40 protein-coding genes and 1 pseudogene are annotated in these 41,135 nt (G+C 73.7%); 27 read left to right on the top strand and 14 right to left on the bottom strand.

The genetic code is table 11. The features are described from left to right. Positions 1 to 604 precede the first annotated feature (604 nt). The 3 genes from PV343_RS37035 to PV343_RS37025 all read left to right on the top strand — a co-directional run bounded on the left by PV343_RS37035 (position 605) and on the right by PV343_RS37025 (position 3,899). Positions 605 to 2,467, top strand: coding sequence for a M1 family aminopeptidase (locus PV343_RS37035; protein ID WP_319151441.1), 1,863 nt, complete (start codon positions 605 to 607; stop codon positions 2,465 to 2,467). 173 nt (positions 2,468 to 2,640) lie between these two features. Further along, on the top strand, positions 2,641 to 3,468 hold the full coding sequence (locus tag PV343_RS37030) for a lysozyme (RefSeq protein ID WP_387951802.1): 828 nt from the start codon (positions 2,641 to 2,643) through the stop codon (positions 3,466 to 3,468). Positions 3,469 to 3,662: 194 nt separating this feature from the next. Beyond that, positions 3,663 to 3,899: a SpoIIE family protein phosphatase gene (locus PV343_RS37025; protein ID WP_319151439.1), complete on the top strand. Its 237-nt coding sequence runs from the start codon at positions 3,663 to 3,665 to the stop codon at positions 3,897 to 3,899. A gap of 21 nt (positions 3,900 to 3,920) precedes the next feature. On the opposite strand, the gene PV343_RS37020 is transcribed toward PV343_RS37025, so the two are convergent. Continuing rightward, on the bottom strand, positions 3,921 to 4,607 hold the full coding sequence (locus tag PV343_RS37020; RefSeq protein WP_319151438.1) for a hypothetical protein: 687 nt from the start codon (positions 4,605 to 4,607) through the stop codon (positions 3,921 to 3,923). Positions 4,608 to 4,737: 130 nt separating this feature from the next. On the opposite strand from PV343_RS37020, the gene PV343_RS37015 reads away from it, so the two are divergent. From PV343_RS37015 to PV343_RS37005, 3 genes are read left to right on the top strand one after another with little or no spacing between them, the layout of a single operon-like run. After that, the gene (locus PV343_RS37015) at positions 4,738 to 4,971 is read left to right on the top strand and encodes a hypothetical protein (protein ID WP_319151436.1); all 234 of its coding nucleotides are present in this window, start codon (positions 4,738 to 4,740) and stop codon (positions 4,969 to 4,971) included. A 5-nt stretch (positions 4,972 to 4,976) separates the two neighbouring features. Then, a complete protein-coding gene (locus PV343_RS37010) occupies positions 4,977 to 5,393 on the top strand; it encodes a hypothetical protein (protein ID WP_319151435.1) in 417 nt (138 codons plus the stop codon). Positions 5,394 to 5,443: 50 nt separating this feature from the next. Beyond that, the gene (locus tag PV343_RS37005) at positions 5,444 to 5,932 is read left to right on the top strand and encodes a molybdenum cofactor biosysynthesis protein (RefSeq protein ID WP_319151433.1); all 489 of its coding nucleotides are present in this window, start codon (positions 5,444 to 5,446) and stop codon (positions 5,930 to 5,932) included. A gap of 48 nt (positions 5,933 to 5,980) precedes the next feature. Here PV343_RS37005 and PV343_RS37000 read toward each other — a convergent pair whose 3' ends face one another. Then, a complete protein-coding gene (locus tag PV343_RS37000; RefSeq protein ID WP_319151432.1) occupies positions 5,981 to 7,114 on the bottom strand; it encodes an FUSC family protein in 1,134 nt (377 codons plus the stop codon). Positions 7,115 to 7,246: 132 nt separating this feature from the next. Continuing rightward, the gene (locus tag PV343_RS36995) at positions 7,247 to 8,410 is read right to left on the bottom strand and encodes an AI-2E family transporter (protein WP_319151431.1); all 1,164 of its coding nucleotides are present in this window, start codon (positions 8,408 to 8,410) and stop codon (positions 7,247 to 7,249) included. Between the two features lie 183 nt (positions 8,411 to 8,593). Between PV343_RS36995 and PV343_RS36990 the strand changes: the two genes are divergently transcribed. Further along, a complete protein-coding gene (locus PV343_RS36990; RefSeq protein ID WP_319151430.1) occupies positions 8,594 to 8,755 on the top strand; it encodes a hypothetical protein in 162 nt (53 codons plus the stop codon). Between the two features lie 93 nt (positions 8,756 to 8,848). Here the strand turns inward: PV343_RS36990 and PV343_RS36985 are convergent, their stop codons facing one another. Beyond that, positions 8,849 to 9,283: a DUF2267 domain-containing protein gene (locus PV343_RS36985; protein ID WP_319151429.1), complete on the bottom strand. Its 435-nt coding sequence runs from the start codon at positions 9,281 to 9,283 to the stop codon at positions 8,849 to 8,851. Positions 9,284 to 9,388: 105 nt separating this feature from the next. Further along, the gene (locus tag PV343_RS36980; protein ID WP_319151428.1) at positions 9,389 to 9,880 is read right to left on the bottom strand and encodes a DUF1360 domain-containing protein; all 492 of its coding nucleotides are present in this window, start codon (positions 9,878 to 9,880) and stop codon (positions 9,389 to 9,391) included. 201 nt (positions 9,881 to 10,081) lie between these two features. Here PV343_RS36980 and PV343_RS36975 point away from each other — a divergent pair, with 201 nt between their 5' ends. From PV343_RS36975 to hypE, 9 genes are all read left to right on the top strand, one after another. Beyond that, positions 10,082 to 10,609, top strand: coding sequence for a hypothetical protein (locus tag PV343_RS36975; protein WP_319151427.1), 528 nt, complete (start codon positions 10,082 to 10,084; stop codon positions 10,607 to 10,609). Positions 10,610 to 10,794: 185 nt separating this feature from the next. Next, positions 10,795 to 11,163: a hypothetical protein gene (locus PV343_RS36970; protein WP_319151426.1), complete on the top strand. Its 369-nt coding sequence runs from the start codon at positions 10,795 to 10,797 to the stop codon at positions 11,161 to 11,163. A 66-nt stretch (positions 11,164 to 11,229) separates the two neighbouring features. Next, positions 11,230 to 12,942, top strand: a complete 1,713-nt coding sequence (locus tag PV343_RS36965; protein WP_319151425.1) for a hydrogenase maturation protein — start codon at positions 11,230 to 11,232, stop codon at positions 12,940 to 12,942. Continuing rightward, positions 12,939 to 13,529 (top strand): hydrogenase maturation protease, encoded by a 591-nt coding sequence (locus tag PV343_RS36960; RefSeq protein WP_319151424.1) that lies wholly within the window; start codon positions 12,939 to 12,941, stop codon positions 13,527 to 13,529. The genes PV343_RS36965 and PV343_RS36960 overlap by 4 nt, the downstream gene beginning before the upstream one ends. Before the next feature lie 60 nt (positions 13,530 to 13,589). Continuing rightward, positions 13,590 to 14,315 carry a hydrogenase nickel incorporation protein HypB gene (gene hypB / locus PV343_RS36955; protein WP_319151422.1) on the top strand — a complete coding sequence of 242 codons (726 nt, stop codon included), beginning with the start codon at positions 13,590 to 13,592 and terminating at the stop codon, positions 14,313 to 14,315. After that, on the top strand, positions 14,312 to 16,660 hold the full coding sequence (gene hypF / locus PV343_RS36950) for a carbamoyltransferase HypF (protein WP_319151421.1): 2,349 nt from the start codon (positions 14,312 to 14,314) through the stop codon (positions 16,658 to 16,660). The genes hypB and hypF overlap by 4 nt, the downstream gene beginning before the upstream one ends. 3 nt (positions 16,661 to 16,663) lie before the next feature. After that, positions 16,664 to 16,954, top strand: a complete 291-nt coding sequence (locus PV343_RS36945; protein ID WP_319151420.1) for a HypC/HybG/HupF family hydrogenase formation chaperone — start codon at positions 16,664 to 16,666, stop codon at positions 16,952 to 16,954. Further along, positions 16,951 to 18,096 (top strand): hydrogenase formation protein HypD, encoded by a 1,146-nt coding sequence (gene hypD, locus PV343_RS36940; RefSeq protein WP_319151419.1) that lies wholly within the window; start codon positions 16,951 to 16,953, stop codon positions 18,094 to 18,096. The genes PV343_RS36945 and hypD overlap by 4 nt, the downstream gene beginning before the upstream one ends. Positions 18,097 to 18,247: 151 nt before the next feature. Next, entirely contained in the window at positions 18,248 to 19,237 is a 990-nt protein-coding gene (gene hypE, locus PV343_RS36935; protein WP_319151442.1) for a hydrogenase expression/formation protein HypE, read from the top strand. A 26-nt stretch (positions 19,238 to 19,263) separates the two neighbouring features. Here hypE and hypA read toward each other — a convergent pair whose 3' ends face one another. From hypA to PV343_RS36895, 8 genes are all read right to left on the bottom strand, one after another. Then, positions 19,264 to 19,620 (bottom strand): hydrogenase maturation nickel metallochaperone HypA, encoded by a 357-nt coding sequence (gene hypA / locus PV343_RS36930; RefSeq protein WP_319151418.1) that lies wholly within the window; start codon positions 19,618 to 19,620, stop codon positions 19,264 to 19,266. A gap of 8 nt (positions 19,621 to 19,628) precedes the next feature. After that, positions 19,629 to 19,781: a hypothetical protein gene (locus tag PV343_RS36925; RefSeq protein ID WP_167543339.1), complete on the bottom strand. Its 153-nt coding sequence runs from the start codon at positions 19,779 to 19,781 to the stop codon at positions 19,629 to 19,631. Positions 19,782 to 19,854: 73 nt separating this feature from the next. Further along, positions 19,855 to 20,061 (bottom strand): hypothetical protein, encoded by a 207-nt coding sequence (locus PV343_RS36920; protein ID WP_319151417.1) that lies wholly within the window; start codon positions 20,059 to 20,061, stop codon positions 19,855 to 19,857. Between the two features lie 22 nt (positions 20,062 to 20,083). After that, entirely contained in the window at positions 20,084 to 20,680 is a 597-nt protein-coding gene (locus PV343_RS36915) for a DUF5947 family protein (RefSeq protein WP_319151416.1), read from the bottom strand. Continuing rightward, the gene (locus PV343_RS36910; protein WP_319151415.1) at positions 20,677 to 21,255 is read right to left on the bottom strand and encodes a NifU family protein; all 579 of its coding nucleotides are present in this window, start codon (positions 21,253 to 21,255) and stop codon (positions 20,677 to 20,679) included. Before PV343_RS36910 ends, PV343_RS36915 begins: the two co-directional genes overlap by 4 nt. Continuing rightward, the gene (locus PV343_RS36905) at positions 21,248 to 23,041 is read right to left on the bottom strand and encodes a nickel-dependent hydrogenase large subunit (protein WP_319151413.1); all 1,794 of its coding nucleotides are present in this window, start codon (positions 23,039 to 23,041) and stop codon (positions 21,248 to 21,250) included. The genes PV343_RS36910 and PV343_RS36905 overlap by 8 nt, the downstream gene beginning before the upstream one ends. Before the next feature lie 67 nt (positions 23,042 to 23,108). Further along, positions 23,109 to 24,197, bottom strand: coding sequence for a hydrogenase expression protein HypE (locus tag PV343_RS36900; protein ID WP_319151412.1), 1,089 nt, complete (start codon positions 24,195 to 24,197; stop codon positions 23,109 to 23,111). A gap of 57 nt (positions 24,198 to 24,254) precedes the next feature. Further along, entirely contained in the window at positions 24,255 to 26,072 is a 1,818-nt protein-coding gene (locus tag PV343_RS36895; RefSeq protein WP_319151411.1) for a hypothetical protein, read from the bottom strand. A 267-nt stretch (positions 26,073 to 26,339) separates the two neighbouring features. On the opposite strand from PV343_RS36895, the gene PV343_RS36890 reads away from it, so the two are divergent. Beyond that, the gene (locus PV343_RS36890) at positions 26,340 to 27,335 is read left to right on the top strand and encodes a PHB depolymerase family esterase (protein ID WP_319151409.1); all 996 of its coding nucleotides are present in this window, start codon (positions 26,340 to 26,342) and stop codon (positions 27,333 to 27,335) included. Positions 27,336 to 27,533: 198 nt separating this feature from the next. Here the strand turns inward: PV343_RS36890 and PV343_RS36885 are convergent. Further along, positions 27,534 to 28,154: pseudogene (locus tag PV343_RS36885) on the bottom strand (DedA family protein); the annotation flags it as partial. A 203-nt stretch (positions 28,155 to 28,357) separates the two neighbouring features. Between PV343_RS36885 and PV343_RS36880 the strand changes: the two are divergent. The 10 genes from PV343_RS36880 to PV343_RS36835 all read left to right on the top strand — a co-directional run. Continuing rightward, positions 28,358 to 29,539, top strand: a complete 1,182-nt coding sequence (locus tag PV343_RS36880; RefSeq protein WP_319151408.1) for an ROK family transcriptional regulator — start codon at positions 28,358 to 28,360, stop codon at positions 29,537 to 29,539. A gap of 255 nt (positions 29,540 to 29,794) precedes the next feature. Continuing rightward, positions 29,795 to 31,321 (top strand): sugar ABC transporter ATP-binding protein, encoded by a 1,527-nt coding sequence (locus PV343_RS36875; RefSeq protein ID WP_319151407.1) that lies wholly within the window; start codon positions 29,795 to 29,797, stop codon positions 31,319 to 31,321. Continuing rightward, complete coding sequence (locus PV343_RS36870) at positions 31,318 to 32,337, top strand: ABC transporter permease (protein WP_319151406.1); 1,020 nt, start codon at positions 31,318 to 31,320, stop codon at positions 32,335 to 32,337. The genes PV343_RS36875 and PV343_RS36870 overlap by 4 nt, the downstream gene beginning before the upstream one ends. A gap of 17 nt (positions 32,338 to 32,354) precedes the next feature. After that, positions 32,355 to 33,395: a substrate-binding domain-containing protein gene (locus PV343_RS36865; RefSeq protein WP_319151405.1), complete on the top strand. Its 1,041-nt coding sequence runs from the start codon at positions 32,355 to 32,357 to the stop codon at positions 33,393 to 33,395. Between the two features lie 77 nt (positions 33,396 to 33,472). Next, positions 33,473 to 34,693: a Gfo/Idh/MocA family oxidoreductase gene (locus PV343_RS36860; protein WP_319151404.1), complete on the top strand. Its 1,221-nt coding sequence runs from the start codon at positions 33,473 to 33,475 to the stop codon at positions 34,691 to 34,693. An 11-nt stretch (positions 34,694 to 34,704) separates the two neighbouring features. Next, a complete protein-coding gene (locus tag PV343_RS36855; protein WP_319151403.1) occupies positions 34,705 to 35,703 on the top strand; it encodes a sugar phosphate isomerase/epimerase family protein in 999 nt (332 codons plus the stop codon). 94 nt (positions 35,704 to 35,797) lie between these two features. Continuing rightward, complete coding sequence (locus PV343_RS36850; protein WP_319151402.1) at positions 35,798 to 38,284, top strand: PQQ-dependent sugar dehydrogenase; 2,487 nt, start codon at positions 35,798 to 35,800, stop codon at positions 38,282 to 38,284. 14 nt (positions 38,285 to 38,298) lie between these two features. Continuing rightward, positions 38,299 to 39,630, top strand: a complete 1,332-nt coding sequence (locus PV343_RS36845) for a ThuA domain-containing protein (protein WP_319151401.1) — start codon at positions 38,299 to 38,301, stop codon at positions 39,628 to 39,630. Between the two features lie 84 nt (positions 39,631 to 39,714). Continuing rightward, positions 39,715 to 40,845 (top strand): inositol-3-phosphate synthase, encoded by a 1,131-nt coding sequence (locus tag PV343_RS36840; protein ID WP_319151400.1) that lies wholly within the window; start codon positions 39,715 to 39,717, stop codon positions 40,843 to 40,845. Then, positions 40,842 to 41,135: UbiA family prenyltransferase (locus PV343_RS36835; RefSeq protein WP_319151399.1), on the top strand; the 294-nt coding region annotated here is incomplete at its 3' end. The genes PV343_RS36840 and PV343_RS36835, both read left to right, overlap by 4 nt.

Here is a 41,135-nt window from a genome sequence, read left to right as displayed (position 1 = left end):
TGGCTACGGCTGCTGAGCCGCACACCCGCACCCGCGCCCCGCGCCTCGGGCCGCGCCCGCGCCCCGCGCTGAGCCGTACGCCCGGACCCGCGCCCCGGGCCCGCGCCCCGCACCTGAGCCCCGAGCAGGTGTGCGCGCCCCGCACCTGAGGTGCGCCCCGGGCCTCGGGCCGCGCCCGCGCCTCGCGCTGAGCCGCACGCCCGCACCGGCGCCCCGGGCCTCGGGCCGCGCCCGCGCCCCGCGCTGAGTCGCACACCCGCACCCGCGCACAGGGCCTCGGACCCGCGCCCCCCGCTGAGCCGCACTGGCGTCCCACGCTGAGCCGCACACTCGCACCGGCGTCACCCTCACCCCAGAGGCTCACCCCCGGAGCCGCCGGCAGGCCCCCGCATCAGGAGCCCGGCCACCCACTTCCTCACCCCTTCTGGCATGGCCCGGTCAAATCTGTCACGCTTTCGGCAGTCCGTGCCCCGACCCCAGGGGTGCGGCGCACCTCTCCGCACAGCGAGCGCGCAACCCCACCAGCGGCCGCCCCGGCGCACCCCGGCCGGCCCTGCGGCCATCCGAGCAGGCCGGAACCCCGGCCGTCGCAAAGGAGCAGTGTGTGAGACCGACCCCCCACAAGGCCCTCGGCGCAGGCGTGCTCACCGCCGCCGCGCTGATCGCCCTCTCCCTCCCCGTCACCCCCGCCGCCGCCCGGCCGGCCGGAACCCCGGTGGCCGCCGACTGCACCCCGGCGCAGGTGGTCACCAACGGCGGCTTCGAAAGCGGCACTTCGCCGTGGACGCAGTCCTCGTCCGGCCTCATCACCAGCCGCAGCGGCCAGACCGCCCACGGCGGTTCGTCGTACGCCTGGCTGAACGGCGTCGGCAGCACCCGGACCGACGCCCTCACCCAGAGCGTCACGATCCCCGGCGGCTGCGCCACCGCCACCCTCAGCTTCTGGCTCCACATCGACACCGACGAGACCACCTCGTCCACCGCGTACGACAAGCTGACGGCGAAGATCGGCAGCACCACGCTGGCGACCTACTCGAACCTGGACCACGCCACCGGCTACATGCGCAAGTCGTTCGACGTGTCGTCCTTCGCCGGGCAGACCGTCAACATCGCCTTCACCGGCACCGAGGACTCCAGCCTCCAGAGCAGCTTCGTCCTGGACGACATCGCCCTGGACACCTCCGGCGGCACCACCCCGCCCCCGGCGGACACGGTCCGCACCCCGGCCGCGCCCGCCTACACCGTCAGCCTCAGCAGCGACACCGGCGGCACCGTATGGAACGGGCACGAGAGCGCCACGTTCACCAACGCCTCCGCCACCGCCCTCACCGAGGTGTACCTGCGGCTGTGGGACAACTACCACGGCACCTGCTCGGCGATGCCCATCACGGTCACCAACGTCACCGGCGGCACGGCGGGCGCCCTCTCGGTGAACTGCACCGCGCTGAAGATCACCCTGCCCTCGCCGCTGAACCAGGGCCAGAGCGCCACCATCGGCTTCGACCTCGGCATCACCGTCCCCAGCGGTGCCGACCGGTTCGGCCACGACGGAGCGTTCAGCTTCATCGGCAACGCCCTGCCCGTCCTCGCGGTGCGCGACGGCTCGGGCTGGCACCTGGACCCGTACACCAACAACGGCGAATCCTTCTACTCCCTGGCCGCCGACTTCAAGGTGACCCTCGACCACCCCAGCGGCCTGCTGGTCCCCGCCACCGGCACCTCCACCGACACCCCCGGCTCCAGCGGCCGCACCGTCACCACCGCGACCGCCACCAAGGTCCGTGACTTCGCCTGGGCCGCCGGGCCCTTCAGCAAGATCTCCGGGACCTCCTCCGCCGGCGTGCCGGTGAACATCTACTCCGTCTCGGGCATCAGCTCCTCCAGTGCCCAGTCCATGCTCAGCACCGCCAAGTCCGCCGTGGACGCCCACGCGGCCCGCTTCGGCGCTTACCCGTACGGCGAACTGGACGCGGTGATCGACAACAACTACTGGTTCGGCGGCATGGAGTACCCCGGGTTCGTCCTCGACCTGGTCAGCACCACGGCACTCACCCACGAGATCGGCCACCAGTGGTGGTACGGCATCGTCGGTGACGACGAGTACAACAGCCCGTGGCTGGACGAGGCGTTCACCGACTACTCGACCGACCTCGCCCTCGGCAAGACCGGCACCGGCTGCTGGAGCAGCGTCTCCTGGGCCTCCAGCGCCGAGAAGATCACCAACTCCATGGCCTACTGGGACGCGCACTCCTCCCGGTACTCCACCGTCGTCTACGGCTACGGCAAGTGCGCCCTGCACGACCTGCGCAGGGTCCTCGGCGACACCGCCATGGCCAAGCTGCTCAAGGACTACGCGACCGCGCACTGGTACGGCGTCTCGACCACGGCCGAGTTCAAGGCGGCCGCCCAGGCCGCCACGAGCACCGACCTGACCTCCTTCTGGACCCAGCACCGCATCGACGGCTGACCGTCGAACCGGTGGTCGTGGGCGGTGCCCTTCCCGGCACCGCCCACGGCCACGCGCGCCCGGCCCCCGTGCCACTCACATGGCGTAATTGCAGCTCAGGATGGCTTCGTTGGGCGGTATCCGGAGTGCGGCACGCTCAGAGCGCGGGTCAGATGGAACCTGTGCGAAGCCCTATAGCCTTTCACCGCAGCCGCTCCCGCCGGGCTCTCACCGGCGCGCTGACCGGCCTCCTGATCCTCCTGCCGATCCTCTCCGCCCCGCCGTCCGCGGCCGGCTCCCTGCCCGAACGGGGCAGCGCCTACATGGGTATGGGAGTGCCGGCCCACGACGGCTCCGACGCCACCGACGACGAGACCCCGACCGACTCCCGGACCACCCAGACCGAAGGCGTGGACGTCTCCAGCTACCAGGGGGACGTCGCCTGGCAGACGCTGTGGGGGAGCGGCGTCCAGTGGGCGTACACGAAGGCGAGCGAGGGGACGTACTACACGAACCCCTACTTCGGCTCGCAGTACTCCCGTTCCTACGACGTCGGCATGATCCGCGGCGCGTACCACTTCGCGACCCCCGACACCTCGGGCGGCGCCGCCCAGGCCGACTACTTCGTCGACCACGGCGGCGGCTGGTCCAAGGACGGCAAGACCCTGCCCGGCGCGCTCGACATGGAGTGGAACCCCTACGGCGACGACTGCTACGGCAAGTCCGCGAGCGGGATGGTCACCTGGGTCCGCGACTTCCTCGACCGCTACAAGTCCCGCACCGGCCGGAACGCCGTCATCTACACCGCCACCAGCTGGTGGAGCCAGTGCACGGGCGACTACGCGGGCTTCGCCGCGACCAACCCGCTCTGGATCGCCCGGTACGCCTCCACGGCGGGCACGCTACCGGCGGGCTGGTCGGTGTACACCATGTGGCAGTACACCTCCTCCGGACCCACCGTCGGCGACCACGACAGGTTCAACGGCGCAGCGGACCGCGTCAAGAGCCTCGCCATCGGCTGACGGACGCGCGGCGGTGACGAGGTGACGGCTGAGGCGAGCGGTGCGCCGCTGGAGGAGTTCCTCGCCGATCCCGCGAGCTGCACCATGGACCTGTCCACGGCCGTGGCGGCCGACGCGTTGCAGCGGGAGGCCGACCCGCACGTGGGGCTGCGCACCCTGCTCTCCGCCCGCGGCCGCCGGGTGCGGAGAGCAGGGTGCGGCCCGGCGACCGGGTGCTGCTGTACACCGACGGCGTCACCGAGGCCCGTACGGCGTACGGACAGCTCGTCGGCCTCGAACGGTTCGCCGACTACGTCATCCGGGCGAGCGCCGGCGGCGAGCTCGCGCCCGAGACACTCAGACGCCTGATCCACTCACTGCTGGACTCGCAGGACAGCGGGCTCCGGGACGACGCGACGATCCTGCTGTCCGAATGGCAGCCGGTGCGCTGAACCGGCCGGTCCGGTGTGTCCTCAGCGTCCCGGGCCGCGACGGAACCAGCCGCGCCGGGGCGGCGCGGCGGGCGGCGCGGTGGGAGCGGGACCGGGGTGCGGCGGCTGTGCCGGGCCGCCGAACGGGGGCAGTTGGCGGAAGCGTTCGTCGAAGGTGACCGTCGGTGTGATGCGGTGCAGCGCGGCCCGCACCCGGGTGAGCGGGTGGTCGGGGAACTGCGCGTCCCACTGCTCGTCGTCGGCCACGTGACTCGGCAGCCCGCCGAACTGGCCGCCGTCGGCGTACGGATGCGGCCGGAAGTAGTTCTCCGGCCCCACCCGGTCCGCCACCAGGGCCTCGCGCAGCCCCGTCATCGGCCCCTCCGCGGCCTGCACCTTCAGCACCGTGCTGCACCCCGCCTTGGGCACCGTCCACGAACCGATGAACGCCTGGCCGTGCGGCCGGCCGGGCAGCGGCACCTTGAGAAGCTGACGGAGGCCCGGGACGCCGTGCAGCGTGCCGGGCATCGCCTCGATGAGGTTGCCGCCGTGACTGCCCACACCGGCCGCGAGCATGCTCCGCAGACGCTCGAACTCGTGCAGCGGGGCGGGCAGATCGGGGACGAGGGGGAAGAAATGGACCGAGAGCACGAGTCCCGCCTCGTCCGTCCACACGCCGGGCTCGCGCTCGATGAAGCCGGACAGATCCAGGCCGGTGATCGGAGTCATGGCGATCATCATGCCGCGCGGGCACGACGGCCGGGCGGCGGGGTCACCGTCCCCGGCCGCCGGTCCCCGTCTTCGGCCACCGGCCGCGGCGGCCCGTCCGGCGGCGGGCGCGCGCGGTACGGTCGGGCGCATGGCAGAACCGCGGCTGATGCTCCGGGCCGGGGCGGTCGCCGTCTTCCAGCACAGCCCGGGACTCGACCGGTTCACCGCCCTGACGGCGGGCGTGGCCATCGGCTGCGGGATGACGGCCTTCGGCGCCACCCAGGCGGTGAGCCTGCGCCTGCTGTACGCCCGCGAGGTCCGTCGCCGCACCGCCCCCGCGGCCCCACCGGCCGCCGCCCGGGCGACGACCCCGGTCCCGTAGCCGCCGTGCTCGGCTCGTCCTGGCTCGGCATCGGCACCGGCCTGCTGCTGCGCCCCGGCTTCTGGGCGGACTTCGTGCCCTGGCGCACCGGCCGGGTGGACGCCCAGGCCCTCGGCGTCTGGGCCCTCGCCCTCGGGGCCGGGGTGCTGGGCTCGCTCGCCGAGGACGACCTCGGCCGCACCCGCGCCGCCCTGCTGTCCCTGCCCGGCACCGCCCTCGCCATGACGCCCGTCCTGGGCGTCCGCGCCTCCCACGTCGACTGGGCCTCCGGACCGGCCCTCGGCCTGGTCGCCATGGTGGCCGGCCTGCTGGTCGCCGGGACGAGCGGCCACCTGCTGCTCAGGGGCATCACGGGAGCCGGGGCCGGTGCCGGTGCCGGTGCCGGTGCCGGTGCCGGTGGTGCGGCGCGGAGCACCGGCTGAGCGTCGCGGGCCGGTGCGTCGGGCGGCGGGCCGGGAACTAGGCTCGGGGCGTGGCCCATGTGGAGATCGTCCAGCTGCTGGTCTCGCCGGTGCACCGGCTCGCGGGCCGGCCCGGTGACGGCGTACCCGAGCTGCCGCGCGAGGAACTGGTGCCGGCGGCCGAGGTCCGCGCGGGCCTCGGCATCGTCGGGGACCGGTACTTCAACCGTCCCGCGCACCGCAACGCCTCGATCACCCTCATGGCCGCCGAGCGCCTGCCACGGCCCGCGGCCGGCGAGGCCGGCCTGTTGCGCACACGGCGCAACGTGCTGCTGCGCGGCGTGGACATCGACGCCTTCGTCGGCTCCACGGTCTTCCTCGACTGCGGCACGGGACCTGTGACGTTGGAGGTCCGCACCGCGGCCAGGCCCTGCGCGTGGATGGACGCGACGCTGGGGCCCGGTGCCCAGCGGGCGCTGCGCGGCGGCGGGGGAGTCCGCTGCCGCCCCCTGACCGACGGAACCCTCACCGTGGGCCCCGCGGAGTTCGGGGTGGTCTGACCCCGGCCGCGCCGCGCGGGCCGGCCGCCCCTGGGCCGGCGCCTCCCTTCAGGGGGCCGAGGCCACCAGGCGGTCGGCCAGGCGGTGGGCCTGGGCGAGCAGGGTGCCGTAGGTGGCGACCTCGTCGGGGTCGTCCGTCGTGGAGCGGGCGAGGTCCCGGCGCAGCTCCTGGAGCGTGCCGCGCAGCTTCGCCACCGCCTCGCGCAGCTCGTCGTCCCGGGCGTGGTCGAACCGGCTGCGGCTGTACAGGTGCAGTGCCCGGGCGGTCTGGTTCAGGAACCGGGCGTAGCGGCGGGAGAGTTCCGGGTGCGGGCGGTGCTCGGCCCGCTCCTCGGCGGTCGCCTCGAGCACCGTACGGGTCACGCCGGTGGTGTGGACGGAGGCGTAGTCGAGGACCAGGACGGCGTCGTCGTACCCCTTGCCGGCCGACGCGGCACGCCTGCGGTGCCGCAGGTTGACCCTGAGGCTCTCCCGGCTCCGCTCCAGCGAGGCGTACGCCTGCTCGACCAGGCGGCGCAGGCGCAGGGCGCGCTCGTGCCAGCTGCCCGCCTCCTCCGCGTCCCACCGGCTCTCGGCCAGCCCGTCGGCCACGGCCCGCAGGATGTCGTGGGCCTCGTCCGTCGCGTCCCGGAGCACGGCCTGGGTGTCGCGCAGGTACACCGGCGGCCGGATCAGCGCGTTCACGGCGATGCCCACCACGGCACCGAACAGGCCCTCGCCGAGCCGGGCCGCCGACGTGGACAGCGCCACGGGACCGTTGGTCAGGACGAACAGCGCGCCGGTGGCCGCGTAGATGCCCTGGCTGCCCAGGCGCCGCCAGTGGCCCAGCAGCATCACGACGGGCATGACCAGGGCCATCGCGGCCATCGTGTCGCGCAGCAGCAGCCCCACCGCGGTGGCCACGACCGTCCCGACGGCGATCGCCGCCAGCTGCTGCAGACCGCGCGCGATCGACCGGTACACCGTCGACTCCACCAGGACCACCGCCACCCACGGCGCGACGAACGCCACGGGCGCGTGCAGCCACCAGCCCGAGACCGCCCAGGCCACCCACGCGGCCAGCGCCGCCTTGAGGGCCTGCACGGCCAGATCGCGCTCACGGCCCGGTTCCGCCCAGGCCCGTCGCAGGGCCGTCACCACGGCCGTCCCGTCACGCCGCAGCGTCCGCCGGTTCACTGTCATCCCACGCACGAAACTCCGGGTGCCACCCGTGCCCCCGTCCATGCCACCCCGCCGCCTCGCGCGCGGCGCCGGGCACCGCCTCCACCTGCGCGGTCACACCCGGGACCGGCGGCCGGCCTCGCCGCGCCGGGCTCAGGGAGGCAGCGCCCGCAGCGCGCGCAGGACCGCCCAGACGACCGAGATGAACGGCACCGCCACGACCGCCCCGATCACCCCCGCGACGATGCTGCCCGCGATGACGGACACCGCGACGACGAGCGGGTGCAGCCGGACCGCCCAGCTCATCACCAGGGGGTGCAGCACATGCCCCTCGATCTGGCCGATGACGACGATGAGCACCAGCACGGCCAGGGCCGTGAGCGGCCCGCGCCCGGCCAGGGCGACGATCGTGGCCACCCCGAGCGCCACCGGCGAGCCCACCAGGGGCACGAACGCGGCGAAGAACTCCAGCAGCGCCAGCGGCAGCGCGAGCGGCACCCGCAGCACGAGCAGCGCGATGCCGACCAGAACGGCGTTGGTGGCCGCCACGATGATGATGCCGCGGGTGTACCCGGCGAACGTGCTCCACGCCGCCCGCCCGGCGGTGTCCCAGGCCGGCCGGGCCCGGCTCGGGACGAGCTGATCCCGTGTCCAGCCCCACATGCGCTCGCCGGAGTGGATGAAGAAGACGGACGTGAACAGCGCGAGCGCGGCGCCCGTGACCACTTCGACGACCCGGCCGAGCTGCGAGACCACGCTGCTGAGCAGGTCGGCGCGGTGGGCCGCGATGTAGTCCGTGACCTGGCGCTCCAGCGCGTTGAGGCGGTCCGTGCTGAGCCGGAAGGGCGGGCGTTGCAGCCACAGCTCGATCCGGTGGAACCCGCCCCGGAACTCGTGTGCGAGCGTGCCCGACTGGCCCGCCACCGCGTTGCCCACCAGCGCGAGCAGGCCCATCAGGAGCAGCAGGCTGCCCACCAGCGCGACGGCCACGCACAGCGGTCGGGGCAGCACCCGGTTCAGGAGGTCGGCGAGCGGGCGCAGGACCGAGGTGACGACGAGGGCCAGGAACACGGCGACGGCGACGAGCTGGAAGCGGCCGAGGATGGTGAAGACGCCGTAGACGACGATGCCGACGAGGACGAGCCGCCAGGCGTAGGCGGCGGCCAGCCGCAGCCACGGCACCACCCGCCCGCCGGCCGGGCCGTCCGGCTCGGAGCGCACGCCCGCCGGCAGCCGTACGCTGTACGCCGGCCGGCTGCCCAGCACCGTGCCGCCCACCCGTTGCCGCGCACCCGCCCGCCGTCCCGCACCGCCCACCGCGCCTCCCGCTGCGTTCCGCGTCCGGACCCTCACCGACCGTCACGCCTGCCGAGAACGGTACGGGCAACCGGGCGGAGGCTGCCGTCCAACGCGCGGTCGCAGGACCTTCACAACCCGCCGGCGTTGGAGGCTCCGGGGCAGGGGCACTCGGGCGGCGTCGCCGGCCGGGAGGAGGCCCCCGTGGTCACCGTCGCCCTTCTGCTGCTCCCCGTGCTCAGCGTGCTGCTCTACGGCCTGGACCAGGTCGAGGACCGCTGGGTCACCCGGGCGGCCCCGTCCGCCCGCCACGCCCGGCGCAGGTCCCTCTTCAGGCGGCCCTGGACACGCCCGCACCGGCGATAGGAGCGTCCGGCGCCCACGACGGGAGAGCGGCCGGCACAAGGAGCGGCCGGGAGCGCGGCTCCGCCCGGCCTCAGCCCGTGCCGCCGCCCCGCCTCAGCCCGTGCCGGCGCCGTCGTCCTCGGCGCGCCCCACCGGCAGCAGGTCCCGGATGTCGGCGGGCAGCGTCCCGGCCATCCGCTCGGTCAGCTCGGGCGCCAGGGCGGCGTCCAGCACCTCCAGCACCGCGGCGGCCTCCCGCAGGGCGGTGTCCTCGTCGGTCCCGGCCCGGTCGGCGATCCGCCCCGCGAACACCGCGAGCCCGAACGCCTCTCCCGCGGTGCCCGAGTCGGGGGCGGCCGAGGCGTCCGCCGCCTCGCGCATCGGGGCCGCCAGGTCCGGCGGCAGCTGAGCGGCCACGTGACGGGCGAGCCCGGACGGCAGCCGCTCCGACAGCGTGCTCACCACCGCGCGCGCGGCCCGCTCGGCCGCCCCGCGGTCGGGCAGCGCGGCGAGCGCCTGGACCTTTCCGATCATCTCGTCGTGATGCATGAGGGGGCTTCCTTCCTCACGATGCCGCGCCCCCACGGTCGAAGGGGCCGACGGGGTCGCCCGCGTCTCACGGGTCCCCGCCCCGGGCCGTGGGCGCCCGGCGGCTCACTGCTCGGCCGACTGCTGGGTCCAGGTCCACGCGTACTGGAGCCAGTCCGCCACCGAAACCGCGCCGAGACCCCCGCACACCATGCGGGTCAGACGCGGGGACGCGGTGTACGAGCACACCAGCGCCGTCGCCGCCCAGGCCGAGGTGCAGAAGGGGCAGGACAGCAGGTCGCCCACCGCCCGCCGCACGCCCGTGCCGCGCGGTTCGTCGAGGACCTCGTTCGCCTCGCCCTGACCGGTCCGGCGGGTGAACGGCGCGCGCACGAAACTCGTCACCTTGTCCCTGGTCAGCAGCCTGGACGTCTTGTACGCCGCCACCCCCAGGAGGACCACGTCCCAGGGTGGGAGCCGCTCCGGCAGCCGGACCCCCCGGGACCTGGCCACCAGGGTGTAGGCGCCGACGCCCGTCGCGAGCACGGAGGCGAGGGCCGCGTACCCCGCGAGGGGCACCTCGTCCTGGTCGTCGTACTGGCCGGCGTCCGTCGTCATCGAGCCTCCCGGGTGCGCGGCCCGCCCTCCGGCGGGCGCGCCCCGAGTTCCCCGGCGGTCCACGGCCACACGCGGCCCGGCAGCCGTGACGTGGGCCAAGCCACATATGACGAAGTTCCCAGCCCCCTCCGATCGTGCCCGGCCGCGGGCTACCGTGACGACGAGCCCCTGTTCCCCTCACGCAGTTCGGACGGCCCGCTAGTGCTCACAGACCTGTCCCCCCTGATCGCCGCTACGGCCCGCTGGCTGACCGGCGCCTACCCGCCCTGCGGCGGCGCGCTGGCCTCCGCCCTGTGCGAGGCGCAGGCGCGGCAGGCCGTGACGGTCGCCGCGTGGCTGCGCTACCCGACCGAGATCGACGCCGGGCTCGTCACCCTGGCCGGGCCCGGCGGCGCGGCCCGCCTGGACTGGGTCACCGGCGCCGACGCGGCCGGCGAGGACGCGCCGGCGGACTGGGCGTGGCGCACCTGGGTCGACGAGGTCGTCGCGAGCTGGGCCGCCGGCCTGCTCACCGACCCGGAACTGGCCGGCACCGCCGTCGGCGCGCTGGCCGGGGGAGAGCACACCGCGGGCCCGGCGGCCGAGTTCCGCCGTCTGCTCGACCCCGACGACGGCGACCGCCGCGCCGCCGCGCTGCTCAGGCACCCGGACCTGCTCGCACCCGTGGCCGACCTCCACCGCGACCAGCTCCTGGAGCGTCTCCGGACGGGACCGGCCCTCGCCGCCTGACGGCGTCGCCCGACGGCTCGGGACCCGGTCGCCCCCGCTCGCACGCGCGTCCTCGCGCCTCGACGCGCTTCATCACGCCTCCTCCCGCCGCGTTGCGCTCCATCGCGCCTCCCCGCGCGCCGGCTCACGCCCCGGGCAGCCGCACTCCGGCGGGAGCCGCCCCCTGCCGGGGTAAGCCTCGCCGCATGACCTTCAAGAACCCCGTCCACCGCGGCGGCCCCCGCCGCGGCCGGTTCGAGCAGCTCGCCGAGTACGCCTCCAACCTCACCAGCTCCCCGGCCTTCTTCCTGTTCTGCCTGCTCCTCGTCGCCTTCTTCGCCGCCGCCCACGCGGCCCACCTGGACATCGAACTGCTGCTCCTGGCGGGCGAGTCCATGACAGCGGTCACCCTGCTGCTGCTCGCGCTGCTCAAGAACGCGGAAGTGCGGGCCGAGCACGCCATCCAGCGCAAGCTCGACGCGATCGCGGGTGCCCTGCTGGAGGCCCACAAGGACGAGCGGGGGCGGCCCTTCGAGGACCTGCGGAACGCGATCCGGATGGAGGAGGAGACCTGACGGCGGACCAGGAAACGCCGCACGGGTTCTTCCCGGTATGCCGGGAAGGGGCCAACATGCCATGGCATGAACATTTTGCTCGTCGCCAGCGCGTTCAACAGCCTCTCCCAACGCGTGTACGTCGAACTCACGGACGAGGGTCACCGGGTGGACGTCGTCCTCGCCACGCACGGCCCCGAACCCGTCCGTGCGGCCGTCCGGGAGACGGGCCCGGACCTGATCGTCGCGCCCATGCTGAAGACGGCCCTGCCCGAGGACGTCTGGCGGGAGCACACCTGCCTCGTCGTACATCCCGGGCCGCCCGGCGACCGCGGCCCGTCGTCGCTGGACTGGGCGATCGCGGGGGAGGCGGCGCACTGGGGCGTGACGGTGCTCCAGGCCGAGGCCGCCATGGACGCCGGCGACATCTGGGCCGCGGAACCGTTCCCGGTGACCGCAGTCGGCAAGAGCGACCTCTACCGCAACGAGGCCTCGGACGCCGCGATGTCCGCCGTCCTGCTGGCCGTACGCCGGTACGCCGACGCCTCGTACAAGCCCCGCCCCCAGACCGGCGACGCGGGCGACGGCCCGGACATCGTGTGGCGCGACTTCTTCCGCCAGGACCGGCGCCGCGTCGACTGGCACCACGACAGCACCGGGACCGTGCTGCGCAAGCTCCGCGGCGCCGACTCGCAGCCCGGCGTCCTCGACGAGGTCCTCGGCCACGAGGTCTTCCTGCACGGCGGCCACCCGGAGGACGAACTGCGCGGCCGTCCCGGCGAACTGCTCGCGACCCGGGCGGGCGCCGTCTGCCGGGCCACCCGCGACGGCGCCGTGTGGATCCCCGAGCTGCGCCCCCGCAAGAGATCCGGCGACCCCGCGCCGTTCCGCCGCCCCGCCGCCTCCGTGCTCGCCGCCCTCGGCGTCCCGCTGCCCGAGGCCCCCGCCCCCTTCGAGCTGCCCGCCGACCGGCGCACCTGGTCCGACGTCCGCTACCGCAGACGCGGCGACGTCGGCTTCCTGACCTTCTCCTTCCCGGGCGGCGCCATGAGCACCGACCAGTGCCGCCGGCTCCTCGCCGCCTACGAGCACGCGCTCGCCGACCCCACCTGGGTCCTCGTGCTCGGCCCGGAACGCGACTTCTTCTCCAACGGCATCCACCTGAACGTCATCGAGGCGGCCGCCGACCCGGCCGAGGAGTCCTGGGCCAACATCAACGCCATGGACGACCTGGCCGAGGCCGTGCTGCGCACCACCGACCGGCTCGTGGTGGCCGCGCTCGGCGGCAACGCGGCCGCCGGCGGCGCCATGCTCGCCCTCGCCGCCGACCAGGTCTGGTGCCGCGCCGGGGCCGTCCTCAACCCGCACTACCGGCGGATGGGCCTGTACGGCTCCGAGTTCTGGACGTACACGCTGCCGCGCCGCGTCGGCGCCGCCACCGCGCACCGGCTGACCACCGAGGCGCTGCCGCTCAGCGCCGCGTCGGCCGCCCGGGCCGGGCTGGTCGACCGGATCGTGCGCACCGCGCCGGGCGAGTTCGCCGCCGAGACCGAACGGCTGGCCGCCGAGCTGGCCGCCGCCCCGGACCTCGCCCAGCGGATCGCCGCCAAGGCCGCGGCCCGCCGCGCCGACGAGGAGGTACGCCCGCTCGCGGAGTACCGGCGCGAGGAACTCGCCCGGATGCACGCGATCTTCTTCGACCCCGAAGCCCCCTACCACGCCCTGCGGTCGGCGTTCGTCCGCAAGCAGCCGGCCGCCTCCACCCGCCCGCTGGCACCGCTCGACGGAGCCGCCCGGTGAGCCCCGCGGCCGGCCGGCTGCTGGTGGCGGGCGTCGGCAACATCTTCCTCGGCGACGACGCGTTCGGGCCCGAGGTCGTCCGCGCCCTCGACCGGCGCCCGCTGCCCCCGGAGGCGACGGTGCGGGACTTCGGCATCCGCGGCATGGACCTCGCCTACACCCTGCTGGACGGCTGCGCCACCGCCGTCCTGGTCGACGCCGCCCCGCGCGGGCACCGCCCCGGCACCCTCACTCTCGTCGAGGCCGAACCGCCCGACGGCACGGCCGTCCCCGAAGCCCACGGCATGGACCCGGAGAAGGTGCTGGCCCTGGCCGCCCAGCTCGGCGACGAACCGCTGCCCCGGGTCCTGGTGCTGGCCTGCGAGCCCGGAGTCCTGCCCCGCGGCGACGAGGACATCGCACCGGGACTGAGCGCACCCGTGCGGGAAGCGGTCGACCGGGCCGTGGACGCGCTGCACACGCTGGTCCCCGTGCTGCTGGCCGACCCCGCCGCGCCCGCCCCGGCGTTGGGCCGCCCGATGGAATCCGGGACCCCGCACCCGGCTGCGCTGCCCGGCCACGCGCCCGCGGGAGCCGAAGATCGGTGAGACCCGGGCCGTACCGGACACGGCCGGGGCTCTGCCGTACGACTACGAGGAGCTGGGCCCATGTGCCGGTCCGACGTCAAGCAGGCCGTCCTGGCGAAGAACGACGACCTGGCCGCGAGCCTGCGCGAGGACCTGACCCGGCAGGGCGTGACCGTGGTCAACCTGCTCTCCAGCCCCGGCAGCGGGAAGACCGAGCTCCTCGGCCGGGTGCTGGCCCGGGCGGTCGAGCGGGACGTCCCGGTCGCCGCGCTCACCGCGGACCTGGCGACCGAGAACGACGCCGTCCGGCTGGCCCGCTCGGGCGCGCCGGTCCAGCAGGTGCTCACCGACGGACTGTGCCACCTGGAGGCCCGGCAGGTGCGCGGGCACCTGGAGGGCTGGCTGCCCGCGGACACCGCGGTGCTCTTCGTGGAGAACGTCGGCAACCTGGTCTGCCCGGCCTCCTACGACCTCGGCGAGACCCTGCGAGTCGTGCTGATGGCGGTGACCGAGGGCGAGGACAAGCCGCTGAAGTACCCCACCGCCTTCGGCTCCGCCCACCTGGTCGTCATCACCAAGACCGACCTCGCGGAGGCGGCCGGCTTCGACGAGGCCGCCTTCCTGGCCAACCTCCAGCGGGTCAACCCCGGGGTGGAGACCGTACGGTCGTGCGCCCGCACCGGCGACGGCGTCGACACCCTGCTGGCCCACACCCTCGCCGCCCGGCACGCCGCCCCGCCGCACCGGCCGCCGCTCGCCCCCCACCCGCACGGCCACCACCACACCGTCGCCAGTACCGCCCGGTGAGCGCGCCCGCCACCGGCGCGGTCCGCCGCCGGATCACCGTGCGCGGCACCGTGCAGGGCGTGGGCTTCAGGCCGTACGTGCACCGCCTGGCCGCCGACCTCGCGCTGACCGGCTTCGTGAGTAACACCGCGAACGGTGTCCTCATCGAGGTCGAGGGCCCGGCCGGGGAGGTGGTCAGGTTCTGCGACCAGCTCGCCGAGCGGCCGCCGCCGCTGGCGGCCGTGACCGGCGTCGGCTGCGAGGACCTGCCCGCCACCGGCGCCACCGGGCCGTTCACCATCCGCGCCACCTACCGGGCCGAGGGCCGCACCCAGCTCCCGCCCGACACCGCGACCTGCGCCGACTGCCTGTGCGAACTGGCCGCGCCGGCCGACCGGCGGCACCGCCACCCGTTCATCACCTGCACCCACTGCGGCCCCCGCTTCACCATCGCCACCGCGATGCCCTACGACCGCGCGGCCACCACCATGGCCGGCTTCCCGATGTGCCCCGCCTGCGCCCGCGAGTACGGCGACCCGGCCGACCGGCGCTTCCACGCCCAGCCCGTCGCCTGCCCCGACTGCGGACCCCGGCTGCGGCTGGTACCGGCCGACGGCACCGGCGTCCGCCCCGCCCGCGACGCCGACGCCCTGGCCACGGCACGGGCCCTGCTCGCCGCCGGCCGGATCGTCGCCGTCAAGGGCGTCGGCGGCTACCACCTGGCCTGCGACGCCACCGACGCACGGGCCGTCGCCACCCTGCGCGCGCGCAAGGAACGCGGAGGCAAGGCCTTCGCCGTGATGTGCGCCGACCTGCGCACCGCCGAGCGCGTCGCGCACCTCTGCGACGCCGAACGCGCGGCGCTCACCGGAGCCCGCCGCCCCATCGTCCTGCTCCGCCGCCGCACGCCCCCGGACGGCCTCCACCTCGCCGGCGAGGTGTGCCCCGGCAGCCCGCACATCGGCGTGATGCTGCCGTACACCCCGGTGCACACCCTCCTGTTCGGGCTGCCCGGCGACCCCCCGGGCCCGCAGGTGCTGGTCATGACCAGCGGCAACCGCTCGGGCGAGCCCATCGTCACCGGCGACGCCGAGGCGCTGACCCGGCTCGCGGGACTCGCCGACGCCTGGCTCGGCCACGACCGGCCCATCGCCTCACCCTGCGACGACTCCCTGCTGCGGGTGCGCGAGGACGGCACCGAGCAGGTGCTGCGCCGCTCCCGCGGTTACGTTCCGCGCCCGGTGCGCCTCCCGTTCCCGGTCCCCGCGGTGCTCGCGGTCGGCGGCGATCTGAAGAACGCCCTGTGCCTGGGCGAGGGCGACCAGGCCTGGTTCGGGCCGCACATCGGCGACATGGGCGACCTGGCCACCCTGGAGGCCGCCGAACGCGCCGAACGGCACCTCACCCGGCTCACCGGAGTCACCCCGCGCCTGGTGGCCGCCGACCGGCACCCCGGCTACCACTCGACGGGATGGGCCCGCCGCAGGTCCGCCCGGCTCGGCGCCGGACCACCCCGGCAGGTCCAGCACCACCACGCCCACATCGCCTCCGCGATGGCCGAGCACGGCCTCGACGGCAGCACGCCGGTGATCGGCGTCGCCTTCGACGGCACCGGGTACGGCGACGACGGCACCGTCTGGGGCGGTGAGGTCCTGCTCGCCGACTACAGCGGCTACCGCCGGCTCGCCCACCTCGCCCCCGCCCCGCTGCCCGGCGGGGACGCGGGCGTCGCCAACCCCTGCCGGCTGGCGCTGGCCCGGCTGTGGGCCGCAGGGCTGCCGTGGGAGCCGGCCCTGCCGTGCGTCACCGCCTGCACCGAGGCCGAACTCACCGTGCTGCGGCGGCAGCTGGAGCGGCAGGTGGCCTGCGTCGCCACCTCCAGCATGGGCCGCCTCTTCGACGCGGTCTCCTCCCTGACCGGCGTCTGCCACCGGGCCGGCTACGAGGCGCAGGCGGCGCTCGAACTGGAGGCGGCGGCCGCGCGGGCGTGGGGGGCCGACGCCGTGGCGTACCCCTTCGGGCTCCCGGCCGGCCACCTGGTCGACCCCGCGCCGATGCTCCGGGCGCTCCTCGCCGACCAGCGGCGCGGCACCCCCGTCCCGGTGCTCGCGGCCCGCTTCCACCGCGGTGTCGCGCGCGCCGTCACCGAGATCTGCGGGCGGGCCCGCGCGGCCGCCGGCCTGACCACCGTGGCCCTCACCGGAGGTGTCTTCGCCAACGGCCTGCTGGAGCACGAGTGCGCCGCCCTGCTGGCCGCGGCCGGCTTCACCGTCCTGCGCCACCGCGAAGTCCCCCCGAACGACGGCGGGCTGGCGCTCGGCCAGCTCATGGTCGCGGGAACAGCAACCAACCACGAGACGGAGTGACCCATGTGTCTGGCAGTGCCCGGCAAGGTGGTGGCCATCGACGAGGGCGCCGATCCGCGCACCGGGCTGATCGACTTCGGCGGAGTGCGCAAACAGGCGTGCCTGGAGTACCTGCCCGATGTCCGGGTGGGGGAGTACGTCATCGTCCACGTCGGCTTCGCCCTGCAGCGCCTGGACGAGGAGTCGGCCCGGGCGTCCCTGGAGCTGTTCGAGCAACTGGGGCTTTTGGAGGAGGAGTTCGGCGACGCCTGGGAGCAGGCGGCGCGGCACGAGAGCGGAAGTGAGGTCCAGTGAAGTACATCGACGAGTTCAACGACCCGGAGCTGGCACGCCGGTTGCTGGACGAGATCAGAGCCACGGTCACCCGGCCCTGGGCCCTGATGGAGGTGTGCGGCGGCCAGACCCACTCCATCATCCGGCACGGCGTCGACCAGCTCCTGCCGGACGAGGTGGAGCTGATCCACGGCCCGGGCTGCCCGGTGTGCGTCACACCGCTGGACGTCATCGACAAGGCGCTGGAGATCGCCGCCCGGCCCGGCGTGATCTTCTGCTCCTTCGGCGACATGCTCCGGGTCCCCGGCACCGACCGCGACCTGTTCCGGGTCAAGGGCGAGGGCGGGGACGTACGGGTCGTGTACTCGCCGCTCGACGCCCTCGACCTGGCCCGCAAGAACCCCGACCGGGAGGTCGTGTTCTTCGCGATCGGCTTCGAGACGACCGCCCCCGCCAACGCCATGGCCGTCCACCAGGCCCGCCGCCTCGGCGTACGGAACTTCAGCCTGCTGGTGTCCCACGTCCGGGTCCCCCCGGCGATCGAGGCCATCATGACCGCCCCCGCCTGCCGGGTGCAGGGCTTCCTGGCCGCCGGGCACGTGTGCAGCGTGATGGGCACCGCCGAGTACCCGGACCTCGCCGACAAGCACGGGGTGCCGATCGTGGTGACCGGCTTCGAGCCGCTGGACATCCTGGAGGGCATCCGCCGCGCCGTGCACCAGCTTGAGCGCGGCGAGCACCGGGTGGAGAACGCCTACGCCCGGGCCGTGCGCGACCAGGGCAACCCGGCCGCGCAGCGGATGATCGAGGAGGTGTTCGAGGTCGTCGACCGCAACTGGCGCGGCATCGGCCTCATTCCCGCCAGCGGCTGGCGCCTGACCGAGGCCTTCCGCGAGCACGACGCCGAGCACCGCTTCGACGTCACCGGCATCCGCACCGAGGAACCCGCCGTGTGCCGGGCCGGCGAGGTGCTGCAGGGCCTGATCAAACCCACCGAGTGCGAGGCGTTCGGCACGGCCTGCACCCCGCGCACCCCGCTCGGCGCCACCATGGTCTCCAGCGAGGGCGCCTGCGCGGCCTACTACCTGTACCGCCGGATGACCGACGGCCCGGCACCGCGGGGATCCCGCGCCCCGCAGGAGGAGATGAACCCCGTTGGCTGACCTCGCCACCGAAACCGCCGCGACCGCCACCGAAACCGCCGCGACCGCCACCGAAACCGCCGCGACCGCCGCCGGGGCCGCCGGCGCGGTCGCGGTCGACCCCGCCGACTGGACCTGCCCGGCCCCCCTGCGCGACCAGCCGGTCGTGGTCATGGGCCACGGCGGCGGCGGCGCCCTGTCCGCCGAACTGATCGAGCAGGTCTTCGCGCCCGCGTACGGCAACCCCACCCTGGCCGCCCTCACCGACTCCGCCGTCCTCGAACTGGGCGGCGCCCGGCTGGCCTTCTCCACCGACTCCCACGTCGTACGGCCGCTTTTCTTCCCCGGCGGCAGCCTCGGCGACCTCGCGGTCAACGGCACGGTCAACGACCTGGCGATGAGCGGCGCCGTGCCCACCCACCTGTCCACGGCCTTCGTGCTGGAGGAGGGCGTGGAGCTGGCGGTCGTCGGCCGGATCGCCCGCGACATCGGGGCGGCGGCCCGGGCGGCCGGTGTCGTCGTCGCCACCGGCGACACCAAGGTGGTCGAGTCGGGACACGGCGACGGCGTCTACGTCACCACCGCCGGCGTCGGCCTCGTCCCCGACGGCGTCGACATCCGCCCGCAGCGCGCCCGGCCCGGTGACGCCGTCATCGTCAGCGGCCCGATCGGCCTGCACGGCGTGGCGATCATGAGCGTGCGCGAGGGCCTGGAGTTCGGCGTCGAGATCGCCTCCGACACCGCGCCGCTGGCCGGTCTGGTGGCGGCCATGCTGGCGGTCACCCAGGACGTCCACGTCCTGCGCGACCCCACCCGGGGCGGCCTGGGCGCGTCCCTGAACGAGATCGCCCGCGCCTCCGGCACCGGCGTACGGCTGCGCGAGCGTGCCATCCCGGTCCCGGACGAGGTCGTCAACGCCTGCGGCTTCCTCGGCCTCGACCCGCTCTACGTGGCCAACGAGGGCCGGCTCGTCGCGTTCGTGCCCCCGCAGGAGGCGGAGGCGGTGCTCGCGGCGATGCGGGCGCATCCGCAGGGCGTGGGCGCGACGCTCGTCGGCGAGTGCGTCGAGGAGCACCCGGGCATGGTCGTCGTCGCCACCGGGCTCGGCGGCACCAGGGTGGTCGACCTGCCGCTGGGCGAACAGCTGCCGCGCATCTGCTGAGCGCGCGCCGGCCGGAGCCGGCCCCGTCAGCGCGGGGCCGGCACCGCCTCCACACCCGTGATCTCCAGCTCCCGCCCACTGCGCAGGTCCTGCGAGGGCCGGTCGCAGTCGGGGCACCAGAAGAACGGCGGCATGCCCACCGCGAACTCCCGCGCGCAGCCCTCGCACCAGGCCCGCGCCGTCACCTGCTCCACGACCAGTTCGGCGGCGGCCAGCGGCGTGCCGTCACGGGCCACCTCGAAGGCGAAGTGCAGCGCGTCCGGCACCACACCCGCCAACTCCCCGACCCGGACGGTCACCAGCGACACGTCGCCGGCGCCGTCCGACCGGGCGATCTCCCCGGCCTGCTCCACGATCGCGGTCGCGATCGACAGTTCGTGCACGGCCGGGATCAGGGGTAGCGGCGGTTCGCGCGGAGGCCACCGGTCATCCGGTAGATCCGCACCTCCCGCATCATGCCGGGCAGTTCCTTGACGAGCAGGGCCAGCGCCAGGCCGCCGACCAGGCAGGCCTGGGCGATCAGCACCTGGCGACCCGTCGTCACCGACCTCGCGGACTTCTTCGACCTAGCCGATCTCGTGGTCCGGCAGCGATTCATCACGGTCACTTCCGCCCTCTCATCCGGGTGAGATGTTCGGCATGACGTCCAGCAGGGCGTCGTGCCGCTTCCAGTGGATCCCGGTGGAGCGACGGGCGTCGGAGGTCCCGTCCTCGTGGAATCCGGTCTGATGGCTGTGCGGGCCCCTGTTGCCCTGGTGCAGACCCCGTACGTGCGTGAGCTGGTCGGGCCGCGCCTGGGGGCGGCCCACTCGGATGCTGCCCATGTCCGTTCTCCTTCCCGGGTCCTCACGACCGCTCGGTGAGCTCCGCGAAGAACCGTTCCACGGCCGGCCAGACCCGCTCGCCGCCGGACAGGCCCCGCCATTCGCGGCGGATCACGGCCACCATCCGGAAGCAGTCGTCGACCGGCACGATCCAGTGCTCCTGAAGGCCCCGCACGGTGTTCACCAGCAGCGCCTCCACATCGGGTGCCATGGACGCGAGCTGCGGAAACACGGCGGTCAGCCGCTGCCAGGCCGCCGCGTCCACCTCCCAGCGCATGGCCCCGGCCGGACTCGGCCCCTGGGCGGTGACCGTGCCGTCGGAGCGCGGCACGAAGAACACCAGGCCCACCGGCACGCCCAGCACCGCCGTGTCGACCGGCGGGAGCTTGAGCCGGCGCCGGGGCACCAGCCGGTAGCGCCCCTCGCCGGCCGCGTCGTCGGCGAAGAGCACCGAGCAGGGGCCGCACACGCAGCGCACCTCGGCGTCCGCGGTGTCGTACAGATGGGGGTGCTCGCCGGGCACCGGGGCGGCGCACAGTTCGCACGCCTCGGCCCGCGCCGCCGCGCCCCGGCCGGCCGCCGAGCGGATGACGCGGGCCAGCGCTCCGTCCACGGTCACCGCGCCTCCCGCGGCCGCGCCCCGGTCCGGTGGCCCAGCGTCGTGAGGGGGACGAAGGCGGGGGCCGCGCGCCGCTCGGCGGCGACCGGCTCCACCGACTCCAGCTCCGGGGCGGCGGCCAGCACCGCCGCCCGGACGGCCTCGGTGATGTCGGCCGACCCGCCGCCACCGCAGCCGGACCCGCATCCGCCGCCCCCGGTGCTCACCCGCACCCGGGCCACCTGTCCCTCGACACCGGCCCACTCCAGGTCCCCGCCGCGCTCGCGGACCGCGGGCCGCAGCCGCTCGACCGCGCGGGCGGCCCGGTGCTCGGCGGAGTCGGGGTGGATGCCGTGCAGCACCAGCAGGTGCCCCAGCAGCTCGTCGTCGGCGAGCCGCGCGCGCAGGTCCTCGTCCGCCAGGTCGAGCACCCGGGCCAGGGCCTCGCCGTAGACCTCGGTCAGCAGGGCCACCGACTCCAGCGCCTCACGGGCGGCCGGGCCGGGCGCCGACTCCAGGCCGGCCAGCAGCTCGTCGAGCCGGGCCAGCCGCGCCTCCACGGCCGGGTCCGGGAGCCGTACGGCCGTGTCAGCCATGGTTGGCCCCGTACGTGGGCGAGTGCACGGTCGACAGCGTCTTGCCCTTGCCGACGTACATGTGCACCCCGCACGGCAGACAGGGGTCGAAGCTGCGCACGGTGCGCATGATGTCGACGCCCTTGAAGTCGTCCGGCCCGTTCTCCTCGAAGATCGGCTGGCCCTGGACGGCGTCCTCGTACGGCCCCGGGGTGCCGTAGATGTCGCGAGGGCTGGCGTTCCACGGGGTCGGCGGGTACGGGTGATAGTTGGCGATCTTCTTGTCGCGGATCACCAGGTGGTGCGAGAGGACACCGCGGACCGCCTCGTGGAACCCGCAGCCGATGGCGTCGTCCGGCACCTCGAAGTTCTCGAAGACCTTGGTGTCGCCGTCGCGGAGCATGCCCATCGCCTCCTCCAGGAACTGCAGGGCCATGGCGGCCGCGTAGGCGACGAAGTAGGGCCGGGCACGGTCCCTCTCAATCGTGTTGCTCCACTTCGGGATGTGCCACTCCAGCGTGGTCTCCGGCAGCGACTCGCCCTTGGGCAGCGAGATGCGCACGCTGTTGCCGGTGGCCTTGATGTACGGCGTGTCGACCAGGCCGCTCAGCGCGGTCGACCACAGCCGGGCCAGCGGGCCGCCGCCGGTGTCCAGGGCGAGGTGCTGGCCGGACTCCGGGTGGTACCAGCGCGGGCTCATCACCCAGCTGTAGTTGCCGTCGAAGTCGCGCTTCTGCGGCACCGGCACGGTGGTCTGGTTCCACGGGTGGCGCATGTCGACGGGGTTGCCGAGCGGGTCATGGGTGACGAAGGGGTCCTCGTTGACCCAGTCCTCGTAGAAGGAGCTGCCCAGCATGATGCGCAGCCCGAGGTTGATGTCGATGAGGTTGTTGGTGACCAGCTTGCCGTCCACGATGATGCCCGGGGTGACGTACATCGCCTTGCCCCACCGGTTCATGTTCTCGTACCGGTAGTCGACGACGTCCGGGTTCTGCCAGGCGCCCCAGCAGCCGAGCAGGATGCGGCGCTTGCCGACCTCCTCGTAGCCGGGCAGCGCCTCGTAGAAGAAGTCGAAGACGTCGTCGTTCATCGCCACCGCCTTCTTCACGAAGTCGATGACGCGCATGAGCCGGCTGAGGTAGTCGGTGAAGGTGTTCGGCTGCGGCATCGTGCCGACACCGCCCGGGTACAGCGTGGAGGGGTGGACGTGCCGCCCCTCCATCAGGCAGAACATCTCCCGGGTGACCCGGCTGACCTTCAGCGCCTCCTTGTAGACCTCGCCCTCGAAGGGGTTGAAGGCCTTCATGATGTCGGCGATGGTCCGGTAGCCGTGGATGTCGCCGCGGGGCGCGTCCGTGCGCTCGGCCCGGGCCAGGACACCGGGGTTGGTGGCCTTGACCATCGCCTCGCAGAAGTCCACGAACACCAGGTTGTCCTGGAAGAGCGTGTGATCGAACATGTACTCGGCCGCTTCGCCGAGGTTGGTGATGTGCTCGGCCAGCTTCGGCGGCTTGACGCCGTAGGCCATCTGCTGGGCGTAGTTCGAGCACGTGGTGTGGTTGTCCCCGCAGATACCGCAGATGCGCGAGGTGATGAAGCCCGCGTCGCGCGGGTCCTTGCCCTTCATGAACACCGAGTAGCCGCGGAACAGCGACGAGGTGCTGTGGCACTCCACGACTTCCCGGTTGGCGAAGTCGATCTTCGTGTAGATGCCCAGGTTGCCGATGATCCGGGTGATCGGGTCCCAGGACATGTCCACGATCTGCTCGGGTTTGCGTCCGGTGGACCGGGCGTCGGTGGTCGTCATCTGCGGTACTGCCCCTTGCTGCTCGGAGTCGGCGGTTGGGTGGGGGGATGCGGCACGCGCGGCGGCGTCACGAGCGCCAGCGCGGGTCGAAACCGCTGGTCAGCTTGCGCTTGTTGTGGCGCCACTTGGGCTCGTGGTTCACCATGTCGTTGGTCAGGCCGCGCAGCCGCCGGATGACGGCGCCGTACGGCTTGATGACCATGGAGGAGAGCGTTCCGCCCGGGGGCTCGTCCATGAACGGCATGAACGCGTCGGGGAAGCCCGGCATCGTGCAGCCGATGCAGATGCCGCCGACGTTCGGGCAGCCGCCGATGCCGGCCATCCAGCCGCGCTTGGGCACGTTGCAGTTGACCACCGGTCCCCAGCAGCCCGTCTTCACCAGGCACTTGGGCGAGTTGTAGTCGAGACCGAAGTCCGCCTGCTCGTAGTACGAGCCGCGGTCGCAGCCCTCGTGCACGGTCTTCCCGAACAGCCACTGCGGACGCAGCATGTGGTCCAGCGGGGGCGGGGGAGCGGTGCCGGCCGCGTGCTGGAGCACCCAGATCAGGGTCTCCATGAAGTTCTCCGGCTGGATCGGGCAGCCCGGCACGTTGACCACCGGGAGACCGGCCTGCGACTTGAAGTCCCAGCCCAGGTAGTCCGCGAGGCCCATGCAGCCGGTGGGGTTGCCGGCCATGGCGTGGATGCCGCCGTAGGTCGCGCAGGTGCCGGCCGCCACCACCGCCCAGGCCCGCGGGGCGAGCTCGTCGATCCAGTGGTTGAGGGTCTGCGGCTCGCCGGTCTCCGGGTCGTTGCCGAAGGACGTCCAGTAGCCGTCGCCGTCGATGATGTTCTGGTTCGGGATCGAGCCCTCGATCACGAGGATGAACGGGCCCAGCTCACCGCGGGCCGCCGCCCGGTACGGGGCGAGGAAGTCCTCCCCGCCCAGGCTCGGCGAGAGCACCTTGTTGACCAGGTTGACCTTCGGCAGGCCCGGGATGAGGCCCAGCACCACGTCCTCGATGGAGGGCTGGTCTGCGGCGGTCAGGGACACGGTGTCCCCGTCGCAGCTCATGCCCTCCGAGATCCAGAGGATGTGGATCTCGTCGATCCCCTCGCGCGCCTCGCCCCTGCTGGGCTCACCGCTCACTTCGGTGGTACCGCTCTGAGTGGTCATGTCGTCGGCCTTTGCTGGAGTCGGTGACGGAGTCGGTCGCCGGCGCGCGCCGGTGTCTCAGGGGTGTCCATCGAGCCGTCCCTCCTCCGGCCGCTCGGCCGGACTCGTGGGCCGCGGGGATCGCGGCCGTGGTGTGGGGTCCGGGTCCGCGGGACCCGCGTCCGACGGGGCCAGCGGTTCGACCTCGTCGGGCCGGAAGTAGTGGAAGCGGCCGTACCAGCCGTGCAGCTCGGCCGCGGGGTCGTCGTCGACGGTCACCGCGAGGTGCACGCTGCCGTCCACGTCGTGGAAGACGGCCGCGACCCGCGCGGTCCGCCCCGCCAGGAACATGTCCTGTGCGTCGGCCCCCCGGCCGCGCGGCCGCAGCCGTACCCGGCTGCCGCCGCCCACGGGCACGCCGTCCACGGGCACGGTGTCGGTCGCCGGGGACAGCCCGTCGTCGGCACCTTCCTGCCACCAAGTGGGGCGCTCGGCGGCGGAGAACGCGTCCGGGAAGGCGTCCCGGTACGGGTCGGGGCACGCGGCGGGGAAGGCGTCCGGGTGCGCGGCGGGTGACGTGGCCGGGGGCCGGGCCGGGTCCGGGGGCGGAGCCTGGGCCTGGGCCTGGGCCCTTGCCGGGGCCGGCGACGTGGCACGTGATCGGGCCGGGACCGGCGATGGGGCCGGAGACCGGCCGGGGTTCGGGGTCGGTGACGCGGCCGGAGCCTGGGCCTCGGCGCGCGCGGCGATCGGGGGCTCGGGGGCCTGACCCAGGGCCGGGGTCAGGGAGCGGATGGCGCCGTGCAGCCGGGCGAAGACCTCCGGGGGCATGCTGTCGACGCGGTCGAGGATCCGCGCGGCCCGCGCGTCGGTGGCCCGGGCCTCGGCCTTCTCCTCGTCCGTCAGCAGCATCGTGCGCAGCGTCAGGATCTCGTCGATCTCCGCCGCGTCGTGCAGGTCGCCCGGGCTCTCCGGCGCCACCTGGGGGCGGTCCGGAAGGATGATCGGGGAGGAGAGCACGACCCGTCCGGCCGGTTGCGTCTCCTCAGGCCCGCCGCCCAGCACCGGAAAGGTGAACTCGTTGCGGCACGCGCGCGCCCACGTGCGCAGCTCGGCGGGTGGGGCGGTCTGCGAGACGAACTCCACGCCGTCGCCGCCGAGGAGGGTGTGCGCGGCGAGCAGGGCCCGGCGCAGCGCCTCCCCGCGCGGGGCGCGGGCGTCCGGGGCGTGCCCCGTGTGCTCGGTGCGCACGCGCAGCCGGACCACGTCCTCCGACAGCCGCTCGGCCGCGACCGTGGTCAGCGCCCGCACCTCCTCGCGGCGCCGCACCACCCGGCCGGCGCCCCCGGGCAGCTGCTCGGTCACCTCGGCCGGCGGCGCCCCGGCCTCCACCGCGCACCCGGCCCGCAACAGCTCGTCCAGGGGCCGCTCGAACGCGATCTCGTGCGGTACCGCCTCGTCGAAGGTGAGGTGGGTCGTGCCGTCGTCCGTGCGCAGGGACTCGACCGGCCGGTCCGCGCCGTCCGCGCCGGCCGCCCGCACCTGCTTGTGCTGCATCTGCAGGTACCGCACCCGCACCCGCACGAGCGCGCCGGGCCGCCGAACGCGCAGCAGGCACTCGGTCTGCTGGTACCAGGAGTCCGCTGAGCCGGAGAGGCCCGGGGCGAGGGGGCCGTCCGCCTCCACCCAGTCCCGCGGCAGCAGTACGCCGAACTGCCAGCGGACGCGGTTCTTGGCGGAGGAGCGGCGGTACGGGTAGAGGAGGTAGCCCTCGTAGAGGACGGCGTCGGCGACGCCGCTCACCTGCGCGAACACGTCGCCGGGCTGGTCCTCGGACGGGTCGTCGCCCGCCACGGCCGTACACGTCACGCCACTCACGCCGCCGGTCCCGGCCATGCCGCCTCCTTGCCACGGGCGCACCCGTTTCTGCCCACGGGTGCACCCGCCGATCTCTTCCACCACGGTCACACCCCTCACCGCTCCTCGCCCTTTAGGCGGACCGGCATTGGGCCAAGCAGGGGACAAGGAGGGCGATGACCACGGTCGGGACCCGCCCGTGCCCATGGCTGTTCGATGAGCGACGAATAGGCCCCACTTCGAGCCCGCGCGCTATGTGGTCCGGCCCCATGTCGCCGCCGTGTCAGGCTCCTACCATCCCGGGACATGCAGACCAGAGCCGCACGTCTGACAGCCGTCCTGACGGCCCTCCTGGCCGCCACCCTCCTCACCTCCCGCCCCGCGGTCGCCGCCGCCCCCCTCACTCCCCGCCCGGCGGTCACCGCCTCCCTCACCGAAGTCACCGGATTCGGCTCCAACCCGGGCGCGCTGCGCATGTTCCGCCACGACCCACCGGACCTGACCGCGAACGCCCCCGTGGTCGTCGCCCTGCACGGCTGCGGCCAGGACGCCGGGTACGCCGTCGACAGCGGCTGGACCGCCCTCGCGGACCGCCTGCACTTCTCCGTCGTGGTCCCGCAGCAGTCCACCGCCAACAACCTGGGTAAGTGCTTCGACTGGTTCCAGGCCGGGGACATCGCGCGCGGCGCCGGCGAGGCCGCCTCGATCGCCCAGATGGTGGACCGCCAGATCGCCGACGTGCGGGGCGACGCCTCACGCGTGTACGTCACCGGTCTGTCCGCCGGGGGCGGCATGACCGCGGTCATGATGGCCGCCTACCCGGAGAAGTTCGCCGCGGGCGGCGTCGTCGCGGGGCTCCCTTACGGCTGCTCCGACGCGGCCGGCGGTCCCTATCCGTGCATGTACGGGTGGGCGAACCAGACGCCGGCCCAGTGGGGCGACCGGGTGCGCCGCGCCCGCCCCGGCTACCCCGGTCCATGGCCCGCGCTCACCGTGTTCCAGGGCTCGGCGGACGGCACGGTGAAGCCGTCGAACATGACGGACCTGGTCGGGCAGTGGACCGACGTCCAGGGGACCGACCAGAGCGCCGATGTCTCCGACACCGTGGCGGGCTACCCGCACCGGCTCTACCGGGGCCCGTCCGGGCGGGTCGTGGCGGAGACCTACGGCGTCACGGGCATGGGGCACGGCCAGCCCGTCGACCCGGCGGCCGGGTGCGGGAGCGCCGCGCCGTACCTCCTGGACGTCCACCTGTGCGCGGCCGGGCGGCTGAGCGACACCTGGGGTCTCGGCCTCGGCTGACCGTGCTGACCGGCACGGTCCCGGTCAGCGCTGCCGGTCGTCCCTCCGGCACGGCCGGCACCCGTCGTCCGCGGCGTCCGCGTCGTCCATGTCGGTGCCGTGGACCTCGGCCCTGTCGTCCACGTCGTCCACGTCGTCCGCGTCGGCCCCATCGGCCCCGTCGTCCCCCTCCTCCCCGTCCGGTCCGGACGGACTCAGCCGGGCGCGCCGCGTCCGGCGGAGCTCCGCCAGCAGGGGCAGCACGGACAGCGCGACGATCACCGCGACCATCGGCAGCAGGTAGTCGTCGACGTGCGCCACCGACGAGCCGAGCAGGTACCCGGCGAGCACCAGGCTCTGGGACCAGAGCATGCCGCCGACGATCTGCCACAGGGTGAACGGCTTCGCCGGCACGCCGAGCGCGCCGGCCGCAGGGTGCAGCACCGTCCGCAGCATCGGGATGAACCTGCCGATCACGAGCGCCTTGCCGTAGCCGTAGCGGGCCAGCAGCCGCTCCGCCCGCCGCGTGCCCTCCTGCACGCGGCGGCTGGAGCTGCGCGCCAGCAGGGGCCGGCCGCCGTGCCGCCCGAGCAGGTAGCCCACCTGCGCGCCCGCCACGGCGCCCACGGCGGCACAGACGAGCACCTGCCACAGCTCCAGCCGCGGCGCGTGCTGGGCGTTCGCCGCGCACAGCACGCCGGCCGGGAACAGCAGGGTGTCGCCCGGCAGGAAGAAGCCGACGACCAGCAGCCCCGACTCGGCGAAGATCACCGCCAGGACGCCGAGCGCCCCGAACGCGGCGAGCAGGGAGGCGCTGTCGGTCGGATCGAAGGCGATCATCGCCCCCGCCTCCCCGTTCCGCGCGTCCGTCGCATCCCTCCAGTGTCGCGTGGGCGCGCCCGAGCGGCTCTTTGTCCTGTGAGTGGGAAAAGTCGAGGGAATCCGTGCACAGCTTCTTCCCAGCCTCGGCAGCCACTGCTACGTTCCTCACGAAAGCCAGACACTGGTGGCCGAACACTGGCGGGGAGGGGTTCGTGAGACGCATGACGGCACGACCGGCGAACGCGCACCAGGCCCGCCTGCTGAAGCTGCTGCGGGACGGCGGCCCCAACTCCCGTGCCCAGCTGGGCGACCTGGTCGACCTGTCCCGGTCGAAGCTGGCCGTGGAGGTGGACCGGCTGCTGGAGACCGGACTCGTGGTGGCCGACGGCTTCGCCGCCTCGCGCGGCGGCCGCCGCTCCCACAACGTCCGGCTCAACCCGGAGCTGCGGTTCCTCGGCGTCGACATCGGCGCGACCTCGGTCGACGTCGCCGTCACCAGCGCCGAGCTGGAGATCCTCGGTCACCTCAACCAGCCGATGGACGTGCGCGAGGGCCCCGTCGCGGTCTTCGAGCAGGTCCTCGACCTGGCAGGCAAGCTGCGCGCCACGGGACTGGCCGAGGGCTTCGACGGCGCCGGGATCGGCGTCCCCGGACCCGTCCGCTTCCCCGAGGGCGTGCCGGTCGCGCCGCCGATCATGCCGGGCTGGGACGGCTTCCCGGTGCGGGAGGCGCTCAGCCAGGAGCTCGGCTGCCCGGTGATGGTCGACAACGACGTGAACCTCATGGCGATGGGGGAACAGCACGCCGGCGTCGCCCGCTCCGTCGGCGACTTCCTCTGCGTCAAGATCGGCACCGGCATCGGCTGCGGCATCGTCGCCGGCGGCACCGTCCACCGCGGCACCACCGGCAGCGCGGGCGACATCGGCCACATCCAGGCCGTGCCCGAGGGACGCCCCTGCGCCTGCGGCAACCGGGGCTGTCTCGAAGCCCACTTCAGCGGCGCCGCCCTGGCCCGGGACGCGGTGCAGGCGGCCCAGCAGGGCCTGTCGGCCGAGCTCGCGGCCCGGCTGGCGGCGCACGGCACGCTCACCGCCGTCGACGTGGCGGCCGCGGCCGCCGCGGGCGACGCCACCGCGCTCGACCTGATCCGCGAGGGCGGCACCCACGTCGGCCAGGTCATCGCCGGACTCGTCTCCTTCTTCAACCCCGGCCTGGTGGTGATCGGCGGCGGGGTGACCGGCCTCGGCCACACCCTGCTCGCCGCGATCCGCACCCAGGTCTACCGCCAGTCGCTGCCCCTGGCGACCAACAACCTGCCCATCGTCCTGGGGGAGCTGGGCGCCGTCGCCGGAGTGATCGGCGCGGCCCGGCTGATCAGCGACCACCTCTTCTCACCCGCGTAGGCCCTCTCACCCACGTAAGCCCTCTCCCCGCGCAGCCCCCGAGCACGCCCGGGCGGCCGCCCCGCACCCGCACCCGCCCCGACCTCCGTCAGCGCACGCCGATCCCCGGTCCCGCACGCCCACTGACTCGTGTAACACCGCTGGCCGTCCGCACGCCGCCCAGCCCTGCCCCGCCTCCCGAGCCGGAGAACGTCCGCCGGCCCGTCGGCACCGCACGCCCTGACACCGGCCCGCACGTCCGCCGAGGTGAACCACATGGCACCCGAACCACCCCTGCTCAGCATGTCCGGCATCACCAAGTCGTTTCCCGGCGTCCGCGCCCTGGACGGCGTCGACCTCGACGTACAGGCCGGTGAAGTGCACTGCCTGCTCGGCCAGAACGGCGCCGGGAAATCCACCCTGATCAAGGTGCTGGCCGGCGCCCACCAGCCGGACGGCGGCACCATCCGCTGGCGCGGCCAGACCGTCACCCCGCGCTCGCCGATCGCCGCCATGCGGCTCGGCATCGCCACCATCTACCAGGAACTCGACCTGGTGGAGCACCTGTCGGTGGCGGAGAACGTCCACCTCGGCCACGAGCCGACGACCGCCGGATTCGTCGTACGGGCGAGGGCGGCACGTGCCTCGGCGGGCGCCCTGCTCAAGCGGCTCGGCCATCCCGAGATCGATCCGGCCCGGCTGGTGGGGGAGTTGTCGGCCGCCCAGCAGCAGATCGTGTCGATGGCCCGGGCCCTCTCGCACGACGTACGGCTCATCGTCATGGACGAGCCGTCCGCCGCCCTCGACCCCGACGAGGTCGACAACCTCTTCCGGATCGTCGGTGACCTCACCGCCGACGGTGTCGCCGTCGTCTACATCTCGCATCGGCTGGAGGAGATCCGGCGCATCGGCGACCGGGTGACGGTGCTCAAGGACGGTCGGGCGGTCGCGGGGGGACTGCCCGCCAAGTCCATCCCGACCCGGGACGTCGTCGCCCTGATGACCGGCCGCAACGTCGAGTACGTCTTCCCCGAGCGGTCCGGACCGACCGAGCGGGTCACCGAGGCCGCGCCGGTTCTCCAGGTCCGCGGCCTGGCCCGCGACGGCGAGTTCGCGCCGCTCGACCTCGACGTGCGGCCGGGCGAGATCGTCGGGCTCGCCGGCCTGGTCGGCTCCGGGCGCTCGGAGATCCTGGAGACGATCTACGGCGCACGCCGGCCCACCGCGGGCCAGGTCACCGTGGACGGAAAGACGCTGCGCCCCGGGAGCGTCCGCTCGGCCGTACGCGCCGGGCTCGGGCTCGCCCCCGAGGAGCGCAAGGCACAGGCCCTGCTGATGCTGGAGTCCGTCACCCGGAACGTGTCGGTGTCCTCCCTCGCCCGGTTCGCCCGGGCCGGCTGGATCGACCGGCGCGCCGAGCGGGGCGCCGCACGGGCCGCCGTGCGCGAACTGTCGCTGCGGCCCGACAACCCCGAGGTGCCCGTGCGCGCCCTGTCCGGCGGCAATCAGCAGAAGGCCGTGCTCGCCCGCTGGCTACTGCGCGGCTGCCGGGTGCTGCTGCTGGACGAACCCACCCGCGGCGTCGACGTCGGCGCCCGCGCCGAACTCTACGCGGTGGTCCGCCGGTTGGCGGACCAGGGCCTCGCCGTGCTCCTCGTCTCCAGCGAGGTGCCCGAGGTGCTCGGGCTGGCCGACCGCGTGCTGGTGCTCCGGGAGGGCCGGGTCGTCCACACGGCCCCGGCCCCGGAGCTGGACGAACACCGTGTCCTCGACCTCGTCATGGAAGGAAGCCCGGCGTCATGACGCAGCCCGTCTCCCCGCCCCGGGACACCGCCGGCAAGACACCGCCGGCGGACCGACTCCCCCTCTGGCGCGTCCTGCCGGCCCACGCCGACGTCCGCACCCTGTCCCTGCTCGGCGTGCTCGCCGCCCTCGTCGTCATCGGCGGCGTCACCAGGCCCGACGAGTTCCTCGACACCCGCAACCTGCAACTCGTCCTCACCCAGGCATCGGTGATCGGCGTGGTCACCGTCGGCATGACGTTCGTGATCACCTCGGGCGGCATCGACCTCTCCGTCGGCGCCATCGTCGCCCTCGCCTCCGTCTGGGCTACCACCGTCGCCACCCAGGAGTACGGCTTCGCGGGCATCCTCTTCACCGCGTTGATCGTGGGACTCGGCTGCGGGCTGGTCAACGGCCTGCTCGTCGCCTACGGCGGCATGGTCCCCTTCATCGCCACCCTCGCCATGCTGGCCTCGGCCCGTGGTCTCGCCCTCCAGATCACCGACGGCAAGACCCAGATCGTCACCGTCGACGGCCTCCTCAAGCTCGGCGAGCGCGACTCCTACGTGCTCGGCGTCCCGCCGCTGGTCCTGGTCTTCGCGATCGTGACCGTCGTCGGCTGGCTCGTGCTCAACCGCACCACCTTCGGCCGGCGCACCGTCGCGGTCGGCGGCAACGCGGAGGCCGCCCGGCTCGCCGGCATCGACGTCCGCCGCCAGCGGCTCTACCTCTACCTGCTCTCGGGTCTGTGCTGCGGCATCGCGGCCTTCCTGCTGATCGTGCTCTCCGGCTCCGGCCAGAACACCAACGGCAACCTGTACGAACTGGACGCCATCGCCGCCGCGATCATCGGCGGCACCCTGCTCAGCGGGGGGCGCGGCACCATCACCGGCTCCGTGCTCGGCGTCCTGATCTTCACCACGATCACCAACATTTTCGCCCTGAACAACCTCCAGAGCGACGTCCAGCAGATCGCCAAGGGCGTGATCATCGTCGCCGCCGTCCTGGTCCAGCGCCGCACCCCGAGCACGACCTGAGGAAAGGGTTCACCGCCATGCCGCACACCACCAGTCGCAGAGGACTGCTCTTCGGAACCGCCGCGGTCTCCGCGGGAGCCCTGCTCACGGCTTGCACCAGCAACGACACGAAGGACGACAGGGCCGCGGCGAACGAGCAGCCGGCCGCCGCCGACAAGCCCGGCAAGCACGTCACCATCGGCTTCGCCGGACCCCAGGCCGACCACGGCTGGCTGAACGCGATCAACGACAACGCCAAGAGCCGGGCCGAGAAGTACTCGGACGTCTCCCTGGAGGTCACCGAGGGCTCCAACGACACCGCCCAGCAGATCGGCCAGATCGAGACCCTCATCAACAAGAAGGTCGACGTCCTGGTCGTCCTGCCCGCCGACGGCAAGGCACTCACCCAGGTCGGCCTCAAGGCGATGCGCGCCGGCATCCCGGTCATCAACCTCGACCGCATCTTCAACTCCGCGCAGGCGTACCGCTGCTACATCGGCGGCGACAACTACGGCATGGGCCTGAACGCCGGCCGCTACATCGGCGAGAAGCTCAAGGGCAAGCCGGACGCACGCGTCGTCGAACTCGCCGGACTGGACAACCTGGAGCTGACCAAGCAGCGCACCCAGGGCTTCGACGACGCCCTCAAGAACTACCCCAACATCAGGAAGGTGGCCCGGCAGGCCGCCGAGTTCACCGTCGAGTCCGGCCAGGCCAAGATGGCCCAGCTCCTCCAGGCCCAGTCCGAGTTCGACGCGCTGTGGAACCACGACGACGACCAGGGCGTGGGCGCGCTGCGCGCGATCGAGCAGGCCGGCCGGGACGACTTCCTGATGGTCGGCGGAGCCGGCGCGCTGTCCGCCTTCCAGGCGATCAAGAAGGACGACGGCGTCCTCAAGGCGACCGTCCTGTACCCGCCCTCGATGGCCGCGTCCGCCATCGACCTCGCCCGCGCCCTCGGCCAGGGCAAGGGCGTCGGCGGCCTCGCCGAGTTCGAGATCCCGGCGTCGATCACCTGCTACTCGGCCGTCGTCGACAAGACCAACATCGACCAGCACATGTCCACCGGCTTCCGGTGACAGGTCCCGCCCGTACCCCCCACCGCGCGAGGACACAGAGCCCCGGCCGCGCCGACGACCAACAGGAGGACGAGCGCATGGAACAGCCGCAGCCGCCGGACCGACCGGTGACGGAGCCGAGGGCCGGGAAACCCCCGCTGCGCGTCGGCATGGTCGGATACGCCTTCATGGGCGCCGCCCACTCCCAGGGGTGGCGCACCGCGGGACGCGTCTTCGACCTGCCGCGGCAGCCGGTCCTGGCCGTGCTGTGCGGCCGCGACGGCACGGCGGCCCGGGCGGCGGCCGACCGGCACGGCTGGGCGGACGTGGAGACCGACTGGCGGGCGCTGATCGCCCGGGACGACATCGACCTGGTGGACATCTGCACCCCCGGCGACAGCCACGCCGAGATAGCCCTGGCCGCGCTGGCCGCCAGGAAGCACGTCCTGTGCGAGAAGCCGCTCGCGAACACCGTCGACGAGGCCGAGACCATGACCCGGGCGGCCGAGGAGGCGTACGGCCGGGGACGGATCGCCATGGTCGGCTTCAACTACCGGCGGTTGCCGGCCACCGCGCTCGCCCACCGGATGGTCGCCGACGGCCGGCTCGGCACCCTCCGGCACGTCCGGGTGTGCTACCTCCAGGACTGGCTGGTCGACCCCGGCTTCCCGCTCACCTGGCGGCTGCGCAGGGAACTCGCGGGCTCCGGCTCGCTCGGCGACCTGGGCGCCCACATCGTCGACCTCGCCCAGTACCTGGCCGGCGAGCGGCTGGCGGGGGTGTCGGCGCTGACCGAGACCTTCGTACGGGAACGGCCGCTGCCCGGCGGCGCCGGCAGCGGGCTGACGGCGATGCCCGCCGCCGGCACCGGCACGGTCACCGTGGACGACGCCGCCCTGTTCACCGGCCGGTTCGCCTCCGGCGCGCTCGCCTCCTTCGAGGCCACCCGGTACGCCACCGGCCGCAAGAACGCCCTGCGCATCGAGCTCAACGGCGAACGCGGCTCGCTCGCCTTCGACCTGGAGCGGCTCAACGAGCTGTGGTTCCACGACGCCACCGGGCCCGGCACCGAGGCCGGCTTCCGCCGCATCCTCGTCACCGAGCCCGAGCACCCCTACCTGGACGCCTGGTGGCCGCCGGGCCACGGCCTCGGCTACGAGCACACCTTCGTCCACCAGGCCCGCGACCTCGTCCTCGCCATCGCCGAGGGCCGCAGGCCCGACCCCTCCTTCGCCGACGGACTGCAGGTGCAGCGCGTCCTGGCCGCCGTCGAGGAGAGCGCCGAGAAGAACTCCGTCTACACGTCCGTCGCGGACTGAAAGGTCCTCACATGCCCCGCCCGTTCACCCTGTTCACCGGTCAGTGGGCCGACCTGCCGCTCGAGGAGGTGTGCCGCCTCGCCCGCGACTTCGGCTACGACGGACTCGAACTCGCCTGCTGGGGCGACCACTTCGAGGTCGACAAGGCACTCGCCGACCCCGGCTACGTGAAGTCGCGCCACCAGCTCCTCGACCGGTACGGCCTGAAGTGCTGGGCGATCTCCAACCACCTCACCGGACAGGCCGTCTGCGACGCCATCATCGACGAACGCCACCAGGCCATCCTGCCGGACGCCGTCTGGGGTGACGGCGACCCCGAGGGCGTGCGGCGGCGCGCCGCGGAACGGATCAAGGACACCGCCCGGGCGGCCGCCGCCTTCGGCGTCGACACCGTCATCGGCTTCACCGGCTCCGCGATCTGGCACATGGTCGCCATGTTCCCGCCCGCCCCCGAGGCGATGATCGAGCGCGGCTACGAGGACTTCGCGACGCGCTGGAACCCGATCCTCGACGTCTTCGACGCCGAGGGCGTACGGTTCGCCCACGAGGTCCACCCCAGTGAGATCGCCTACGACTACTGGACCACCCACCGCGCACTGGAGGCGGTCGGCCGGCGTCCGGCGTTCGGGCTGAACTTCGACCCCTCGCACTTCGTGTGGCAGGACCTGGACCCGGTCGGCTTCCTGTGGGACTTCCGGGACCGGATCTACCACGTGGACTGCAAGGAGGCCCGCAAGCGCCTCGACGGGCGCAACGGCCGCCTCGGCTCCCATCTGCCCTGGGGCGACCCGCGCCGCGGCTGGGACTTCGTCTCCGCCGGACACGGGGACGTGCCCTGGGAGGACGTCTTCCGGATGCTGCGCTCCATCGACTACCGGGGCCCGGTCTCCGTTGAGTGGGAGGACGCCGGCATGGACCGGCTCCAGGGCGCCCCCGAGGCCCTCACCCGCCTCAAGGCCCATGACTTCGAGCCGCCGTCGGCCTCCTTCGACGCGGCCTTCTCCAACTGACACGCGCCACGGTCGGTTGACCCCCCTCCGGGATGACGGCGCATCCCGGCGCTTCACCTCACCCGTACAACCAGCCCCTCACTGGAGGCCATTCGTGCACGGGAACGACCGCACCACCCGCACCGGAACCCGCAGAACACGCCTGCGCAAGTCGCTCGCCCTGCTCAGCGGCGCGCTGCTCGCGGGTGCCACCCTCACCCTCACCACCCCCCAGGCCGGCGCAGCCGTCACCGGTCAGGACGCCGCCGCGGCGACGGAGGACTTCCAGCAGGTCACCCTCGCCAAGGGCGAGGCGGAGGTCGGCGAGCCCATGTCGCTCGCCGTCCTCCCCGACCGCTCGGTCCTGCACACCTCCCGCGACGGCGAGCTGCGCCTGACGGACGCGGCGGGCAACACGAAGCTGGCCGGCAAGCTCGACGTCTACGCGCACGACGAGGAGGGTCTGCAGGGCGTCGGCATCGACCCGGACTTCGCGCACAACCGCGCCATCTACCTGTACTACGCCCCGCCGCTGAACACCCCGGCGGGCGACGCCCCGGAGACCGGCACCGCGGCCGACTTCGCCCCGTTCGACGGCGTCAACCGGCTCTCCCGCTTCGTGCTGAACGCCGACGGCACCCTCGACAAGTCCAGCGAGAAGAAGGTCCTCGACGTCGCCACCACGCGCGGCCTGTGCTGCCACGTCGGCGGTGACATCGACTTCGACGCCGACGGCAACCTGTACCTGTCCACCGGCGACGACTCCAACCCCTTCCAGTCCGACGGCTACAGCCCGCTGGACGAGCGCGCCGACCGCAACCCCGGCTTCGACGCCCAGCGCACCGCGGGCAACACCAACGACCTGCGCGGCAAGATCCTGCGCATCAAGGTCGACGCCGACGGCTCCTACTCCATCCCGGACGGCAACCTCTTCGCGCCCGGCACCGCCAAGACGCGGCCCGAGATCTACGCCATGGGCTTCCGCAACCCGTTCCGGTTCAGCGTCGACAAGAAGACCGGCATCCTCTACGTCGGCGACTACGGCCCCGACGCCGGCTCCGCCAACCCGAACCGCGGCCCGGCGGGCCAGGTCGAGTTCGCCCGGGTGACCAAGCCCGGCAACTTCGGCTGGCCGTACTGCACCGGCGCCAACGACGCCTACGTCGACTACGACTTCGCGACGAAGACCTCCGGCGCCACGTTCGACTGCTCCGCGCCGAAGAACGACTCGCCGCACAACACCGGCCTGACCGACCTGCCCCCGGCGCAGCCGGCCTGGATCCCCTACGACGGCCCGTCCGTGCCCGAGTTCGGCAGCGGCTCCGAGTCCCCGATGGGCGGCCCGGTCTACCACTACGACGCCGCCCTCGACTCGCCCGTGAAGTTCCCCGCGGCCTACGACGGCGACTTCTTCGCCGGTGAGTTCGGCCGCCGCTGGATCAAGCGCATCACCAGCGACGCCGACGGCACCGTGCGGTCGATCAAGGACCTCCCCTGGAGCGGCACCCAGGTGATGGACATGGCCTTCGGCCCCGACGGCGCCCTGTACGTGCTGGACTACGGCACCTCCTGGTTCGGCGGCGACGACCACTCGGGCCTCTACCGCATCGAGAACGCCACCGACGGCCACTCCCCGGTGGCGCAGGCGGCGGCGGACCGCACCTCCGGACAGGCCCCGCTGAAGGTGGCCTTCTCCTCGGCCGGCTCCACCGACCAGGACGGCGACGCGCTCACCTACAGCTGGGACTTCGGTGACGGCACCACCTCGACCGGGACCGCTCCCACGCACAAGTACAAGAAGAACGGCACCTACACCGCCACGGTGACCGCCAAGGACACCACCGGCCGCACCGGCAGCGCGAGCGTCCAGGTCGTCGTCGGCAACACCGCGCCCACCGTCACCCTGCAACTCCCTCAGGACGGCCGGCTGTTCAGCTTCGGTGACGCCATCCCGTTCAAGGTGAAGGTCACCGACCCCGAGGACGGCAAGGCGGTCGACTGCTCCAAGGTCACCGTCAACTTCATCCTCGGCCACGACACCCACGGCCACCCGCTGACCTCCGCGCAGGGCTGCTCCGGCACCATCCAGACCAGCGCCGACGGCGGACACGACCAGGACGCCAACATCTTCGGTGTCCTCGACGCCCAGTACACCGACGGCGGAGGCGGCGGCCAGGAGGCCCTCACCACGCACGCCCGCAGCGTCCTGCAGCCGCGGCACCGCCAGGCCGAGCACTTCGGCACCTCCTCCGGTGTCACGGTGACCGCCCGGACCAGCGCCCACGGCGGCAAGGTCGTCGGTGACGCCGACAACGGCGACTGGATCGCCTTCACCCCCTACGTCCTGTCCGACGCCCAGAAGATCACCGCGCGGGTCGCCTCCGCCGGCGCCGGCGGCACCCTCGAGGTCCGCGCCGGGTCCGCGACCGGCACCCTCCTGGGCAAGGCCACCGTGCCCGTGACCGGCGGCCCGGACACCTACCAGGACGTCTCCGCCGCCCTGTCGAAGGCACCGCGCGGCACCACCGCCCTCTACCTCGTCTTCAAGGGCGGCAGCGGCAACCTGTTCGACCTGGACGACTTCACCTTCACCACCGGCTGAGAGGAGGCGACACCATGAGAGCGACGGCCAGAACCACCACCGCGGCGCTCGGTGCCGCCCTGCTCCTCGGCTGCATGACCGCACCCGCCGTGTCGGACCCGGCCCCCACCACCAAGCGCGTCCTGGTCTTCTCCAGGACCGCCGGCTTCCGGCACGACTCCATCCCCGAGGGCATCGCGGCCGTACGGCAGCTCGGCCGGGCGGGCGGCTTCACCGTCGACGCCACCGAGGACGCGGGCGCCTTCACCGGGAAGAACCTGAGCCGCTACGACGCCGTGGTGTTCATGTCGACCACCGGGGACGTCCTCGACACCGCCCAGCAGGACGCGTTCGAGGGGTACGTCCGGCACGGCGGAGGCTATGTCGGTGTCCACTCGGCCGCCGACACCGAGTACGACTGGGCGTTCTACGGCGGCCTCGCGGGCGCGTACTTCCAGAACCACCCGGCGATCCAGCCGGCCACGGTGAACGTGGAGGACCGCGCCCACCCGGCGACCTCGCACCTGGGACGGACCTGGGAGCGCACGGACGAGTGGTACAACTACCGCTCGAACCCGCGCGAACGCGCCCACGTCCTCGCCTCCCTGGACGAGACGTCGTACACCGGCGGCACCATGAACGGCGACCATCCCCTCGCCTGGTGCCAGGACTACCGGGGCGGCCGCGCCTTCTACACCGGTGGCGGCCACACCAAGGAGTCCTACGCCGACCCCGCCTTCCGGCAGCACCTGCTGGGCGGTATCCGGTGGGTCATCGGCGACGCCCAGGCGGACTGCCGCCCGGAGAACGGCTACCGGCCGCTCTTCGACGGCACCTCCCTGGACGGCTGGAAGCAGGCGGGCCCGGGCGGCTTCACCCGGTCCGACGACGGCACGCTCACGTCGACGGGCGGCCTGGGACTGCTCTGGTACACCCCGCGGAGCTTCGGCTCGTACTCGCTGAAGCTCGACTGGAAGGCGGCCGGCGACGACAACTCGGGTGTGTTCGTGGGCTTCCCGCCCTCGGACGACCCCTGGTCGGCGGTCGACCACGGCTACGAGATCCAGATCGACGCCACCGACGTGCCCGAGAAGACCACGGGCTCCGTCTACGGCTTCCGGTCCGCCGACGCGAAGAAGCGCGACCGTGCGCTGAACCCGCCGGGGGAGTGGAACACGTACGAGCTCCGCGTGGAGGGCGAACGACTCCGCGTCTGGCTCAACGGCGTGAAGATCAACGATTTCACCAACACCGATCCGGCCCGGAGTCTGCGCGACGGACACATCGGCATCCAGAACCACGGAACCGGTGACGAGGTGTCCTTCCGCGACGTCCGGATCAAGGAACTGCCCGCCAAGGGCAGGTGAGCGGCGGTGGGCGGGGGACGCCGGACTCCCGCCCACCGTCTTCTTCCCCCTCACCCGGGTTCGCGCACGCCAAGGAGGCTGCCCATGTCCGCGTCCCTTCCGTCCCTTCCCCGTACCCGTGTGGGAGTGTGGCTGATCGGTGCCCGCGGTTCCGTCGCCACCACCGCCGTGGCCGGCTGCGCCGCCGTGGCGGCTGGCCTGCACCCGCCCACCGGCATGGTCACCGAGACACCCCCGTTCGCCGGCAGCGGTCTGCCGGAGCTCGCCGCACTGGTCTTCGGCGGTCACGACACACTGGACTGCCCCCTGCCCAAACGGGCCGAGGAGCTGGCGGCGGGCGGTGTCCTGCCGCCCGGCCTCCCGGCGGCCGTGGCCGCCGAACTCGCGGCGGCGGACGCGGAGATACGGCCCGGCGGCCCGGCCCCCGGCGACACCCCCGAACCGGCGGAGCTGATCGAGCGGTTCGCCGACGACGTCCAGGACTTCGTACGGCGTTGCGGCCTGGAACGGGCCGTCGTGGTGAACGTGGCCTCCACCGAACCGGCCGCCGACGGCGGCGCCCTGCCGCCGAGTTCCCTGTACGCGGCGGCGGCCCTGCGCGCCGGCTGCGGCTACGTCAACTTCACCCCGTCCACCGGACTGCACCACCCGGCGCTGGCCGCCCCGGCCGCGACGAGCGGGGTGCCCCACGCGGGACGGGACGGCAAGACCGGCCAGACCCTGCTGCGCTCGGTCCTCGGGCCGATGTTCGCGCAGCGGGCGCTGGACGTGCGCGCCTGGTCCGGCACCAACCTCCTCGGCGGCGGCGACGGCGCGGCACTGGCCGACCCGGCGGCGGCCGCCGCCAAGAACGCCGGCAAGGAACGCGTCCTCACCGACACCCTCGGCGTCAGCCCCGAGGGCGAGGTCCACATCGACGACGTGCCGGCGCTCGGCGACTGGAAGACCGCCTGGGACCACATCGCCTTCGACGGTTTCCTCGGCACCCGCATGATCCTGCAGACCATCTGGCAGGGCTGCGACTCGGCCCTGGCCGCGCCCCTGGTCCTGGACCTGGCCCGGCTCACCCTGCGCGCCCAGGAGGCGGGCGTCCGCGGCCCCGTGGCCGATCTCGCCTTCTACTTCAAGGACCCGGTGGGGCGGGCGCCTTCGGCGCTGGGCGAGCAGTACGCCGCCCTCCTGCGGTTCGCGCGGCGGCTGCGGGAGGCCGTGTGAGCGCCCGTGCCTGGGCCGAACTGCTCCGCCTGCCCGCGCTGTTCACCGTCCCCGGTGACGTGCTGGCCGGAGCGGCGGCGGTGTCCGGCCGGACCGGGCCCCGCACGCTGCTGGCGGCCGGTTCCTCCCTCTGCCTGTACGAGGCGGGCATGGCCCTCAACGACTGGGCCGACCGCGAGGAGGACGCCGCCGAGCGCCCGCACCGGCCCCTGCCCTCCGGCCGCATCAGCCCCGCCGCGGCCCTCACCGCGGCCGGCGCGCTCACCGCCGCCGGCCTGGCGCTCGCCGCC

The organism is Streptomyces sp. WI03-4A (assembly GCF_033792105.1).
Taxonomy (GTDB): Bacteria; Actinomycetota; Actinomycetes; order Streptomycetales; family Streptomycetaceae; genus Streptomyces; species Streptomyces collinus_A.
This window is presented reverse-complemented; position numbering and strand designations above follow the sequence as displayed.

Bases quoted from the DNA above. Each gene is read 5' to 3' on its own strand.
- PV343_RS36895 (WP_319151411.1), bottom strand. From the start codon at position 26,072: ATGGCCGGGACCGGCGGCGTGAGTGGCGTGACGTGTACGGCCGTGGCG.
- hypB (WP_319151422.1), top strand. From the start codon at position 13,590: ATGTGCCGGTCCGACGTCAAGCAGGCCGTCCTGGCGAAGAACGACGAC.
- hypE (WP_319151442.1), top strand. From the start codon at position 18,248: ATGGGCCACGGCGGCGGCGGCGCCCTGTCCGCCGAACTGATCGAGCAG.
- PV343_RS36970 (WP_319151426.1), top strand. From the start codon at position 10,795: ATGACCTTCAAGAACCCCGTCCACCGCGGCGGCCCCCGCCGCGGCCGG.
- PV343_RS36920 (WP_319151417.1), bottom strand. From the start codon at position 20,061: ATGGGCAGCATCCGAGTGGGCCGCCCCCAGGCGCGGCCCGACCAGCTC.
- PV343_RS36845 (WP_319151401.1), top strand. From the start codon at position 38,299: ATGAGAGCGACGGCCAGAACCACCACCGCGGCGCTCGGTGCCGCCCTG.
- PV343_RS36870 (WP_319151406.1), top strand. From the start codon at position 31,318: ATGACGCAGCCCGTCTCCCCGCCCCGGGACACCGCCGGCAAGACACCG.
- PV343_RS36900 (WP_319151412.1), bottom strand. From the start codon at position 24,197: ATGACCACTCAGAGCGGTACCACCGAAGTGAGCGGTGAGCCCAGCAGG.
- PV343_RS36965 (WP_319151425.1), top strand. From the start codon at position 11,230: ATGAACATTTTGCTCGTCGCCAGCGCGTTCAACAGCCTCTCCCAACGC.
- PV343_RS36865 (WP_319151405.1), top strand. From the start codon at position 32,355: ATGCCGCACACCACCAGTCGCAGAGGACTGCTCTTCGGAACCGCCGCG.
- PV343_RS36860 (WP_319151404.1), top strand. From the start codon at position 33,473: ATGGAACAGCCGCAGCCGCCGGACCGACCGGTGACGGAGCCGAGGGCC.
- PV343_RS36980 (WP_319151428.1), bottom strand. From the start codon at position 9,880: ATGACGACGGACGCCGGCCAGTACGACGACCAGGACGAGGTGCCCCTC.
- PV343_RS37000 (WP_319151432.1), bottom strand. From the start codon at position 7,114: ATGACAGTGAACCGGCGGACGCTGCGGCGTGACGGGACGGCCGTGGTG.
- PV343_RS36890 (WP_319151409.1), top strand. From the start codon at position 26,340: ATGCAGACCAGAGCCGCACGTCTGACAGCCGTCCTGACGGCCCTCCTG.
- PV343_RS36985 (WP_319151429.1), bottom strand. From the start codon at position 9,283: ATGCATCACGACGAGATGATCGGAAAGGTCCAGGCGCTCGCCGCGCTG.
- PV343_RS36875 (WP_319151407.1), top strand. From the start codon at position 29,795: ATGGCACCCGAACCACCCCTGCTCAGCATGTCCGGCATCACCAAGTCG.
- PV343_RS36840 (WP_319151400.1), top strand. From the start codon at position 39,715: ATGTCCGCGTCCCTTCCGTCCCTTCCCCGTACCCGTGTGGGAGTGTGG.
- PV343_RS36910 (WP_319151415.1), bottom strand. From the start codon at position 21,255: ATGGCTGACACGGCCGTACGGCTCCCGGACCCGGCCGTGGAGGCGCGG.
- PV343_RS36945 (WP_319151420.1), top strand. From the start codon at position 16,664: ATGTGTCTGGCAGTGCCCGGCAAGGTGGTGGCCATCGACGAGGGCGCC.
- PV343_RS36855 (WP_319151403.1), top strand. From the start codon at position 34,705: ATGCCCCGCCCGTTCACCCTGTTCACCGGTCAGTGGGCCGACCTGCCG.
- PV343_RS37015 (WP_319151436.1), top strand. From the start codon at position 4,738: ATGGCAGAACCGCGGCTGATGCTCCGGGCCGGGGCGGTCGCCGTCTTC.
- PV343_RS37020 (WP_319151438.1), bottom strand. From the start codon at position 4,607: ATGACTCCGATCACCGGCCTGGATCTGTCCGGCTTCATCGAGCGCGAG.
- PV343_RS36905 (WP_319151413.1), bottom strand. From the start codon at position 23,041: ATGACGACCACCGACGCCCGGTCCACCGGACGCAAACCCGAGCAGATC.
- PV343_RS36880 (WP_319151408.1), top strand. From the start codon at position 28,358: ATGACGGCACGACCGGCGAACGCGCACCAGGCCCGCCTGCTGAAGCTG.